This window comes from Serratia sp. ASV30 (genome assembly GCF_016428815.1).
In the GTDB taxonomy this organism is placed as follows: Bacteria; Pseudomonadota; Gammaproteobacteria; order Enterobacterales; family Enterobacteriaceae; genus Chania; species Chania fonticola_C.
In genome coordinates, this window is sequence record NZ_JAELTL010000034.1 from 1 (window position 1) to 57,170 (window position 57,170).

The 57,170-nt window shown below is 54.3% G+C and carries 51 protein-coding genes, 2 tRNA genes, 1 rRNA gene and 1 riboswitch (1 of these 55 running past the window's edge); of the genes, 27 read left to right on the top strand and 27 right to left on the bottom strand.

The genetic code is table 11. The annotated features are described in order from the left end of the window. From rrf to yjfF, 7 genes are all read left to right on the top strand, one after another. Positions 1 to 89, top strand: a 5S ribosomal RNA gene (gene rrf, locus JHD74_RS15655); the annotation flags it as partial. A gap of 94 nt (positions 90 to 183) precedes the next feature. Then, positions 184 to 260 (top strand) — tRNA-Asp (locus tag JHD74_RS15660). Positions 261 to 313: 53 nt separating this feature from the next. Further along, positions 314 to 389, top strand: a tRNA-Trp gene (locus tag JHD74_RS15665). Positions 390 to 686: 297 nt separating this feature from the next. After that, positions 687 to 1,643, top strand: coding sequence for a galactofuranose ABC transporter, galactofuranose-binding protein YtfQ (gene ytfQ, locus JHD74_RS15670; protein WP_021807362.1), 957 nt, complete (start codon positions 687 to 689; stop codon positions 1,641 to 1,643). A gap of 22 nt (positions 1,644 to 1,665) precedes the next feature. Further along, positions 1,666 to 3,180: a galactofuranose ABC transporter, ATP-binding protein YtfR gene (ytfR, locus tag JHD74_RS15675; RefSeq protein WP_024527672.1), complete on the top strand. Its 1,515-nt coding sequence runs from the start codon at positions 1,666 to 1,668 to the stop codon at positions 3,178 to 3,180. Beyond that, the gene (gene ytfT, locus JHD74_RS15680) at positions 3,177 to 4,199 is read left to right on the top strand and encodes a galactofuranose ABC transporter, ATP-binding protein YtfT (RefSeq protein ID WP_304621706.1); all 1,023 of its coding nucleotides are present in this window, start codon (positions 3,177 to 3,179) and stop codon (positions 4,197 to 4,199) included. Before ytfR ends, ytfT begins: the two co-directional genes overlap by 4 nt. Continuing rightward, a complete protein-coding gene (gene yjfF, locus JHD74_RS15685) occupies positions 4,196 to 5,188 on the top strand; it encodes a galactofuranose ABC transporter, permease protein YjfF (protein WP_024527670.1) in 993 nt (330 codons plus the stop codon). The genes ytfT and yjfF overlap by 4 nt, the downstream gene beginning before the upstream one ends. Before the next feature lie 4 nt (positions 5,189 to 5,192). On the opposite strand, the gene hdfR is transcribed toward yjfF, so the two are convergent. After that, entirely contained in the window at positions 5,193 to 6,020 is an 828-nt protein-coding gene (gene hdfR / locus JHD74_RS15690) for an HTH-type transcriptional regulator HdfR (protein WP_024527669.1), read from the bottom strand. Between the two features lie 119 nt (positions 6,021 to 6,139). On the opposite strand from hdfR, the gene JHD74_RS15695 reads away from it, so the two are divergent. Beyond that, on the top strand, positions 6,140 to 6,478 hold the full coding sequence (locus JHD74_RS15695) for a DUF413 domain-containing protein (RefSeq protein WP_021181829.1): 339 nt from the start codon (positions 6,140 to 6,142) through the stop codon (positions 6,476 to 6,478). Positions 6,479 to 6,506: 28 nt separating this feature from the next. On the opposite strand, the gene JHD74_RS15700 is transcribed toward JHD74_RS15695, so the two are convergent. Beyond that, the gene (locus JHD74_RS15700) at positions 6,507 to 8,030 is read right to left on the bottom strand and encodes a YifB family Mg chelatase-like AAA ATPase (RefSeq protein ID WP_024527668.1); all 1,524 of its coding nucleotides are present in this window, start codon (positions 8,028 to 8,030) and stop codon (positions 6,507 to 6,509) included. A gap of 343 nt (positions 8,031 to 8,373) precedes the next feature. Between JHD74_RS15700 and JHD74_RS15705 the strand changes: the two genes are divergently transcribed. The 8 genes from JHD74_RS15705 to JHD74_RS15740 all read left to right on the top strand — a co-directional run bounded on the left by JHD74_RS15705 (position 8,374) and on the right by JHD74_RS15740 (position 17,037). After that, positions 8,374 to 9,606: an MFS transporter gene (locus JHD74_RS15705; RefSeq protein WP_199063043.1), complete on the top strand. Its 1,233-nt coding sequence runs from the start codon at positions 8,374 to 8,376 to the stop codon at positions 9,604 to 9,606. Positions 9,607 to 9,756: 150 nt separating this feature from the next. Further along, positions 9,757 to 9,855 (top strand): ilv operon leader peptide, encoded by a 99-nt coding sequence (gene ilvL / locus JHD74_RS15710; protein WP_071681478.1) that lies wholly within the window; start codon positions 9,757 to 9,759, stop codon positions 9,853 to 9,855. 141 nt (positions 9,856 to 9,996) lie between these two features. Next, positions 9,997 to 11,643, top strand: coding sequence for an acetolactate synthase 2 catalytic subunit (gene ilvG / locus JHD74_RS15715; RefSeq protein WP_199063058.1), 1,647 nt, complete (start codon positions 9,997 to 9,999; stop codon positions 11,641 to 11,643). Next, positions 11,640 to 11,897: an acetolactate synthase 2 small subunit gene (ilvM, locus tag JHD74_RS15720; RefSeq protein ID WP_021181824.1), complete on the top strand. Its 258-nt coding sequence runs from the start codon at positions 11,640 to 11,642 to the stop codon at positions 11,895 to 11,897. Before ilvG ends, ilvM begins: the two co-directional genes overlap by 4 nt. Positions 11,898 to 11,918: 21 nt before the next feature. Then, the gene (gene ilvE / locus JHD74_RS15725) at positions 11,919 to 12,845 is read left to right on the top strand and encodes a branched-chain-amino-acid transaminase (RefSeq protein WP_021181823.1); all 927 of its coding nucleotides are present in this window, start codon (positions 11,919 to 11,921) and stop codon (positions 12,843 to 12,845) included. Positions 12,846 to 12,913: 68 nt separating this feature from the next. After that, positions 12,914 to 14,764 carry a dihydroxy-acid dehydratase gene (gene ilvD, locus JHD74_RS15730; RefSeq protein ID WP_074030186.1) on the top strand — a complete coding sequence of 617 codons (1,851 nt, stop codon included), beginning with the start codon at positions 12,914 to 12,916 and terminating at the stop codon, positions 14,762 to 14,764. Between the two features lie 5 nt (positions 14,765 to 14,769). Then, a complete protein-coding gene (gene ilvA, locus JHD74_RS15735; protein ID WP_024527665.1) occupies positions 14,770 to 16,314 on the top strand; it encodes a threonine ammonia-lyase, biosynthetic in 1,545 nt (514 codons plus the stop codon). Between the two features lie 21 nt (positions 16,315 to 16,335). Further along, complete coding sequence (locus JHD74_RS15740; RefSeq protein ID WP_074030189.1) at positions 16,336 to 17,037, top strand: DUF2461 domain-containing protein; 702 nt, start codon at positions 16,336 to 16,338, stop codon at positions 17,035 to 17,037. 169 nt (positions 17,038 to 17,206) lie between these two features. Here JHD74_RS15740 and ilvY read toward each other — a convergent pair whose 3' ends face one another. Then, entirely contained in the window at positions 17,207 to 18,088 is an 882-nt protein-coding gene (ilvY, locus tag JHD74_RS15745; RefSeq protein WP_024527663.1) for an HTH-type transcriptional activator IlvY, read from the bottom strand. Between the two features lie 167 nt (positions 18,089 to 18,255). On the opposite strand from ilvY, the gene ilvC reads away from it, so the two are divergent. Next, positions 18,256 to 19,731, top strand: coding sequence for a ketol-acid reductoisomerase (gene ilvC, locus JHD74_RS15750; protein WP_021181818.1), 1,476 nt, complete (start codon positions 18,256 to 18,258; stop codon positions 19,729 to 19,731). Between the two features lie 87 nt (positions 19,732 to 19,818). On the opposite strand, the gene JHD74_RS15755 is transcribed toward ilvC, so the two are convergent. Together JHD74_RS15755 and JHD74_RS15760 are read right to left on the bottom strand one after the other, a co-directional pair. After that, complete coding sequence (locus JHD74_RS15755) at positions 19,819 to 20,751, bottom strand: sugar kinase (protein ID WP_074030191.1); 933 nt, start codon at positions 20,749 to 20,751, stop codon at positions 19,819 to 19,821. Positions 20,752 to 20,904: 153 nt separating this feature from the next. Continuing rightward, positions 20,905 to 21,108 carry a 2-hydroxymuconate tautomerase family protein gene (locus JHD74_RS15760; RefSeq protein ID WP_021181815.1) on the bottom strand — a complete coding sequence of 68 codons (204 nt, stop codon included), beginning with the start codon at positions 21,106 to 21,108 and terminating at the stop codon, positions 20,905 to 20,907. A gap of 142 nt (positions 21,109 to 21,250) precedes the next feature. Here JHD74_RS15760 and pdeH point away from each other — a divergent pair, with 142 nt between their 5' ends. Further along, entirely contained in the window at positions 21,251 to 22,051 is an 801-nt protein-coding gene (gene pdeH, locus JHD74_RS15765) for a cyclic-guanylate-specific phosphodiesterase (protein ID WP_199063044.1), read from the top strand. A gap of 103 nt (positions 22,052 to 22,154) precedes the next feature. Then, entirely contained in the window at positions 22,155 to 24,200 is a 2,046-nt protein-coding gene (locus JHD74_RS15770; protein WP_199063045.1) for an AsmA family protein, read from the top strand. Positions 24,201 to 24,207: 7 nt separating this feature from the next. On the opposite strand, the gene JHD74_RS15775 is transcribed toward JHD74_RS15770, so the two are convergent. The 3 genes from JHD74_RS15775 to yhjD form a co-directional block, all read right to left on the bottom strand. Then, positions 24,208 to 24,960 carry a CDP-diacylglycerol diphosphatase gene (locus JHD74_RS15775; RefSeq protein ID WP_199063046.1) on the bottom strand — a complete coding sequence of 251 codons (753 nt, stop codon included), beginning with the start codon at positions 24,958 to 24,960 and terminating at the stop codon, positions 24,208 to 24,210. Between the two features lie 92 nt (positions 24,961 to 25,052). Further along, on the bottom strand, positions 25,053 to 26,375 hold the full coding sequence (locus tag JHD74_RS15780) for an MFS transporter (protein ID WP_199063047.1): 1,323 nt from the start codon (positions 26,373 to 26,375) through the stop codon (positions 25,053 to 25,055). A 341-nt stretch (positions 26,376 to 26,716) separates the two neighbouring features. Next, a complete protein-coding gene (gene yhjD, locus JHD74_RS15785; protein WP_024527658.1) occupies positions 26,717 to 27,712 on the bottom strand; it encodes an inner membrane protein YhjD in 996 nt (331 codons plus the stop codon). 320 nt (positions 27,713 to 28,032) lie between these two features. Between yhjD and JHD74_RS15790 the strand changes: the two genes are divergently transcribed. After that, positions 28,033 to 28,899: a crotonase/enoyl-CoA hydratase family protein gene (locus JHD74_RS15790; RefSeq protein ID WP_024527657.1), complete on the top strand. Its 867-nt coding sequence runs from the start codon at positions 28,033 to 28,035 to the stop codon at positions 28,897 to 28,899. A 19-nt stretch (positions 28,900 to 28,918) separates the two neighbouring features. Here JHD74_RS15790 and pdeR read toward each other — a convergent pair whose 3' ends face one another. Then, the gene (gene pdeR / locus JHD74_RS15795) at positions 28,919 to 30,910 is read right to left on the bottom strand and encodes a cyclic di-GMP phosphodiesterase (RefSeq protein ID WP_024527656.1); all 1,992 of its coding nucleotides are present in this window, start codon (positions 30,908 to 30,910) and stop codon (positions 28,919 to 28,921) included. A 411-nt stretch (positions 30,911 to 31,321) separates the two neighbouring features. Between pdeR and spy the strand changes: the two genes are divergently transcribed. Beyond that, positions 31,322 to 31,825: an ATP-independent periplasmic protein-refolding chaperone Spy gene (spy, locus tag JHD74_RS15800; RefSeq protein ID WP_024527655.1), complete on the top strand. Its 504-nt coding sequence runs from the start codon at positions 31,322 to 31,324 to the stop codon at positions 31,823 to 31,825. 286 nt (positions 31,826 to 32,111) lie between these two features. Here the strand turns inward: spy and JHD74_RS15805 are convergent, their stop codons facing one another. Continuing rightward, entirely contained in the window at positions 32,112 to 33,470 is a 1,359-nt protein-coding gene (locus JHD74_RS15805; RefSeq protein WP_199063048.1) for a Fic family protein, read from the bottom strand. Between the two features lie 240 nt (positions 33,471 to 33,710). Beyond that, positions 33,711 to 34,931, bottom strand: a complete 1,221-nt coding sequence (locus JHD74_RS15810; protein WP_199063059.1) for a Tm-1-like ATP-binding domain-containing protein — start codon at positions 34,929 to 34,931, stop codon at positions 33,711 to 33,713. Positions 34,932 to 35,316: 385 nt separating this feature from the next. On the opposite strand from JHD74_RS15810, the gene JHD74_RS15815 reads away from it, so the two are divergent. Then, the gene (locus JHD74_RS15815) at positions 35,317 to 35,853 is read left to right on the top strand and encodes a TetR/AcrR family transcriptional regulator (protein WP_233169560.1); all 537 of its coding nucleotides are present in this window, start codon (positions 35,317 to 35,319) and stop codon (positions 35,851 to 35,853) included. A 409-nt stretch (positions 35,854 to 36,262) separates the two neighbouring features. Continuing rightward, positions 36,263 to 37,114 carry a helix-turn-helix domain-containing protein gene (locus JHD74_RS15820; RefSeq protein WP_074030205.1) on the top strand — a complete coding sequence of 284 codons (852 nt, stop codon included), beginning with the start codon at positions 36,263 to 36,265 and terminating at the stop codon, positions 37,112 to 37,114. On the opposite strand, the gene JHD74_RS15825 is transcribed toward JHD74_RS15820, so the two are convergent. From JHD74_RS15825 to JHD74_RS15835, 3 genes are read right to left on the bottom strand one after another with little or no spacing between them, the layout of a single operon-like run. Continuing rightward, on the bottom strand, positions 37,104 to 38,891 hold the full coding sequence (locus tag JHD74_RS15825; RefSeq protein ID WP_024527651.1) for an ATP-binding protein: 1,788 nt from the start codon (positions 38,889 to 38,891) through the stop codon (positions 37,104 to 37,106). The two genes, JHD74_RS15820 and JHD74_RS15825, sit on opposite strands and share 11 nt — an antisense overlap. Next, the gene (locus JHD74_RS15830) at positions 38,888 to 39,382 is read right to left on the bottom strand and encodes a molybdopterin-dependent oxidoreductase (RefSeq protein ID WP_024527650.1); all 495 of its coding nucleotides are present in this window, start codon (positions 39,380 to 39,382) and stop codon (positions 38,888 to 38,890) included. The genes JHD74_RS15825 and JHD74_RS15830 overlap by 4 nt, the downstream gene beginning before the upstream one ends. A gap of 22 nt (positions 39,383 to 39,404) precedes the next feature. After that, positions 39,405 to 40,439, bottom strand: a complete 1,035-nt coding sequence (locus JHD74_RS15835; RefSeq protein ID WP_199063049.1) for a glycosyltransferase family 9 protein — start codon at positions 40,437 to 40,439, stop codon at positions 39,405 to 39,407. A 230-nt stretch (positions 40,440 to 40,669) separates the two neighbouring features. Here JHD74_RS15835 and JHD74_RS15840 point away from each other — a divergent pair, with 230 nt between their 5' ends. Beyond that, positions 40,670 to 41,212 carry a hypothetical protein gene (locus tag JHD74_RS15840; protein ID WP_065684038.1) on the top strand — a complete coding sequence of 181 codons (543 nt, stop codon included), beginning with the start codon at positions 40,670 to 40,672 and terminating at the stop codon, positions 41,210 to 41,212. Positions 41,213 to 41,249: 37 nt separating this feature from the next. On the opposite strand, the gene JHD74_RS15845 is transcribed toward JHD74_RS15840, so the two are convergent. Beyond that, positions 41,250 to 42,332 carry a mechanosensitive ion channel family protein gene (locus JHD74_RS15845; RefSeq protein WP_199063050.1) on the bottom strand — a complete coding sequence of 361 codons (1,083 nt, stop codon included), beginning with the start codon at positions 42,330 to 42,332 and terminating at the stop codon, positions 41,250 to 41,252. Between the two features lie 395 nt (positions 42,333 to 42,727). Between JHD74_RS15845 and JHD74_RS15850 the strand changes: the two genes are divergently transcribed. Genes JHD74_RS15850 through JHD74_RS15860 form a run of 3 tightly spaced genes read left to right on the top strand, consistent with a single transcriptional unit; the run spans position 42,728 to position 46,868 of the window. Continuing rightward, positions 42,728 to 44,293 (top strand): PTS transporter subunit EIIC, encoded by a 1,566-nt coding sequence (locus tag JHD74_RS15850; RefSeq protein WP_024527648.1) that lies wholly within the window; start codon positions 42,728 to 42,730, stop codon positions 44,291 to 44,293. Positions 44,294 to 44,305: 12 nt separating this feature from the next. Further along, on the top strand, positions 44,306 to 45,658 hold the full coding sequence (locus tag JHD74_RS15855) for an adenylosuccinate lyase family protein (protein ID WP_024527647.1): 1,353 nt from the start codon (positions 44,306 to 44,308) through the stop codon (positions 45,656 to 45,658). Then, the gene (locus JHD74_RS15860; protein WP_199063051.1) at positions 45,651 to 46,868 is read left to right on the top strand and encodes an N-acetylglucosamine-6-phosphate deacetylase; all 1,218 of its coding nucleotides are present in this window, start codon (positions 45,651 to 45,653) and stop codon (positions 46,866 to 46,868) included. The genes JHD74_RS15855 and JHD74_RS15860 overlap by 8 nt, the downstream gene beginning before the upstream one ends. A gap of 34 nt (positions 46,869 to 46,902) precedes the next feature. Here the strand turns inward: JHD74_RS15860 and JHD74_RS15865 are convergent, their stop codons facing one another. The 12 genes from JHD74_RS15865 to gatZ form a co-directional block, all read right to left on the bottom strand. Continuing rightward, a complete protein-coding gene (locus JHD74_RS15865; protein WP_199063052.1) occupies positions 46,903 to 48,450 on the bottom strand; it encodes a hypothetical protein in 1,548 nt (515 codons plus the stop codon). 172 nt (positions 48,451 to 48,622) lie between these two features. Then, complete coding sequence (locus JHD74_RS15870; protein ID WP_199063053.1) at positions 48,623 to 49,987, bottom strand: cation-efflux pump; 1,365 nt, start codon at positions 49,985 to 49,987, stop codon at positions 48,623 to 48,625. A gap of 149 nt (positions 49,988 to 50,136) precedes the next feature. Then, positions 50,137 to 50,304, bottom strand: coding sequence for a hypothetical protein (locus tag JHD74_RS15875; RefSeq protein ID WP_158006201.1), 168 nt, complete (start codon positions 50,302 to 50,304; stop codon positions 50,137 to 50,139). Then, positions 50,304 to 50,396: a protein MgtS gene (mgtS, locus tag JHD74_RS15880; protein WP_138106290.1), complete on the bottom strand. Its 93-nt coding sequence runs from the start codon at positions 50,394 to 50,396 to the stop codon at positions 50,304 to 50,306. Before mgtS ends, JHD74_RS15875 begins: the two co-directional genes overlap by 1 nt. Positions 50,397 to 50,410: 14 nt before the next feature. Beyond that, entirely contained in the window at positions 50,411 to 50,590 is a 180-nt protein-coding gene (locus tag JHD74_RS15885; protein ID WP_161738622.1) for a hypothetical protein, read from the bottom strand. A gap of 70 nt (positions 50,591 to 50,660) precedes the next feature. Continuing rightward, positions 50,661 to 50,832: riboswitch (M-box (ykoK) riboswitch) on the bottom strand. A 238-nt stretch (positions 50,833 to 51,070) separates the two neighbouring features. Beyond that, the gene (gene gorA, locus JHD74_RS15890) at positions 51,071 to 52,423 is read right to left on the bottom strand and encodes a glutathione-disulfide reductase (protein WP_021181790.1); all 1,353 of its coding nucleotides are present in this window, start codon (positions 52,421 to 52,423) and stop codon (positions 51,071 to 51,073) included. A gap of 123 nt (positions 52,424 to 52,546) precedes the next feature. Further along, on the bottom strand, positions 52,547 to 53,335 hold the full coding sequence (locus JHD74_RS15895) for a DeoR/GlpR family DNA-binding transcription regulator (protein ID WP_024527643.1): 789 nt from the start codon (positions 53,333 to 53,335) through the stop codon (positions 52,547 to 52,549). 128 nt (positions 53,336 to 53,463) lie between these two features. Then, positions 53,464 to 54,513 carry a galactitol-1-phosphate 5-dehydrogenase gene (gene gatD, locus JHD74_RS15900; protein ID WP_199063054.1) on the bottom strand — a complete coding sequence of 350 codons (1,050 nt, stop codon included), beginning with the start codon at positions 54,511 to 54,513 and terminating at the stop codon, positions 53,464 to 53,466. Between the two features lie 51 nt (positions 54,514 to 54,564). Then, positions 54,565 to 55,947 carry a galactitol-specific PTS transporter subunit IIC gene (locus JHD74_RS15905; RefSeq protein ID WP_024527641.1) on the bottom strand — a complete coding sequence of 461 codons (1,383 nt, stop codon included), beginning with the start codon at positions 55,945 to 55,947 and terminating at the stop codon, positions 54,565 to 54,567. Positions 55,948 to 55,950: 3 nt separating this feature from the next. After that, complete coding sequence (gene gatB / locus JHD74_RS15910; RefSeq protein WP_021181786.1) at positions 55,951 to 56,235, bottom strand: PTS galactitol transporter subunit IIB; 285 nt, start codon at positions 56,233 to 56,235, stop codon at positions 55,951 to 55,953. Continuing rightward, positions 56,232 to 56,729, bottom strand: coding sequence for a PTS galactitol transporter subunit IIA (gene gatA, locus JHD74_RS15915; protein WP_065683967.1), 498 nt, complete (start codon positions 56,727 to 56,729; stop codon positions 56,232 to 56,234). The genes gatB and gatA overlap by 4 nt, the downstream gene beginning before the upstream one ends. Beyond that, positions 56,722 to 57,170, bottom strand: the 3' end of a protein-coding gene (gene gatZ, locus JHD74_RS15920; protein WP_199063055.1) for a tagatose-bisphosphate aldolase subunit GatZ. 853 nt of this gene lie beyond the right edge of the window; the window shows 449 of its 1,302 coding nt (coding positions 854-1,302); the start codon falls outside the window, past its right edge — the gene reads right to left on this strand; it ends in the stop codon at positions 56,722 to 56,724. The genes gatA and gatZ overlap by 8 nt, the downstream gene beginning before the upstream one ends.

A 57,170-nucleotide genomic window follows, 5' to 3' on the forward strand; every position in this document is an offset into this window, starting at 1 on the left:
CCTGACCCCATGCCGAACTCAGAAGTGAAACGCCGTAGCGCCGATGGTAGTGTGGGGTCTCCCCATGCGAGAGTAGGACACTGCCAGGCATCAATTAAACGTTATCAGTATGACACCTGGTAATGCGTAAAATCACCAAGGTGGTTTTGCCAGCATCGAGAGATGCGACGTAAAAGAATCGGTGGAGCGGTAGTTCAGTTGGTTAGAATACCTGCCTGTCACGCAGGGGGTCGCGGGTTCGAGCCCCGTCCGTTCCGCCACTTATTTAAATTATGCCTGCTACTGTTAGCAGGCATAATGTTAAGCGTAATTTAGGGGCGTAGCTCAGTTGGTAGAGCACCGGTCTCCAAAACCGGGTGTCGCGAGTTCGAGTCTCTCCGCCCCTGCCATATTAGAAACCCTTTGCGAAAGCGAAGGGTTTTTTTTGCTTTCTATTCGCCTAGAATTGCCCGTCCTCCCGCTAACGCGTACAAAATTCCTGCCGAAATCGTTCCCAATTTAGACATTTCTAGCTGTATCTATGTACAAAATGGTTGTAATCCCGCGCTGTGATATCGCTCATCATTCCTGTCTGTATTTCAACTACACCTTATAAGCCCCACGAGTTTTTTGGGCACACTCGATAAAAGCGAATACACCCACTGCCATCTCTGTTTGACCGATTCAGGCAGAGCGAGGAGAAAAACATGGTTAAGCGTTTACTGTTAGCGGCCGCCGTAAGCGGTGTGTTGATGGGAGCGGCGCAGGCTGCCCCCTTGGTTGTCGGCTTTTCTCAGATTGGTTCTGAATCAGGATGGCGTTCGGCAGAAACCAAAGTGGCGAAACAGGAGGCGGAAAAACGGGGTATTACGCTGAAAATCGCCGATGCACAGCAAAAGCAGGAAAACCAGATCAAGGCGGTGAGATCCTTTATTGCTCAAGGCGTTGACGCCATCTTCATTGCGCCGGTAGTGGCCACCGGTTGGACCCCGGTATTACAGGAAGCGAAAGAGGCCAAAATTCCGGTCTTCCTGTTGGATCGCATGATCGAAGTGAACGATCCCTCGCTGTATACCGCTGCCGTCGCTTCTGACAGCGTCCATGAAGGGAAAGTCGCAGGCGAATGGCTAGTGAAAGCCGTTGCGGGCAAGCCCTGTAACGTGGTGGAACTGCAAGGCACTGTTGGGGCCAGCGTGGCCATTAACCGCAAGAAAGGCTTTGCGGACGGTATTGCCTCTGCCGACAACGTCAAAATCATCCGTTCGCAGTCCGGCGACTTTACTCGCAGCAAGGGTAAAGAGGTGATGGAAAGCTTTATCAAGGCTGAACAGAACGGCAAAAACATCTGCGCCGTCTATGCACATAACGACGATATGGCGATTGGTGCCATCCAGGCGATCAAAGAAGCCGGCCTCAAACCGGGCTCACAGATCAAGGTTGTTTCCATCGACGGCGTGCCGGATATCTTCAAAGCGATGATGGAAGGGGAAGCCAACGCCACGGTTGAACTGACGCCAAATATGGCAGGACCTGCGTTTGATGCCTTGATTGCATTGAAAAAAGACGGCACACAGCCACAGAAATTTATCCAGACCGAGTCGAAACTGCTGCAGCCTGAAACTGCCAGACAGGAATACGATATGAAGAAAAGCATGGGATATTGATCGTTAACAGGCGGAGCAGATAATGGCTACACCTCAGGCAGCATTATTGGCAATAAGCGGGTTATCCGTGGAGTTTCCAGGTGTAAAAGCGCTGGAGCAGGTTGATTTCACACTACAACGCGGTGAGGTGGTGGCGCTTCTTGGGGAAAACGGCGCGGGCAAGTCCACGCTGATTAAGGCATTGACCGGTGTTTACCAACGCTCCGCCGGTGAGATCTGGCTAGAAGGCACCGCGATTGCGCCACAGAATACGGCCCAGGCGCAATCGTTGGGGATTGGCACCGTCTATCAGGAAGTTAATCTGCTGCCTAATATCTCGGTGGCCGCTAATCTGTTTATCGGTCGCGAACCTACCCGTTTTGGCCTGATCGATCAAAAAACCATGTTGCGTAATGCCCGTCAGCTGCTGGAAGGCTATGGTTTACCGCTGGATGTCAGCCAGCCGCTGGGCAATTACTCGATCGCCATTCAGCAAATTGTCGCGATTGCTCGCGCCGTCGATCTCTCCGCCAAGGTACTGATCCTGGATGAACCCACCGCCAGCCTGGATGCCAAGGAGGTCACCATGCTGCTGGATATTCTTAGCCAATTGCGATCTCAGGGAATGGGGATGATCTTCGTCACCCATTTTCTCGAACAGGTTTACCGCATCAGCGATCGTATTACGGTGTTGCGTAACGGCAAGCTGGTCGGGACTCGTGTCACCGCCGAGCTGCCACGGCTCGAGTTGGTGCAGATGATGCTTGGCCATAGTTTTGATGAGACGCTGCTCAAACGCAGCGAACATCAGGCCGTGCAGGCTCCGCCTTTGGTGGAGTTTAGCGGCTATGGCCGACGCGGCATGGTTGAGCCCTTTGATCTGGCGTTGAGGCCTGGGGAAATCGTCGGCCTGGCTGGTTTACTGGGATCGGGGCGTACTGAGACGGCACAACTGATCTTCGGCATTAAGGCTCGGGATAAAGGTATTGCGAAAGTTGAGGGCAAAACGGTGGCGATCCCTACGCCCCGTAAAGCGGCCAGCCTGGGATTTGGCTATTGCCCAGAAGATCGTAAGACCGACGGTATTGTCGGCGCGGCCACGGTAAGGGAAAACATCATTCTGGCATTGCAGGCGCAGCGTGGTTGGTTACGGCCTATCCCGCTGCGTGAGCAAACCCGAATTGCGGAAGATTTCATTAAACTGCTGGGGATCCGCACGCCGGGGCCGGAGCAGCAAATCCAGTACCTTTCCGGCGGTAACCAGCAGAAGGTACTGCTTTCCCGCTGGCTGGCGACCAAACCCCGTTTCCTGATCTTGGATGAGCCAACGCGTGGCATTGACGTGGGGGCCCATGCGGAAATTATCCGCCTGATTGAACGGCTCTGTGATGAAGGGTTGGCACTGCTGGTTATTTCCTCCGAACTGGAGGAGCTCGCAGGCTATGCCGATCGCATCGTGGTATTACGCGATAGAAAACATGTGGCGCAACTTGACCATGATGCCATTACGGTTCCCGCCATTATGCAGGCCATTGCCGTGCAACAGGGGGCAGCATGAACCACAGGAGTTTTCCCATGACCGGTGGACCGCGCAAAGTAAGGTGGGTAATGCCCGCCGGAGCGACGCAGCTGGGGGCGCTGGCGGTGATTTTACTTATCGATAGCCTGGTCGCTCCCCATTTCTTTTCAATTCATATCCAGGATGGCCGCCTGTTCGGCAGCGTGATTGATATTTTTAACCGTGGCGCCCCTGTCGCGCTGCTTGCTTTGGGTATGACGCTAGTGATCGCCACCGGTGGGATCGATCTCTCCGTCGGTGCGGTGATGGCGATTGCCGGAGCGACCGCAGCCACCATGACCAGCGCTGGTTACCCATTAGCATACATCCTGGGGGCCGCATTAGCGGTTGGGGCACTGTGTGGCCTGTGGAACGGCTTCTTGGTTGCGGTGCTGCAAATCCAGCCGATCGTCGCTACCTTGATGTTGATGGTGGCCGGGCGCGGTATCGCGCAGTTGATTACTGAAGGACAAATCGTCACCTTTGAAAGTCAAGGGTTAGCCAAGCTTGGCAGTGGTTCGCTGATGTACCTGCCGATGCCAGTGATCATTGCTACCCTCATGCTGCTGCTGATTTGGTTACTGACACGCAAAACCGCTTTGGGGCTGTTTATTGAAGCGGTCGGTATCAATCTGCGCTCAGCACGTAATGCTGGCGTCAGTACTCGCTGGGTGATTATTGCGGTATATATCATTTGCGGCCTGTGCGCGGCGGTGGCAGGGGTTATCGTTACGGCGGATATTCGCGGTGCGGATGCCAACAATGCGGGCCTGTGGCTCGAACTGGATGCGATCCTGGCCGTGGTGATTGGCGGTGGGTCACTGCTGGGCGGGCGTTTTAATCTGCTACTCTCGGTGGTGGGGGCGTTAATCATTCAGGGTATGAATACCGGAATTCTGCTTTCGGGTTATAAACCGGAGTTTAACCTGGTGCTGAAAGCGGTGGTGGTATTAGCCGTGTTGCTGGTGCAATCCCCAAGTGTGTCATTACAGCGGTTGTGGCGGAGACGTAAATCATGATGAAGCGTAACCTTCCCCTATTGATCACTATTGTGGTTTTTCTGCTGGGCTACGCCTTTTGCCTTAGTCAATTCCCCAGCTTCGCTTCCACCCGCGTCTGGTGCGATCTGCTGACCGACAACGCTTTTCTCGGTATTGTGGCCGTGGGCATGACCTTTGTGATCCTTTCTGGCGGCATCGATCTTTCGGTGGGCTCGGTGATCGCCTTTACCGGCGTACTGCTGGCCAAGCTGATTGGCACTTATGGTATTGCTCCAGGTTATGCATTTGTCATTGCCTTGTTGATGGGGGCCTCATTTGGTGCGCTGATGGGGTGGATCATCGACGCGCTGAAATTACCTGCATTTATCATCACGCTCGCGGGGATGTTCTTTGTGCGCGGCATGAGTTTTATCGTGTCAGAAGAGTCTTTGCCGATCGATCACCCGCTGTATGCCACGCTGGCAAATTATGCCTGGAAAGTCCCCGGTGGTGGCCGATTTACCTTATTGGCGTTGGTGATGCTGCTGGTCGTGGCGATTGGCATGATCCTGGCGCATCGCACCCGTTTTGGTCATAACGTCTATGCCATCGGGGGGAATCCGGTCTCCGCTGGGCTGATGGGGGTGCCGGTACGGCGTACCACTATTCAGATTTACATGCTTTCCAGCACGCTGGCGGCCCTCTCCGGCATAATTTTCTCGCTATACACTTCCGCTGGTTATGCGCTGGCTGCCAGCGGTGTCGAACTGGATGCCATTGCGGCGGTCGTCATTGGGGGAACATTGCTGACTGGCGGCGTCGGTACCATTTTGGGCACCTTGTTTGGCGTGCTGATCCAAGGCTTAATCCAAAGTTACATCACTTTTGATGGCTCCCTCAGCTCCTGGTGGACCAAAATCGTCATCGGCATCCTGCTGTTCTGCTTTATCGGCCTCCAGAAGGCGATGAGCGCCTTTTGGCAGACCAGACGGGCAAAACCCCGCCATCCACGCCTGAAGCCGTCATAGCCGCTCAGGTTGCGGTATTTAAAGGTATTTTCAGCAGTTGGCGGATTAACGGCTGCTGGTCGCTGTTTTGCAGCCAGACGGCATAAAGCGGACGAACGATCGGCTGGGCGTCAGCAACAGCGACCAGTTGAGGGTAGTCTTTTTCCCACTGGCTGGGGAGAAATGCACAGCCACCGGTTGTCTCCAGCAATTGGCGCGTCAGATGCGCTGAAGTGGTGGTCAGCACGGGCATGCTGTCGCCCTCAAGCATGCGGGCTTCCTGTTGGTGAAAATCGGCACCCCATTCCAGTTTGATGTAAGGCATGGGGGCGGGGTTATCGCGTAGCGACGAGGAAAACAGGCGTAGCGAGAAGTTACCCAACAGCTGGCTGGCCAGCTCATCCATCTTTGGCGGTTCGGTGGTGATTAGCAAATCGAGCTGTCTTTCATGTAGCTGCTTCACCAACGAATGGCGCAGGGCTACCCTGGCTTCGAGCTGCAAGGCCTCCCGCTGCTGGTAGAGCGATTGCAGCCAGGGCGTGAGGTAAGCTTCCCATAGCGACGCGGTGGCACCGATCGAAAGTTCGCTGTGCTGTAGCGATCGTATCACCTCTTTCTTTGCCAACTGCCACGTGTTCATCAGGCTCTCGGCATAGGGCAACAGCCGCTCTCCTGCTGGTGTCAGGCGGATGTTGTTGCGGTGGCGAGTGAATAAATTCGCCCCTAATTGAGTTTCAAGCTGACGGATACGGAAACTCACCGCAGACTGCGTTAAGTACAGGGATTCCGCTGCGCGGCCAAAGTGTCGCGTTCTACTGACCTCCAAAAAGGTTTTCAGTAATTCGGTGTCCACACCAATCTCCAAAGTTTTTTATCGTTAAGATTTAAATGTTTTGTTTTACACGATGTCAAGCCTATCTAATACTCCGCGCCATAAACAGCACGGCCATGAGAGAATTAGGAGCGTGTCAGATGGCGGATAGCTTCACCACCAACAGTCGTTTTTTTGATAATAAAAACTATCCTCGCGGGTTCTCCCGTCACGGCGATTTCACCATTAAAGAAGCGCAATTGCTAGAGCGTTTCGGGTATGCGTTCAACGAGTTGGATGCCGGCAAACGCCAGCCAGCCACTGAAGAAGAACAGTTGTTCGTTGCAGTGTGTCGCGGTGAGCGTGAACCGGTAACCGAGCAAGAAAAAGTATGGTCTAAATATCTGGCGCGCACCCGCCGCCCGAAAAAATTCCATACGCTGTCAGGTGGCAAGCCGCAGGCTGATGCGGTAGAAGACTACACTGAAAGCGACGATTGATCATCATGGGGCCATTCGGCCCCATTTTTTATTCCAGGCTGCGGTGTAGCTGCAGCAGCAGGCGATCCATACTGCGATAGCTGAGCGCTTCGCTGAGATGGCGTTTATCAATCTGTTGTTCCCCTGCCAAATCGGCCAGCGTGCGTGCCACTTTCAGGATGCGATGCCAGGCTCGAACCGATAATCCCAGTTGGCTCAGCGTTTTCTCTAAAAACTCCGCTTCAGCTGCAGGCAAATGGCAATCCCGATCCACCTCGCGGTTACTCAACAGCGCATTCACTTTACCTGCCCGTGCCAGCTGCTGTTCGCGCGCCACCAGCACCCGTTGACGTACCTGTTGGCTGCTTTCCCCCGCATGGTGCTGCTTGGCCAGTACGCCCGGTGGCAGCAGCGGCACCTCAATCGACAAATCAAATCGATCGAGGAAGGGGCCAGAGAGCCTGCCGAGGTAGCGCAAAATCTGCTGCGGTGGTGTGCGGTTGTGTATGCCCTGATAGTGCCCGGTTGGGCTGGGGTTCATCGCCGCAATCAGCTGCACTCGGGCAGGGAAGCGTACCTTGGCGCTGGCGCGTGAGATGACGATTTCACCGGATTCCAGCGGCTCACGCAGCGCATCCAATACTCGCCGTTCAAATTCGGGTAACTCATCCAGAAACAGTACGCCGTTGTGCGCCATGGAGATTTCCCCTGGCCGTGGCAAGGAGCCTCCCCCAACCAGGGCCGCCATCGAGGCGCTGTGGTGTGGGGCGCGAAACGGCCGCTGGCGCCATGGCAGGGTTTCATCTGGATGATGCAGTAAGCTGGCAACGGCGACGCTTTCCAGCGCCTCCCGATCGCTTAACGGCGGCAGCAAGCCATTGAGGCGGCTGGCCAGCATGGTTTTGCCGGTGCCCGGAGGGCCAAGCAGCAACAGGTTGTGGCCCCCGGCCGCGGCAATTTCCAACGCTCGCTTTGCCTGTTCCTGGCCAATGACTTCCTGCAAGTCGGCAGTTTCCGTTGACGTGGCAGCCGCAGGAGGCGCTACGGCGATTGGCAGATCCCCCTTACCCTGCAAAAAAGCGCACACCTCCAGTAAATGTTCTGCGACTCGGGTCGTGCTGTTGGGAAGCAACCCCGCCTCTTTGCCGTTGGCCGCAGCCAGGATCAACTCCCGCTTGGCCTCGGCTGCCGCTATTGCCGCCGGAATGGCGCCGTGCACCGCCCTCAATGCGCCAGAAAGCGCTAATTCACCCAGGAACTCATAGTGCGCCAACTTATCTGCTGGCAGCTGCTCTGAGGCCGCCAGAATGGCCAGCGCAATGGGTAAATCATAGCGCCCCCCTTCCTTAGGCAAATCGGCCGGTGCCAGATTGACGGTGATGCGTTTGGCCGGAAAGGTGAAGCCGTTGTTGATCAGTGCGCTGCGCACCCGGTCACGGGCTTCTTTCACCGTGGTTTCCGGCAGGCCGACCAGTGTCAGGCCGGGTAATCCGTTGCTGATATGGACTTCAACCATGACCGAAGGCGCCTGCACGCCGATCGTGGCACGGGTATAGATTACCGCCAGTGACATATTGCTCTCCTCGCTGAAGGCAACATAATGCGGGAACAGCTAGATGGCCGCGCGCCAGTCATCATCAAATTGCGTAGTGCAACAAAGTTAAAAGTAATTAATTTCATCGTGTTAGTTCTATTTTTCGAGCTGCCGCGCATTTCGTTGTAATACCCATTAACAATTACGGGAAAGCTGAAACACATTAGCAAGCTAACCAAGTTGCAACAGCAAGGCTAATGGGTGTATTTAACAATTGTTTAAAATAAAAAATCACTTCATTAACAAAGCCCCGACCGCTACCGCACCCACTGCGGCCGCCGCTAAATCTGATGACCTCGTACTCTACGGTAGGGATAACACTATGTTTGGTTGGACTCCGCTGCAGCGCAATGCGGCAATTGCCAGCTTTTCAAGCTGGACGCTCGATGCTTTCGATTTCTTTGTGCTGGTCTTCCTGCTCAGCGATATAGCTCAGGCTTTTCAGGTAGGGATGGAAGAAGTCACCCTGGCGATCCTGCTGACGTTGGCGGTGCGCCCGATTGGCGCACTTATTTTTGGCCGTGCGGCGGAAAAGTATGGCCGTAAACCGATCCTGATGTTGAATATCGTGTTTTTCTCGGTATTTGAGCTGTTGTCGGCGGCCGCTCCTTCTTTGACCGTCTTCCTGTTGCTGCGAGTGCTTTACGGCGTGGCGATGGGTGGCATCTGGGGTGTGGCCTCTTCGCTGGCGATGGAAAGCATCCCAGACCGTTCGCGTGGCCTGATGTCCGGTATCTTCCAGGCGGGGTATCCGTTTGGCTATCTGTTGGCGGCGGTGGCCTATGGCCTGCTGTTTGAAGTGGTCGGCTGGCGTGGCATGTTCGTGATCGGGGCCGCGCCGATCCTGTTGCTGCCGTTTATCTACTTCTGCGTGGAAGAGTCGCCGGTGTGGCTGGCGGCACGGGCACGTAAAGAAAGCACCGCTTTGCTGCCCGTTCTGAAGAGCCATTGGAAGCTGTGTCTCTATCTGGTGTTGCTGATGGCAGCGTTTAATTTCTTCTCCCACGGCACGCAGGATATGTATCCGGCCTTCCTGAAAATTCAGCACGGTTTCGATCCTAAAACCGTCAGTATCATCGCCATTAGCTACAATATCGCGTCCATTATCGGCGGTATTTTCTTTGGTACCCTGTCGGAAAAAATTGGCCGCAAGAAAGCCATAATTATTGCTGCCCTGCTGGCGTTACCGGTGATCCCGCTGTGGGCATTCGCGAGTGGTTCGCTGATGCTGGGGGTGGGGGCGTTCATGATGCAATTCATGGTTCAGGGGGCATGGGGGGTGATCCCAACCTACCTCAACGAACTGGTGCCAGCGAATACTCGCGCGGTATTGCCAGGGTTTGTTTACCAATTGGGTAACCTGATTGCTTCGGTGAATGCCACCTTGCAGGCCGCGATTGCGGAACATCATGGGCAAAACTACGGCCTGGCGATGGCGATAATCGCCGGGACGGTGGCTATCGTGATCGCGGTGCTGGTGTATTTTGGCAAGGATACGCGCGGCAAACCGATTGCGGTAGAAAGTAAAGCGACTGGTGCTGGTGTTAGCGTTTGAATTTCATGCGCTTTGTTGCAGTTTTGACCCGGCAGAGCCGAATAATAACGCAAAAAAAGTGTTGTCAGGTTACCGCCTGCTATGGTAACTCTGTAGGCATTAGTTCGAAACGAGCACAGTGAACAAACCGATACAGTGAACAAACCGATTATGAAAGCCCTAGCCCAAGTGATTAGCCTAGTCGTGATTAGCGTGGTGGTGATTATTATCCCACCGTGCGGGGCTGCACTTGGACGAAGAAAGGCTTAGAAAACAAGCCGGAATCGCAAGATAACCCCCGCACCCAAAAGGTCCGGGGGTTTTTTTATGCCAAGAAAATGTGAACAAGGAGCAGAGAATGACCAACAGAATAAAATCCTGCACTTCCCGCAACAAGGCGGGGAAATAACCATGAATGGTGCTCAGTGGGTAGTTCAAGCGTTGCGTGCGCAAGGGGTAGACAAGGTATTCGGCTATCCCGGTGGTGCGATCATGCCGGTCTACGATGCGTTGTATGACGGCGGGGTTGAACATCTGCTGTGTCGTCATGAGCAAGGTGCGGCGATTGCGGCCATTGGTTATGCCCGTTCCAGCGGCAAAGTTGGCGTCTGTATCGCCACCTCTGGCCCCGGCGCGACCAACCTGATCACCGGGTTGGCGGATGCGCTGCTGGACTCGGTGCCAGTGGTTGCGATCACCGGTCAGGTCGGTTCTGCGCTTATCGGTACCGATGCTTTTCAGGAGATCGATGTTCTGGGCCTGTCTCTGGCCTGTACCAAACACAGTTTCCTGGTGGAGTCGCTGGAAGCGCTGCCGGGGATCATGGCAGAGGCGTTTGCCATTGCCACCAGCGGCCGCCCAGGCCCGGTACTGATCGACATCCCGAAAGACATCCAACTGGCGCAGGGTGATTTGCCTCCTCATCTGATGCCGGTAGAAGATCCGTTCGAACATCCCGCAGCAGAGTTGGCCATGGCCACGCAACTGCTGGCACAGGCTAAGAAGCCGATGCTGTATGTGGGCGGTGGCGTGGGGATGGCGCAGGCCGTCCCGGCATTACGGGAATTTGTCGAGTTGACGCAGATCCCAACCGTGGCGACCTTGAAAGGCCTGGGCGCACCGGATGCCAACCATCCGTATTATCTCGGCATGTTGGGTATGCATGGTACCAAAGCTGCCAACTTCGCCGTGCAGGAGTGCGATTTGCTGATCGCCGTGGGCGCGCGTTTTGACGACCGGGTGACCGGCAAGCTGAACGCCTTTGCGCCGCTGGCCAAGGTGATCCACATGGATATCGATCCGGCGGAAATGAGCAAGCTGCGTCAAGCGCATGTGGCCCTGCAAGGGGATCTGAGAACCTTGCTGCCAGCGCTGCAACAGCCGATGCAGATCGCTCCCTGGCTGCAACGAGTGGCCGAGCTGAAAGAAACCCACCCTTGGCGTTACGACCACCCGGGCCAACCGATTTATGCTCCGTTGCTGCTCAAGCAACTGTCCGAACGCAAACCGGCCAATACCGTGGTGACCACCGACGTGGGCCAGCACCAGATGTGGACCGCGCAGCACATGAGTTTTGAACGTCCAGAGAACTTCATCACCTCCAGCGGGTTGGGGACGATGGGCTTCGGTATCCCCGCAGCGGTAGGTGCGCAGATGGCGCGCCCGGAGGACATGGTGATCTGCGTGTCCGGGGATGGTTCCTTCATGATGAACGTGCAGGAGTTGGGCACCATCAAACGCAAACAGTTACCGCTGAAAATCGTGTTACTGGATAACCAGCGTTTAGGGATGGTTCGCCAGTGGCAGCAACTGTTCTTTGATGGCCGTTACAGCGAAACCAACCTCTCCGATAACCCCGATTTCCTGATATTGGCCAGCGCCTTCGGCATCCCCGGCCAACGTATTACCCGCAAAGACCAGGTCGCAGACGCGCTCGATACCTTGCTTAACAGCGAAGGGCCTTATCTGCTGCAGGTTTCCATTGATGAACTCGAGAACGTCTGGCCGCTGGTGCCGCCGGGCGCAGGCAACGAAACCATGTTGGAGAAAGTATCATGATGCAGCATCAACTCTCGATCCAGGCCCGCTTCCGCCCTGAAATGTTAGAGCGCGTATTGCGCGTTGTCCGTCACCGTGGCTTCCAGGTCTGTGCTATGAATATGGCTTCGGGCAGCAATAGCGACGATATAAATATTGAATTGACCGTTGCCAGCCAGCGCCCTGTGGATTTACTGTCATCTCAGCTAAGCAAACTGATGGATGTCTCCAGCGTTGAGATCCAGCAACAATCATCACAACAAATACGCGCCTGATTGCGCAAAAGGAACAGAACAATGACGAAGAAAGCTGATTATATCTGGTTCAATGGTGAGATGGTTCCGTGGGCCGATGCCAAAGTTCACGTAATGTCACATGCGCTACACTACGGGACGTCGGTATTTGAAGGGGTTCGCTGCTACGACTCCCATAAAGGCCCGGTGGTATTCCGCCACCGTGAACATATGCAGCGTCTGCATGACTCGGCTAAAATTTACCGCATGCCGGTAACGCAAAGCGTCGATGAGCTGATGGAAGCCTGCCGTGCTACGTTGCGTAAAAACAATCTGGTCAGCGCTTATATTCGTCCTTTGGTGTTTGTTGGTGATGTTGGCATGGGCGTTAACCCACCGGCAGGCTATAAAACCGACGTGATTATCGCGGCGTTTCCTTGGGGCGCGTATCTGGGTGAAGAAGCGCTGGATCAAGGTATCGATGCGATGGTCTCTTCCTGGCACCGTGTGGCACCGAACACCATTCCTACCGCGGCGAAAGCCGGGGGCAACTACCTTTCCTCACTGCTGGTGGGTAGCGAAGCACGCCGCCACGGCTATCAGGAAGGTATCGCGCTGGATGTTCATGGCTATATCTCTGAAGGCGCAGGCGAGAACCTGTTTGAAGTGAAAGACGGTGTGCTGTTTACTCCACCGTTCACCTCCTCCGCTCTGCCGGGTATCACGCGTGACGCGATCATCAAGCTGGCAAAAGACATGGGCTTCGAAGTGCGTGAGCAAGTGCTTTCCCGTGAGTCTCTGTATCTGGCGGACGAAGTGTTTATGTCCGGTACCGCGGCGGAAATCACGCCGGTGCGCAGCGTGGATGGCATTCAGGTGGGGATCGGCAAGTGCGGCCCAATTACCAAGCAGATCCAGCAGGCATTCTTTGGCCTGTTCAGCGGCAAAACCGAAGACAAGTACGGCTGGTTGGATCCGGTAAACCAATAACGACAGACAACACTAAACGGATGGTTCGTTCGCCATCCGTAAAATGACTATTTTTTGGAGTGAAGAGCATGCCTAAGTACCGTTCCGCCACCACCACCCACGGCCGCAACATGGCGGGTGCCCGCGCATTATGGCGCGCGACCGGGATGACCGACGACGATTTCGGCAAACCGATTATTGCGGTGGTCAACTCCTTCACCCAGTTTGTGCCGGGCCATGTGCATCTGCGCGACTTGGGCAAGTTGGTTGCAGAACAGATCGAAGCCTCTGGCGGCGTTGCCAAAGAGTTCAACACCATTGCGGTGGATGATGGGATCGCCATGGGCCACGGCGGCATGCTCTATTCTCTGCCGTCGCGCGAACTGATCGCCGACTCGGTGGAGTATATGGTGAATGCCCACTGCGCCGATGCGATGGTGTGTATCTCCAACTGCGACAAGATCACCCCAGGGATGCTGATGGCGTCACTGCGCCTGAATATTCCGGTGATCTTCGTTTCCGGCGGCCCGATGGAAGCCGGTAAAACCAAGCTTTCCGACAAAATCATCAAGCTGGACCTGATCGATGCGATGATCCAGGGGGCTAACCCGAACGTCAGCGACGCCGACAGCGCACAAATCGAGCGTTCCGCTTGCCCAACCTGCGGCTCGTGCTCCGGGATGTTTACCGCCAACTCCATGAACTGCCTCACCGAAGCGTTGGGCCTGTCCCAACCAGGCAACGGCTCGCTGTTGGCGACCCACGCCGATCGTAAAGACCTGTTCCTGAACGCCGGTAAGCGCATTGTTGAACTGACCAAGCGTTACTACGAGCAGGACGATGAGAGCGCACTGCCACGCAGCATCGCCAACAAGGCAGCGTTCGAAAACGCCATGACGCTGGACATTGCGATGGGTGGCTCCACCAATACCGTGCTGCACCTGTTGGCAGCCGCGCAGGAAGGCGAGATCGACTTCGCCATGGCAGATATCGATCGTCTATCCCGCAAAGTGCCACACCTGTGCAAAGTGGCGCCAAGCACTCAGAAATACCATATGGAAGACGTACACCGTGCCGGTGGCGTGCTGGCCATTCTTGGCGAGCTGGATCGCGCCGGGCTGATGAACCGCGATGTGGATAACATCCTGGGGATGAAGCTGCCAGAGACCCTGGAAAAGTACGACATCATGCTGACCCAGGATGAGTCGGTGAAGAAAATGTTCCGCGCAGGCCCGGCAGGTATCCGTACCACCCAGGCATTCTCTCAAGACTGCCGTTGGGACACGCTGGACAACGATCGTGCCGATGGCTGTATCCGCTCATTGGAAAACGCCTTCAGCCTGGAGGGTGGTCTGGCGGTGCTGTATGGCAACATGGCGGAAGACGGCAGCATCGTTAAAACCGCCGGCGTGGATAAAGACAACCTGACCTTCCGTGGGCCAGCCAAGGTTTATGAGAGCCAGGATACGGCCGTTGAGGCGATCCTGGGCGGTAAAGTGGTGGCAGGCGACGTAGTGGTGATCCGCTACGAAGGGCCAAAAGGCGGGCCAGGCATGCAGGAAATGCTCTACCCAACCACCTATCTGAAATCGATGGGGCTGGGCAAGGCCTGTGCGTTGATCACCGATGGTCGCTTCTCTGGCGGCACTTCCGGTTTATCTATTGGCCACGTTTCGCCGGAAGCGGCCAGCGGTGGCCTGATTGCGCTGGTGGAAGAAGGGGACATGATCGATATCGATATCCCGAAACGCAGCATGGTGCTGGATGTGCCGGAGAGCGTACTGGCTGCACGCCGTGAGGCGGAACTGGCACGAGGTGATGCGGCCTGGACACCGAAAGCGCGTGAGCGCCAGGTATCTTATGCGTTACGTGCTTACGCTACGCTGGCTACCAGTGCAGACAAAGGCGCAGTGCGGGACAAGAGCAAGCTGGGAGGCTAACCACCATGGCGGTATCACAACCCCTACCCGACGCCCCCTGCGGCGCGGAATATTTGCGAGCGGTACTCCGCTCGCCAGTTTACGAGGTGGCTCAGGTCACCCCGTTACAGACAATGGGCAAAATCTCTTCGCGCCTCGGCAATACCATTCTGGTGAAGCGCGAAGATCGCCAGCCGGTGCACAGCTTTAAGCTGCGCGGGGCTTACGCGATGATCGCCAGCCTGGATGAAGAGCAGAGGGCACGTGGCGTGGTCACGGCCTCTGCGGGCAACCATGCACAGGGCGTCGCCTTTTCCGGCAACCGTTTGGGGATCAAAACCCTGATCGTGATGCCGGTGTCGACGGCGGATATCAAGGTTGATGCGGTGCGCGGCTTCGGCGGTGAAGTGTTACTGCACGGTGCCAACTTCGACGAAGCCAAGGTCAAGGCGATTGAGCTCTCGCAGCAGCAGGGCATGACCTTCGTGCCACCGTTCGATCACCCGGCAGTGATTGCCGGGCAGGGCACTTTGGCGATGGAGCTGTTGCAGCAGGACGCGCACCTGGACCGGGTGTTTGTCCCGGTTGGCGGTGGTGGCCTGGCGGCCGGTGTGGCGGTGCTGATCAAGCAGTTGATGCCACAAATCAAAGTGATTGGCGTGGAAGCCGAGGATTCGGCCTGCCTGCGTGCGGCGCTGGATGCCGGGCAGCCGGTCGATCTGGCGCGAGTTGGGCTGTTTGCCGAAGGCGTGGCGGTAAAGCGCATCGGTGATGAAACCTTCCGTTTGTGCCGTGAATACCTGGATGACGTGATCACCGTCGACAGCGATGCGATCTGTGCAGCGGTGAAAGACCTGTTCGAAGACGTGCGGGCCATCGCCGAACCTTCTGGCGCGCTGGCGTTGGCAGGGCTGAAAAAATACGTGCAGCAGCACAATATTCAGGGTGAGCGGCTGGCCCACGTGCTTTCCGGTGCCAACGTGAATTTCCACGGCCTGCGCTACGTTTCCGAACGCTGCGAACTGGGCGAACAACGCGAAGCGCTGCTGGCAGTGACCATTCCAGAACAGAAGGGCAGCTTCCTGAAGTTCTGCCAGCTGTTAGGCGGCCGTGCGGTTACCGAGTTTAACTACCGCTATGCCGATGCCGACAACGCCTGCATTTTTGTCGGTGTCCGCCTGACCCGAGGCCATACCGAGCGGCTGGAAATCATCGATGAGCTGAACCGTGATGGCTATCAGGTAGTGGACCTGTCCGACGATGAGATGGCGAAACTGCACGTGCGTTACATGGTTGGCGGGCGGCCTTCGAAACCGCTGCGTGAGCGTCTGTACAGCTTTGAGTTCCCAGAGTCACCGGGCGCTCTGCTCAAGTTCCTGCAAACGCTGGGCACGCACTGGAATATTTCGCTGTTCCACTACCGCAGCCACGGCACCGATTTTGGTCGCGTGTTGGCAGGGTTTGAACTTTCGCAGACCGAGCCAGAGTTTGAGCAGCACCTGCAGGCGTTGGGTTACGACTGCCATGATGAGACCGACAACCCGGCCTTCCGGTTCTTCCTACAGGGCTAACCTCGGCGACAAGGATTGCGTATGACCAATGAGTTCACCGGGTTCAGCCAACAAGGGCTGGACTTCCTGCAACAGGTGCGGATCGAGAACGACAAGGAGTGGTTTGATGCCAATCGGGGCGTGTATGACCGTGAGCTGTTAACACCGTTTCGTTCGCTGGTGGATGCACTGAGTCCTGCGATGCTGATGATTGACCCGCAGTTTGAAACCCGTCCGGCCATTGGCAAAACGCTGTCGCGCATTCATCGCGACACGCGTTTTTCCCATGATAAATCCCGCTATCGTAGCCGTATGTGGCTGACCTTCAAGCGGCCAAGCAAAGACTGGAAGCTGGCACCGGTGTATTTCTTTGAGCTGGGGCCGGATATGCTGCGTTATGGCCTGGGCTATTACAGCGCCGACAAAGCCACCATGGATCTGTTTCGCCATACCTTGCTGCGCAGGCCACAGCCGTTTTTGGAGGTGGCCGAGTGCTGCCGCGCGCCGTTCGAGCTGGTGGGGGAAAGCTATAAGCGCCCGCGAGTGTTGGAGCAGGCACCGGAGATTGCCACTTGGTACAACCGTAAGTCCTTTGCGGTGATGGCCACAGATAATCAGGTGGAAAAGCTGTTCAGCGCCGATCTGGTCGCTACCTTGACCCAGGGTTTCCAGCAGTTGGAGCCGCTGTACCAGTGGCTGATGCAGGTAGAAGCGATGAAGCAGGTCGATCCCCAAGACCTATGAATACCCGTCGTCTTTCAAGCCACAGCGTTGTTGGCTGCACTCACTCACCCAAAAGTAAGCTCCTGGGGATGAGCGAGCTGGCCGCCTAACTGTGACTTGAAATCCATAGGGTATTATTAAGTTGTGATAAACAACCTCATTGAGTTTTGAGTGGGGATCGCACTGCTATTCACAAAAGTTGCCAGAACGCCTCAATCAGCGGTTCGTTGAGGCGTTTTTTCGGCACGCAGACCCCCAGTTCGAACGGTTCGACCATCGAGATATTCTCCAACTGAGAAATGCGGTTGCGAACTGGCTCTGGGCTATTGTCTACCACCACGCTGGGGATCAGCGCGATACCGCAGCCTAATGCCACCATCGAAACAATCGCCTCATGCCCACCGACGGTGGCGTAAATCAGCGGATTGGTGATGTGCTGGCGGCGGAACCACAGCTCGATGCGTTTTCGTGATGGGCCATGCTCCGGCAGGATAAACGGCATATTGGCCCAGTCCGGCTGCTCGGCAAAAGCCTGCGTTCGAACCGCGCACGGCAGAGCGGGAGCAATCAGCACCAGCGGGATCTCACCGATTTGGGTGAAGGCGACGCTGGTGGGGAGGGTTTCAGGCCGCCCGGCGATACCAAGGTCGGCCTCGTTGGACTGCACTTTGTCCACCGCATCGGCGGCATCACCGGTGGTCAATTTGATTTCAACCAGGGGATGCTGAGCACGGAAGCGATCGAGGATCGGCGGCAGATGGCTGTAAGCGGCGGTGACCGAGCAGAACAAACGCAGTTCGCCGCTCAGCGATGGGCCGTGCTGGCCAAGCGAATGTTTCAACTGCTGATACTGCAGCAGCGTTTGTTGTGCGAACACTTTCAGCTGTTCACCCGCATCGGTCAGCTCTACGGTGCGGTTATCACGCAGAAACAGCGGTTGTCCAAGCGTTTCTTCCAGCCGTTGGATCTGGCGGGAAAGCGTGGAGGGGCTGACGTGCATCGCCTTGGCGGTACGGCCAAAGTGATGGCTTTCCGCCAGGTGCAGGAACAGCTTGAGATCACGTAAGTCCATAATCAGTACGCTCGCAGCGGGGTGTTGCAGAAATTGCAACGTCACGTTCGTAATATATCAATTTAAGCAACGCAATTCCTGTTATACATTGGTTTCAACGGATCCCGTACCGACAGGGCGGGGATGAGAATAATATTGCACGACACAACATTAACTGGAGCATCACCATGGCTAACTATTTCAACACATTGAACCTGCGTCAGCAGTTGGCGCAATTGGGTAAGTGCCGTTTCATGGCGCGTGACGAATTTGCGGATGAAGCCGGTTACCTGAAAGGGAAAAAAGTGGTGATTGTCGGCTGTGGTGCTCAGGGTCTGAACCAGGGTCTGAACATGCGTGATTCCGGCCTGGACGTGGCTTATGCGCTGCGTAAAGAAGCGATTGCCGAGAAGCGTGCCTCATGGCGCAAAGCCACCGAGAACGGCTTCAAGGTTGGCACCTACGAAGATCTGATCCCGCAGGCCGATCTGGTAGTTAACCTGACGCCAGACAAGCAGCACACCTCAGTAGTTCGTGCCGTACAGCCGCTGATGAAAGACGGTGCTGCGCTGGGCTACTCCCACGGCTTCAACATCGTTGAAGTGGGCGAGCAGGTTCGTAAAGACATCACCGTAGTGATGGTTGCACCTAAGTGCCCAGGTACCGAAGTGCGTGAAGAATACAAACGTGGTTTCGGTGTACCAACGCTGATCGCGGTTCACCCGGAAAACGATCCAAAAGGCGAAGGCATGGCGATTGCCAAGGCATGGGCGGCAGCCACCGGCGGCCATCGTGCAGGCGTGCTGGAATCTTCCTTCGTGGCAGAAGTGAAATCTGACCTGATGGGCGAGCAGACCATCCTGTGCGGTATGCTGCAAGCGGGTTCTCTGCTGTGCTTCGACAAGCTGGTGTCTGAAGGTACCGACCCGGCGTACGCAGAAAAACTGATCCAGTTCGGCTGGGAAACCATCACCGAAGCGCTGAAGCAGGGCGGTATCACCCTGATGATGGACCGCCTGTCCAACCCGGCGAAACTGCGTGCCTATGCGCTGTCTGAGCAACTGAAAGGCATCATGGCTCCGCTGTTCCAGAAGCACATGGACGACATCATCTCTGGCGAATTCTCCAGCGGTATGATGGCCGACTGGGCCGCAGACGATGTGAAACTGCTGACCTGGCGTGAAGAGACCGGCAAAACCGCTTTCGAAACCGCGCCGCAGTTTGAAGGCAAAATCAGCGAGCAGGAATACTTCGACAACGGCGTACTGATGGTAGCAATGGTGAAAGCGGGTGTTGAGCTGGCCTTCGAAACCATGGTGGATTCAGGCATCATCGAAGAGTCTGCTTACTACGAATCACTGCACGAGTTGCCGCTGATCGCTAACACCATCGCGCGTAAGCGTCTGTATGAAATGAACGTGGTGATCTCCGATACTGCAGAATACGGTAACTACCTGTTCTCTTATGCGGCGGTACCGTTGCTGAAAGAGTTCATGACCACTCTGCAAGCGGGCGATTTGGGTAAATCTGTTGCTGGTACCACCGTTGACAACGCGCAGCTGCGTGACGTGAACGAAGCGGTTCGCAACCACCCGATCGAATCCGTTGGCCGCAAACTGCGTGGCTATATGACCGATATGAAACGTATCGCAGTAGCTGGTTAAGCACCAAGATTGTAGCGGCCCGATTTATCGGGCCAACTAAAAAGGCCAGCATCGTTGCTGGCCTTTCGTCTATCTAGACGACGGAAATTACTGCGGCATCGCCTCGCGTGGGATAATGGCCCCGCGATACTGGATCACCGTGCTGGCGGTCAGGTGGCCACGTTTGGCCGCGCTAACGGCATCACCGCCGGTCAGGCGTACAGCCAGATAGCCCGCGCTGAAGGAATCCCCGGCGGCGGTGGTATCAATCACTTTCTCTTTTGGCAGTTTGACCGCTGGTACGTCGTGGGTTTCCCCATCGGCGCTGAACACCAGGCAGGAATCTGCGCCACGCTTAATCACAATCTCACTTACGCCAAAGTCACGCGTGCGGCTCACCACCTGCTCAACCGGCTGTTTACCCCACAGTAAATCTTCATCATCCAGCGTCAGGAAAGCGATGTCGGTACAGGCCAGGATCTCGCGATAGGCCTGCTGAGTCTCTTGCTGGCTTTGCCACAGCCGTGGCCGATAGTTGTTATCGAAGATCACTTTGCCGCCGTTGGCTCGGCATTGGCGCAGCAGGGTCAGCAATTTGGCCCGGCTGGCAGGGTTGAGGATCGCCACGCTGATACCGCTCAGATACAGGTAATCAAACTGCGCCAGCTGCGCGCACAGGCTCTCTGCCTGGGGGCCATCCAGCCAGTAGCGGGCGGCAGCATCGTTACGCCAATAATAGAAGGTGCGCTCGCCGGTATCGTCGGTTTCGATCACGTACAGCCCCGGCAGCTTGTTGTCCAATTGCTGGATCAGATCGGTTTTCACCTGCTCCTGCTGCCAGGTTTGCAGCATTTCCCGGCTGAAGCTGTCGGTGCCCAGCGCGGTGACATAATGCACGTTCAGTGCCTGTTGCGGCACCTGGCGGGCGATATAGACGGCAGTGTTGAGAGTGTCGCCACCGAATCCACGGCTGAGATCGGCGCCTTTCTGCGACAGTTCGATCATGCATTCGCCGATCACGGCGAGGTTTTTGCTGTTCATGATAATCCCTGGCTTGATAATGAGTCTGGTTGCTGCGAATACGTCCAGTCTCAACGCAAGGGCGAAGCGAGTCAATAGGAATAAAACAGCGTTTTAATTAGTTTATGATCGCGATCGGGAAACGCGAAGTTTCCCGCCGTTGAGGAAGAAAAACTACTTGGCTGCCGCGCGCAGATCGGTGACGCATTGACCACCAATCCCCCAGTTATCGGTCTCCACTTCATCGATCACCACCACGGTAGTGGCGGGGTTTTTGCCGAGCGTATCGACCAACAGTTGGGTTACGCCTGCGATTAGCTGTTTTTTCTGCTCCGCGGTTGCACCCTCGCGGGTAATTTTGATATTTACGTAGGGCATTAAAATTTCCTCTTGTTATCGAAACGTTGCATGTAGGTAATGGCTTAATGTAGGGACCTTTTACCCAAGCTTAAAGTTTTATTGTGCGTTGCCGATAACAAGATCGACAAATTTCCGGCAACGTTATCGTTCCCATTCCCTAATGGCGATAGTACCGATGATAACCAACATGATCTCTGGTTTACTGACGCCATTGTTTGCCGCCTGGCAGCGTGCCAAGGTCTTCCATTACTGGCGGCAGTGTCGGCGTTTGTATACTTTTCAACCTATTTACCGCACCTGCGGCAAACTGCTGGCGGTGGAGTTGCTCACGGCGGTACATCATCCGGCGTCACCGAATAAGCCGGTATCCCCAGAACATTACTTTGCTGCGCTGGGGCTACGCCAGCGCCTGGCGGTCATTCAGGAACAGCTCGATTTACTGCAGCAATGGCAGCCCCTGTTTACCCGTCATGCGCTAATGGTCTCCATCAATATCGACGGTAAGGCATTGCAGGCCCTACAGCGGCACCCGGCGATGCAGCGACAAATCAGCGTCATGCCTTACCTGCGTTTTGAGCTGGTGGAGCAGGCAGACAGGGCGTTGAATGGACCGCTGCAGCATATCCCCGGGGCGGAGCGCCTGTGGCTGGATGATTTCGGTAGCGGGCTGGCGAATTTCTCCGCGGTCAGCAGCTGGCGTTATCAGTATATCAAGGTGGCGCGCGAGCTGTTTATGTTGCTCAAGCAGAGCGATGAGGGCATCCAGCTGTTTTTTACTCTGGTGCGCCTGATGAGCCAGCACAGCGACGGGGTGATTGTCGAAGGGGTAGAAACAGAGCAGGAATGGCGGCTGGTACAGCGTTCTGGTGCGTTTGCCGCCCAAGGGTATTACCTTAGCCGCCCTGCACATTTTGACCAGCTTAAAACCCTGCCTACGCGGTTTACTGCCCCCACCCCCTGACCCATTAGTTCCCAAAGCGTGAACTTAGGCCTATCCTCTACTAGGCTTTCAGTAAGGCTGCTTATCAATTTGAGCAGTCTGCTATCGCCTCGAGGGAGCTGTTATGACAAGAATGGGCAAAACTTTTAGCTGGATTGGCGGCATCGTGCTGCTGATCATCGTGGTTTTGGTGGTCTTCATTGCCACCTTCGATTGGAACCGTCTCAAACCCACCATCAATAGCAAAGTCTCTGCCGAGCTGCAGCGCCCGTTTGCTATTCGTGGCGATCTGGGCGTTAACTGGGAACGTCACCAGGATGAGGGGGGTTGGCGTGCCTGGGTACCTTGGCCGCATATCCACGCCGAAGATATTATGCTGGGCAACCCGGCCAAGATACCGGGCGACGAGATGGTCACACTGCAACGTGTCGATGCCTCGATTGCGCCATTGGCGCTGCTGGGCAAAGAGGTACTGATCCCGCGTATCTGGTTGAAGCAGCCAAATGCCTCGCTACAGCGCCTGGCGAACGGTGACAATAACTGGACCTTCAACCTGGCCAACAGCGCCGATAAAGACCCCAACCAACCACAGTCAGACTGGTCGGTCAGCATTCACGATATCGTGTTCGATCGCGGCCAGATTGATTTTAAAGACGCCACCCTCAAGGCCGATTTCCAGGCGCTGATCGACCCACTTGGCAAGCCTCTGCCCTTTAGTGAAGTTGCGGGTAAACAGCCGGGGGATAAAGCGACGACGCCGGATTATGTTTTCGGCTGGAAGGTTAAAGGAAAATACCACGGTGAAGCGCTGTCAGGCAGTGGCAAGATGGGGGGCATGCTGTCACTGCAAAGCGCTGATATACCGTTCCCACTGCAGGTCGATGTCCGTTCTGGCAATACCAGAGTGCAGGTCGTGGGAACGCTGTCCGATCCGCTGAACCTTGGCGGTCTGGATCTACGGCTGAAATTCTCCGGTGACAGCCTGGGAAACCTGTATGCGCTGACCGGCGTGTTGTTACCGAATACCCCTCCTTATGCTACCGATGGTCATCTGATCGCCCAGTTGCATCAACCGGGCGGTGCGGTATTCCAGTATCAGGGCTTTGACGGCAAGATCGGTGACAGCGATATCCATGGGGATTTGAAGTACGTTGCGAGCCACCCTCGGCCCAAGTTGAGTGGAGAGGTGCTTTCCAAACAGCTGCGTTTTGCCGATCTTGCGCCATTGATCGGTGCGGACTCCAATCAGCAGAAAGCCAATCGCGGCGAGAAGACCCGCCAGCCGAGCGATAAAGTGCTGCCGGTTGAGAAGTTCGAAACCAAAAGCTGGGGGGTAATGGATGCCGACGTCAAATTTACCGCCAAACGCATTGAGCATGGCAGTTCGCTGCCGCTGAGCGATCTGAATACCCACCTTAAGCTGGATAACGCGGTGATCCTGATGGACCCGCTGCGCTTCGGCGTGGCCGGGGGGAACCTGAATGCCACCGTCCGTCTTGATGGTAGCAAGAGCCCGATGCAGGGCCGGGTGGATATGCATGCGCGTAAGTTCCAGCTGAAACAGCTGCTGCCGAACGTGGAGTCGATGAAGCGTAGCCTGGGAGAATTGAACGGCGATGCCAAATTGACAGGCAGCGGCAACTCGGTAGCCGACTTGCTGGCAACCAGCAGCGGCGACCTGCGCCTGCTGATCAATGACGGCGTGATCAGCCGCAGCCTGATGGAAATTCTGGGCCTGAACGTAGGCAACTACCTGGTAGCTCAACTGTTTGGCGATGACGAGGTGGGGATCAACTGTGCGGCGGCGGATGTCGGCATTCGCAGCGGGTTGGCGACGCCACGGCTGTTCGTGTTTGATACGGAAAACGCCATCATCAACATCAGCGGCAATATCAATTTCGCCACCGAGCGGCTGGATCTGTCCATCGACCCAGAAAGCAAAGGGATGCGGGTACTGACCCTGCGTTCGCCGCTGTATGTTAAAGGGACATTCAAAAAACCGGACGCGGGCGTGAAGGCCGGGCCATTGATTGCCCGCGGGGTGGCTGCTGTGGCGTTGGGCGTTGTCGTTGCTCCGGCAGCGGCATTGCTGGCCCTGGTTTCACCGAGTGACGGTGGCGAAGAAAACCAGTGTGGCAAGATCCTGCAGCAGATAAAGAACAAGAAGTGATCCAAGATTACTGTAGTACCTGGCAGCTGTGATCCTGGATCTCTTCGGCTGAGGCCAGATTCAGCTGCCACAAATTACGTTTCACAGCCAGCAGGAGGAAATCCCCTCCCGGTAAGGCCGTCATCGCCATGCCATAGCTCCCCATATTATCACTAGAGCCCTCAACGCCCTGAGCCAGCAAACGGAATGCCCCAAGCTGCTTGAGTTCAGCAGCGCTGGCGCGGCGAGCCAAATAATCATGCCCCAGCAATCCACCGGGTAGCGGCTGCCAGCTTTCGCTGAAATCCCCTTGCAGCTGCGCCAGCCGGGTTTTTACCGCCGGTTGCAGGCAGGAGATATGAATATGCAGCTGATTTTGCGTACGGCCATATTCAGAGTTGATCGCCAGTGAGATGACGGCATCGTCGATCGGTTTACCGAGTTTATCCGTCATAAAATGCCGGGCCTGCCAGGCTAAGGCGAAGAAGTTGGCGGTGTCGGACTGTAATACCTGCGGACTTTCAATGCCGGTGATTTTGGCCGTTGGCATCAACAGGTATTGCAAAGGCCCATTGCGGTCTTTCAGCACCACGAACCCGGCCTGCTCATCTACCTGTGCGCAGGGGGCCGGATTATGGTTTTGCTGCTGATTTGGCAGGCATTGCTGGCTGACGATATGCCACAGTGCATCCGGGTGGGCCGGTTTTAGCCAGAAATAGGCAGCAATGGCGATAATAATCAGCAACGTAACAGACAAACAGAGCCAACGGCGCAACGACATGGGCGGGTTTCCTCAGCAAATGAGGGGATAGCATAGCCGGGATTTGTGACAACAGACAAACAGGCCCCCATAGGTAGGGGGCCGGGAGAGGATTACAGCGATGTGTGGCGGGTTTCTTTCATCAGCAGCAGCGCGATCAGCGTCAGGCTAGCCATGGCCGCCAGGTACATACCAACGTAGAACAGCCCGTAGTTGTTAGCCAACCAGGTCGCAATATAAGGCGCTACCGAAGCCCCCAGGATCGAGGCCACGTTATACGAGAACGAGGCCCCGGTGTAGCGCACTTCGGTTGGGAACAGTTCAGGCAGCAGCGCGCCCATCGGGCCAAAGGTCAGGCCCATAATGCTCAGCCCAAGCAGCAGGAAAGCCATCACCAACAGCTGATTGCCGGAACCCAGCATGCTCGGGAACAGGAAGGCAAAGCCGATCATCAACAGAGTGATGACAATCATGGTCTTGCGGCGGCCAAAGGCATCGGCCAGCAAACCGGCGATAGGCACCATCACGCCAAAACCAATCACCGCCACCATCAGCATCCACAGGAAGCTGTTACGCGAATAGCCCAGCCCCAGTGGCTCTGCGGCCGTGCCGTAGGTCATGGAGTAAACGGTCATCAGGTAGAACAGCGTATAGGTCGCCAGCATGATGAAGGTACCCAGGATGGTAGCCTTTTTGTGCTTGCTCAGCAGCGTCCCTAGCGGGACCTTCACCTGTTTGCCTGCTTTGGCCACTTTGGCAAAAACCGGAGTCTCGTGCAGCGAAATACGCACATACAGGCCAACCAGCACCAGCGCGGCAGAGAGGATAAACGGTACGCGCCAGCCCCAGGTCATGAACTGTTCATCGGTCAGCAACCAGGAGAGTAGCAGGAAGGTGCCGTTGGCGAAGAAGAAGCCTATCGGTGCCCCCAACTGTGGGAACGAGCCGTACAGCGCCCGCTTGTTGGCAGGCGCATTCTCGGTGGCCAGCAACGCGGCTCCGCCCCATTCGCCACCCAGACCCAGGCCTTGGCCAAAGCGTGCCAACGCCAGCAGTATCGGTGCAAAGATGCCAATGGTTGCATAGCTTGGCAGCAGGCCGATCAGCACGGTGGAAATCCCCATGGTCAGCAGTGAAGCTACCAAAGTTACCTTCCGCCCGACGCGATCGCCGAAGTGGCCGAACAGGGCAGAACCGATTGGCCGCGCCACAAAGGCGATGGCGAAGGTGGCCAGCGATTGCAGCGTGGCGGCGGCAGGATCGCCCTGTGGGAAGAAGATATGCGGGAACACGATCACCGCAGCGGTGGCATAAATATAGAAATCAAAGAACTCGATGGCGGTACCGACCAGAGAGGCGACGATGACTTTTCCCCGGGAGTTAACCGGTGTGGACGCGGTATCGGCGTCCAAGGGGGTTGCGATGGTGGCTTGCATAGTTATTTCTTATATTTTGACTAGGGAAAAATTCATCTTAGTCATAGCAAAATGGCTTTTCAACGGGGAGATTTTGTACTATCTGGCAAATAAACTGTTAAAAAGACTAATGTTTTAACGAGTTGATATTCTATGGTCGTTAACGTGGTGAAGTGGGCTATAAGCAGAGAGAATGACTGGAAAAGGCGAAAAGAAAAGTTATAGGGTAGTTTGTTATGCTGGTTTTGGCCGGTTGGTTAGTCAGGTTTTAGAGCTATTGACTGCTTTTTGGTTTGATTATCGAAATAAAAAACCAGTCGCAACCTTGCGACTGGCATGAATGCAATGCTGATGGTGGATATTCACTTGCCCTGCGGCAGGGTTTTGTCCTCTTTATACTCTGCCGTGGCAATCCAGGCGGCGCAAAACAGCGTCAGGCGGGCAAAAAAGTAGAAGAAAGCCATCAGCCCGATCACCGAGCCAAAGGCGGCACCGGAAGGCGATTTGGCGACCTGCGGTAGCGTCATGGTCATCACAAACTTGATCGCCTCAAAGCCAATTGCGGCGATTAGCGTGCCGCGCAGCAGCGCTTTTTTCTTCGGCTTATGGCGCGGCAGCATCCAGAAGATCCACAGAAACAGCAGGTAGTTGGCAAAGATGGAGATCGACAGTGCGATCAACGTCATCGCCGGCCGCAGCCATTCAATGCCATCGAGCCCCAACGCATGCACGATGGCTGCTTGGGCAGAACCCGCAATCGAGGTTAACGACAGCGTGACGATCAGCGCCACCACCAGGCCGGTTAATGAAATAAAATCGCGGGTGTAGCGAAAATAGATTTTCTCCTGATCCTGCGGATTGCGTTCCCAGACGTCGCGGGATTGTGCGCGGATCGCCTCACGCAGGTTGCCCATCCAACTGATGCCGGAGTACAGCGCCAGCGCCAGGCCGGTCAGGCCGACGGTAGTACGTTGCTGAATGGCGGTGTTTACCGTGTTCTTCAAGGTACTGGCCAGGGTGGGATCGCTGATGCTATTGACGATCTTGTTGATCAATTCGGCCAGCAAATCCGGGTTAGATGCCAGCACAAAGCCCACGGCGGCAAACGACACCATCAGGATCGGGATCAAAGAGAGAAACGAGAAGTAGGTAATGGCGGCGCCAAACTGGCTGCCAAGACGGTCGTTGAAGCGTTCTGTGGCTCGCAGTAGGTGAGCGATGGTGGGCCAGGCTTTAACGCGCTCTATCAGGCGAGCGAACCCCGAAAGGCCTTTATCCAGTTTTTGGTTGCCGGTTTTGATGGCGATCGTCGGTTTCTCAATGGCCTCAGGCTGCTCTGGAGCGGCTTTATTCTGCATTACGTCACGGTATCCTTCAGGTAAATCAATGGGCATGTGCTTGATTATAGCCAAATATGCCCTCGATTTGGCCGTTATGAGCGAGATTGGGTTAATTCTGATAATGGCCTCTACCCACAGCTGCAAGCGAGATTGTTCGATTTTGTCCTATTCACCACACATCTGATTTTCTGCCGGATCCCTGCAATTTTATCTATCTCAGCGCCAGGAAGGCTTTTACTCATCTTATGGCGCGCGCTTTTTTACCCGGTTTGCGCCTACTGCAGCCGTAGGGGCTGGAACGGTTATCTCCTGAATCAATAGATAAAATGGAAGGTCTTATGAAATTATTCAATCATCCCACCTGTCGCCCATTTACCGAAGCGGGCAACCTGTCGCAACTTTCCGCTTATTACGAGGAAGATCGCCACATTATGTGGATGCTAATGCGTGCAGAGCCGCGCCCTTGCTTCAATCAGGCGCTGATAGAAGACATCATGACGCTGGCGCAGGCGGCGAAAGAGTCGACGTTGCAGTTCGACTTTTGGGTCACCGGCTCGCTGGTGCAAAACATGTTTAACGTCGGCGGGGATCTGAGCTTTTTTGCCGAAGCGATCAAAAACCGCAAGCGTGAGGCGATGATGGCGTATGCCCGGGCCTGTATCGACTGTGTGCATGCCGCAGCACGAGGTTTTGATACTGGGGCCATTAGCATCGCCATGGTGGAGGGCAGCGCGCTAGGAGGCGGTTTTGAGGCGGCATTGGCGCACCATTTTGTTTTGGCACAGAACAATGTGCGGATGGGGTTCCCAGAAATCGCCTTCAATCTGTTTCCCGGTATGGGTGGTTATTCACTGGTAGCCCGCAAGGCAGGCATGCGCCTGGCAGAAGAACTGATCTGGAGCGGGGAATCTCATACTGCCGAATGGTTCGAAAGCTATGGGCTGGTGGATAAGCTGTTTCAACCGGGGGATGCCTATATGGCGACTCGTACCTTTATCGACACCATCAGGCCCAAGCTGAACGGTATGCGTGCCATGTTGCGCGCGCGTCAGCGGGTATTGCAGTTATCCCGCTCCGAGCTGATGGATATTACCGAAGATTGGGTGCATTCGGCCTTTACCATCGAGGAGAAGGATCGCCTGTACATTGAGCGGTTGGTGATCTTGCAGGATCGGCACACGCTTAATCAGCGTCACGCTGGCTAAGCGTTAATTCACGCCCGCATCACTTTGGTGATTGCGGGCTATAGGTTTTCAGCCACTGTTCCAATTGCTCGGGCAGCATCGGCCGGGCGAACAGGAATCCTTGTTTTTCATCGACTCCTACGCAGTCCAGGAAGCGATTTTCACTGTCTGTCTCAACCCCTTCGGCAATCACCTTGAACTGTAGCGCTGCGGCGACCGCGACGATGGCGCGTATCAATGATTGTGATACCGGGGCCAGATTGACGCCGCGAACAAAGCTTTGATCCAGCTTGATGGCGTCCAGCGGGATACGTGCCAACTGGGCCAGAGAGGAGTAGCCGGTGCCAAAATCATCCAGATGCACCTGTGCACCCAAGGCCCGTAGCCGGGCGATCACCTCACGCGCCCGGTTTTCATCTTCTATCAGGCTGCTTTCGGTCAGCTCAAAGTCCAGCGTGCAGGGAGAAAGCTGGTTTTCTCGCAGTACCTCAACCAGATCGTTTACCACGCTGTCATCCACTAACTGCCTGGCGGAAAGGTTAACCGCGATGCGCAAATTCAGCCCCTGTCGTTGCCAAATAGCTGCCTGTTTAGCGGCGGTTTGCAGCACCCAGCGGCCAAGTGGGGCAATCAGCCCGGACTCTTCGGCGTAGGAGATAAACTGTAATGGTGGGATCAGCCCGCGCTCCGGCGAATCCCAGCGGACCAGCGCCTCTACGCTATGCACGGCGCCGTTGAGCGTTGCGACCTTGGGTTGGTAATACACCACCAGTTGCTCCTGTTCCAGCCCCTTACGCAGGTTGGTATCCAGCCACATGTATTCGGCAACGCGGCGGTTCATTTCCGGCGAGAAGACGATAAAGGTGCGTTTGCCGTGTTCCTTGGCAACGTACATGGCGGTATCGGCGCTGCGGATCAGGCTGTCCAGATCGTGGCCATGTTGCGGGCACAGGGCAATGCCAATCGAACAGCCGGTGTAGACCTCGATCAGGCCGATGCGGAAGGGCATTTGCAAGCGTTCGATAATGCGCTGTGCCAGCTCTTGCAGCATGATCCGGTCGGCCTGGGTGACCAGCACCAGAAATTCATCGCCTCCCAGACGGGCAAGTTTTTCTCCATGATCCAGGCAACTGAGAATGGCGTGGGACACCTCGATCAGCAAGCGATCGCCAAACATATGCCCATAGGCGTCGTTCACTTTTTTGAAGTTATCCAGATCGAGATAGACCAGCCCAATGTGGCTGTCACCGCGTTCGCTAATCGCCCGGTTAATATCATCCTGAATGGCGTTGCGGTTTGGCAGGCCGGTGATGGTATCGGTATTGGCCAATAGCCGCAGGCGTTCCTGGGCGCGGCGTTCTTCGGTGATATCCGTGCCGGAACAGATCAGGAACACCTCTTTTTTGCCGCTGCCGCTGTGGACGAACTTGTTGCGGAACAGGAATAACCGCTCGCCTTTGACCGTTTTGATCCAGCGCTCCACCTCATAGGAGGCCCCGTTGCGAAAGAAGGTGGCAATATTGCGCCGTGATGCTGTGGCTTCTTCGGGGCTCATAAACATCTTGAAGACGTTTTTGCCGATCACATCCTGTTCCTGCAGGCCGGTATACTCTTCGCTCAGGCGGTTAAAGCGCTGGACGCGGCCGTGTTGGTCAACGATGACAATGACGGAATTAGCCTCTGACACCACCTGTTCGGCAAACGATAGGCCGTGCACCAAATCACGTGCCACGGCCTCGGTATCGGTATAGGCAGAGGCGGTGCCCGCCCACTCTAATTTATTGACCCGGCGGCCGACCAAATGCAGGTGGATGGGTTGGCCGCTGAGCAGAATGGTCAGATCCAGGCTGGCGGTGACCCCGCTCAGACGGCGGATTTTCGCTGCCTGCATTTCGTCGAGGGCCACGGCAAGGTGTGTTTTGCCTTTGATTGCCGTCAACTGCAGGGCATTACTGTCAAACGCCAGATGCCAGTAAGGGCTGCTGGTGCCAAAATGGGTGTTAAGGAGTATCGGGCCTTGGTCTGCGAACATGTTCATTCCTCAAAAAGGGACCGCCGGACCCTACGCTGCAACCTGAAAGACGATGGGGATCGCGTGAACGACGTCTGTATAGAGTGTAAAAGAGAACCGCGCAGTGTGCGAAAATCAGTTTTTGGCTTCGTTGAGCCAGGGTTGTGGCTAGGGATGCTAAATTAATCCCTGGCTGTAGGTGGACAAAAGCCACACTAATAATTACGCTTGGGCAATGTAATCTTCCAAATAACAGACGCCTTCTCCATAATTTATTCATAATTGACGAATATTACCATTTTTGATTTTAAAAAATTTACACTCCATCGCATTACTATATATTCATGCGCATACTATTATTTTCGACGACGAGATAGTGAGCCTGTTAACGTACAGCGCTCCTGATGAAGAATAACTTTTAAGGAAATAATTATGCGTAAACTGACTGCTTTATTTGTCGCTTCAACGTTAGCCCTGGGTTCTGCTTCTGCCGCCTTCGCAGCCGACACAACTACCGCCCCGGCAACCGCATCGGCCACAACCGCCGCCCCGGTGAAAATGATGCACTATAAAGACGCAAAAAGAGACAGTCCTTTTGCTGGCTTGAACCTGACCAACGAGCAGCGCCAGCAGATGCGCGATATCATGAAAGAGTCGCATCAAAAACGCGGCCCGGGTGCTAAAGACGAGCGCCAGGCACTGCACAGCATGATCGCTTCGGAAAGCTTCGACGAAGCCAAGGCAAAAGCCCAGATCGATGCGATCGGTAAAGCGCAATCTGAGCACATGCTGGAACGCGCCAAAGCGGAAAACAAAATGTATAACCTGCTAACGCCAGAGCAGAAAAAACAATACAATGAGAATTATCAGAAACGTGAGCAGAAGATGATGGAGCATATGAAAAAAATGCGCGATCATGTCCCTGCTGCTGAATAATTAGCATTGCTATCAAAATAAAAATGCCGGGTTATTTGCCCGGCTTTTTTTATTAATGACAATGTCCTGACCGTGAAGCTAAAATTTTAACCTAATAAGGTTAGTGTAAAAAATAGACTGGCCGCCATGTTCAAAGATCTCTCTCCCCAGTAATACCAGTTTGAAATCATCACTCTTAATGAATTTTCCCCCGAGGACCATCTGGAATGCAAAATTGAGGATGGCGTATGTACTGCCACGTCTACAGCCTGTTTCCCGCGGATCTCGCATGAGTTGAACTGGACGACTAGGCCGGTTTCCCGTCTTTAATCCACTGTTCCGTCATACGCATCGAAAGGCGATACCGGGCGCAGTTGTGCGTGTTCAGTACCCGGAGTTCATCCTGCAGGAGAGCCCTGAACTGCTCCTTATCTTCTGCGGCAATAGTGATGGCTAGCAGGGCGGATTCGATACTCTCCCTGTCGGTGACGATATAGCGGATGGCTGTATTTAAGTCTTCCCGGTGGCGCAGCCTGAACGGGTCAGGAACACCCATTGCCTGGAGTGTCACTGCGTAGCGTTTTATTGAGCGACGGTACAGATGCTCAAACAACTCCACCGCTAGAGCCACATTACGCTTTTCATAGACCCCCATCATGGCGTATGCATAATTTGTGGCATCAGCGTCAAGGAAGGACAAAGGGGCACTGTTATACAGCATCAGCGGAATGTTGGCCGCGAGCCTGCTGGTTCTCTTGTTACCGTCCTCAAAGGGTTGCAGGTAGGCAAGATTGACCCACAGAAAAAATGCGGACTCTACCGGATTTATGATTTGCCGGGCCTTCTCAATAATTTTGTCAAACATCTCCTGCAGCAGGAAAGGTGTCTGCAGCGGAGTGCAAGTTGTTCCGCTGATGTTCACTATCTTCTTCCTGATGGCCCCGAGACCTTCCGGCTCAGAAAGCAAGTCGTGCATCAATAGAGCATGCAGGTTGCTGATGACAGGGCCAGTCAGTCCGGATTCGGGGACGGCATCGACCATAAACTCAATCGCCTGCTTATGGTTCAACAGCATCACTGCATCCATATCCCCGGCTTCTGTCCCGCTTTTAAAGAGTTCCTCGGTTGCCAACAAGGAATACCGGTTGCCTTCCAATTGCGATGAGGACCAGGATAAATCAATCAGCAACTGCTCCAGCACTTTTCGGGCATAGGTCCCAGCAGGTTGCTGCCCGGCCATCTTCCCTTCTTCCATTAGTGCCCTGGCAAGAGACTCTGACAGCAGAAAGGTCTGGTTCGGGATGTAATCTTCCACAAAGCTTCGGTCATAACCAGTAATCTCCCTGGTAGTCAGTGGGGAGTGTAGGTAGTTGAGAAGAGCTTGCGCCTCCGTGGTGTGAGGTGCGATGCCACTGTCTGTTGTGACCGACGAAGTGGGTTGTACCGACTCTGTCTGTTGCCCAGGGAGGGTGTAACGGGTTCCTCGCCCGGTGCCGTATCGTATGATTCTGTCTTCCCTGAGCAGGACCTCAATATGACGCTTGATGGTGGAGCGACCGACCTGAAGCTGCTTCGCCAGTTCCCCAGAACTGACGGGAGTTTTCGCGGCAGCGATGGCGGTCAGGATGGCCTGCTGCAGGTAGGGTAGGGTATCTGAGGATGTCATCGATGTTTGTTTCCTGCGGGCCAGTAAAAACACGGACCGTAAAAGATCATATTTACGGCCCGTTTTGCCTTTTATGGCCCACTGTATCAGGTTTTATGGCCCACTTTAAGTTTTACCGGCCCATTAAGGGGTTTACGGCCCGTAAAAATATTTATGGACCACAAATAACCCTTTCTGACCCATTACGGGAGTTTTCGGTCCACAGTAGGGCCATCGACACGATTTTATTCTCTGTCAGGATTATTTAGCCGTAGCAGCAATGGCATTAAATTGTTCGATAATAATCGCGGCGAACAGGGGATCGTTGATATGGTACGGTACTTTGAGCAACCGGCGTTTTGCGGTCTGTACCAGTGTCCGTTCCAGAGAGTGAACAAAAGCGGCTAGCGCTTGTGGATCCCAGAAGGGCTGCCCTGGCGCATCCAAGGTTGAAAAGCCCCCCAGCGGTACTACAAAGCATACCTCCCCGGCACAGGCGTTCAGCTTGCTGCCAATCCATCGCCCCAACTGGGTATTCTCCTGCGCCGTGGTGCGCATCAGCGTTACCTGGCTGTTGTGGCAATAAAATTGACGATTGGCGTAGCGGGCCGGAATGGTTTTCGGGTGACCGAAGTTGATCATATCCAGCCCTCCGCATGACATCACACCAGGGATCTCAGTGCGGGCGATGGCCCCAAAGCGATCTTCGTTGCAGGCCAACACGCCATCAAACAGATAGTCGCACACCTCGGTGGTGGTCAGATCCAATACGGCGTTGAGCAAGCGGCTGTCGATCAGCTTTTCCATTGCCTGGCCACCACTGCCGGTAGCGTGAAACACCAGGCAATCCCAGTCGTGCTCAATGGCGCTGGTCACGGCCTTGATACAAGGCGTAGTGACACCAAACATGGTCAGGCCGGTGGCGGGTTTGCTGTCGGCATCATCATCGATATGAAAGCGGATGGCCCCGGCTATCTGGTTGGCGGCATTGCTCAATACCTTGCGTGAAATGCGATTTAGCCCGGCGATATCGGTGACGGAATACAGCATGGCAATATCGCTGGAGCCGACATAGCCAGCGACATTACCCGCAGCCATACTCGATACCATCAGCTTTGGCAGGCCGATGGGCAACTGTTGCATAGCGGGCGTGATGATCGCGGTACCACCAGACCCGCCCAAACCGAGCAGCGCAGCAACATCACGACGTGAGAGCATGAAGCGCTCAAACGCGACAGCCATGGCCGCAATCGCCTGCCCGCGATTAGCACAAAAAACGGCTTGTTCACCTTCCGGATGGTAACCCGCGATCTCATGTGCAGAAACGTCCGCGTGATACAGAGAAGGCTTACCGGAAGTGGAGAGATCGAGGGTGATGACGGGTAAATCGAGATTGGCGATCAGATGACGGACATATTCCAGTTCTTGTCCTTTAGTATCTGCTGTGGTAGCAATATAGACAAAACCTGGGGTGCTGCTCATCATCTGTTCCTGAAAAAGGTTCAGACAAAAGTCTGAACAAATTGATTTTAATGCTATTTTTTATTGTAGGTTGTGAACCCTGGTGTCGGACAATAAGGTACTATCGTTTATTTGTTGGTCATAATGAGACTGCCGTATCATTTTTGCAAGCATTAATTTGTTTAAAGTGAGACTTGTGTCCCGTTTTTGGCTATCTTAGCTATGATTTTTTACGCTGCCGATGGGCCAGGATCTGTCGGTGAGGCTGTCTATCGTATTGACTCCAAGGTTGGAAGATACGAGGAAGTTCGAGGAAAACGTGCCAATATCCGCATTTCCCGCTCCGCGGGATGAATCTTTGACACATACTCGTGCCAAAACCCGCAGCTTGCTGCTGGCCTGTGCGATGGAGCTCTACGATGGTGGTGTCTTCCCTTCGATTACAGAGCTAGCGGCGCATGCGCAGGTCTCCCGTGCCACCGCTTATCGCTATTTTCCCACCCAAAGTGCCCTGATCTCCGCTGTTGTGGCGAAAAGCCTGGGGCCGATCCTTGAATGGCAACCGCAGGATAACGATGCGCTCAAGCGCATTCATCAACTGTTGGCGTTTGCCTATCCGCAGATGGAGCAGCATGAAGGCGCGCTACGTGCGGCGTTACAGCTTTCGCTCCAGCAATGGGCTAACGCGACGCCGGGCGAAAAGTTTGTGCGTGGCAATCGCAAGCGGCTGTTGAAGCTGGCGGTGGAGCCCTTGCAGAACAAACTCCCTGCTGACGCTCTGCAACGCGTGATCCATGCCTTTTCGCTGATTTATGGTTCCGAGGTGTTCCTGGTGCTGAAGGACATTTGGGGTTTAGAGCTCGATGATATTCAGGATGTGACCCAGTGGATGGCTAAAGCCATCATTCGCCAGGCTGAAGAAGATGCCAACGCTGGAGGGTAATCTGCCGATCGAGGTTGGCCATGCTGACGGGCCGGGGAGTGTTCTCCGGCCTTTTCATTGGGTTTTGGGCAAATAAAAAACCGGAACCCTTGCGGGCCCCGGCTTAACGAGGGGTGAAGCAATTAACTCTGCGGTTAAACTTGCTCAGCTTGCAACTCCCTGTCGATACTTTAAACAGGTGTTGTGGCCGGCTTATAATTTCCCTGGTGTCGGTATGGTTATTACTGACTTATCGTTCTACTATCGTTTTTATAATACATCACTTCTGATACCATGTTTGACCATAAAAGATGGTATGTCAAGCAAGCTATTAGGCTAAGATTGTATAGTATGCGAGATTTCGATAACGTTTTTGTACGTATGGGTGTCAAAGCGACTGAAAAATCAGCGAGATATATCGAAGGATAAAATGTTTAACAATCATCAAAAATTCGATTCGCAGTCGATTGCAGGCAAGGTCAGGGAACTCTTTTTGCAGCATGGGATCGGCAAGCGACAACATGCCAAGGAGCTCAGCCGCATTTTGGATCTGAGTTTTTCCCATGCTCACCGCAAGCTTAAAGGCCAGAGCCCATGGACGCTGGAACAAATCAACAGCGTGGCACTGGCCCTGGGAGAAACGCCGGCGTCCATCGTCGACATTCTCCCCGAAAGCGAGCCTGTTGGGTCCACTGTGGCACAGGATGCCATCTTTTCTGTGGCCGGGGTGGCGTTACCTTGTGTGGCGCACATTAGCAGCGAACTATTGGGCAGCAGGCAGGCCGAGTTTGTTGGCTTGCAGCAGGAAGGGCAGTGGATCGTTTATCGAGCCAGCGAAGCCCCACAGGGCAAGAGTTTTGCTGTCGAATTGATCGAGATCCGCCCCGGCCATAGCGAAGACGATCGCCTGAGCATTGCGGTATTGGATGATGCACATCAGGCCGCTGACGAGCTAACCAAGTATCTCAATAGCCAAGGATTCAACGCCGTGGCTTTCTATGACGTCAGCAGTTTCTGCCAGGCGCTGGCCAAAAGCCCGTTTGATGGCTACGTGGTGGATTGGTTGATAGGCCATGAGACGGCGCAGAGATGCATCGAAACCATTCGCACTTCCGATCATGCGGATGCGCCGATCCTGGTGCTGACCGGCCAGTTGGGCACCGATTTGCGTGAGTCAGAGATTGCCAGAGCAATGCGTGATTATGACGTGCTAGGCCCGTATGAAAAGCCGGTGCGGCTCCATGTGATCGAAGCCGCACTGCAACGGTGCTTTAATCTGTAGCGACAAACAGCGACGTGAGAGAGGTGGATAGCGCCTCCATGCGTACCGGTTTCATCAGATAATCGTCAAACATGGCGCGTTGCTCGCTAGGGAGCAGCTCCAGTGTATAGGCGCTGATACCGATAATCGGGATATTACGGTTCGGGCCACGCTGGTCACGCAGCCGTTGCGCCACTGCCACACCATCGATGCCTGGCATTTGCAGATCGAGCAGCAAGGCATCGTAAGGCCGCCGCAACAGCTTTTGCAACGCACGTTCCGATGAGTCACACAGCTCATATTGATAGCCCAACTTGTCGAGTAGAGCGATAAAGGCCATGCCTGCGGCAGGATTGTCGTCTACCACCAGGATTTGCTGCTCTTTTTTCAACAGCGTTGCTGCAGGACGTGGGCTTTGCTCTGGCAACTGTTCTTCACTGATCTCAACGGGAATGCTGACGATAAAGGTGCTGCCTTCTCCCACTTCGCTGTACACCGTGATCGTGCCGTCGAGCAATTCGACCAGGCCGTGGACGATCGCCAATCCCATACCAACCCCGCTGTATTGGCGAGTATTTGACTGATCGAGCTGGGTAAAGGGCTCAAAAATCTGCGGTAGCTGGGCATTGTCGATACCGATGCCAGTATCCGTAACCTCAATGAGCAACGAACTCCCCGCCGGTTGGCTACGCAGGCAACTGTGCAGCGTGATGGTACCGCTTTCAGTATATTTAAAGGCGTTGGTCAGCAGGTTAACCACGATTTGCCGAAGGCGCTGCGGGTCGGAATAGACCTGCGCATGGGTGAACTCCACTTCACGTACCAGTTTGACCCCAGGTTTATGGGTCAGCATGGCGATTTCATCCGTCGTTTCGTCGATCACCTGCTGGGCATTAAAGGGAACAATGCGCAGCTCCATCATACCGCTGTCCAGGCGTGCATAATCGGTGAGATCCTTCATCTGGCTTTCTATCTGCTCGGCGGCGGTTTCCAGGCGGTGAAAGGTATCTTTGTGCTCATAGGATACGCGGGTATGGGTCAGCACATCGATAGCGGACATGATGCTTTGCAGCGAGGTACGCAGTTCATGTCCGATGGCCCCGAGGAAGGCGTTTTTGGTGCGGATAGCCTTTTGCTCTGCGCGAATGGCCTTCGACTGTTGGCTGATGGTTTGGCGCTGCTGACGGATCACGATCAGCGTGATGGCAATCAGCGCGATCACCGAGAACATAATGATCACCAGGCCATAAAAGATGATGTGCCGTTTCTCGATAAAATCTTCGTAAGCCCCGGTACGCTGCTTCACTTCAGCGTGGTCCGCCAGGTTGGCCATCATAATCGCGGAGGGTTTGATCTGTTGCATGGCCTGCGAAATCAGCCCCAGATCTACCTGAGGGCTGTTGACCAACTGATCCAGCCGAGTTATTTCTTCGCGCATCCGTTCAACGAGCTCGGGATAGCCAGGTTCGTGGTACAGCGGCAGGGTCGATTCTGACGGGCGGGCGAGCACCGAATAGCGAGAATAGAGAATATCGAACCTTAGCCTCAGGTTATCGATATCCACCTGATGGGTGCTTTTTTGCTGTTCCACCAGGGTTTCAAATTCCGCCAGCTTGATGGCGAACTTGGCGATCGACCAAGAGTAGTTTTCCTGAGTACCGGCAACGGCATACAGCCCTTTTTTGGACAGGGTGGCACTGTAGTAATACAGTGTCACCGTCGAGGCGAGCAGGAATAAGGCGGCAAAAATGGCCGGAATAGCCAACCTGCCGCTGTCTTTGAAGCGGACTAACTTCATTTAATTACTATCCTGTTGATCTGCCAGATAAAGCGCGAGTTATAAAGCGGAGAGTTGAGCTCCGCGCCCCCGGCATCGCGGGGATAAATCAGAAACAGCGGCCCGAAATCGCGCACCTTTAACATTTCCCCACCCATTTTATAGGCCAGGATCATGTTGTATTTAGCCACGTCCGAGATGGGCACATCAATATAATAATCGTTCAGTGCGTAGAGCGTCATCATGGTGCCTTCGGCACCCACTTTAGCCAAAATATCTGCCAGCAATACGCCATCGAATTTCACTCTGGGCGTCCACGAAGTGGTGGTCGTGATGCTGTGAACCGGCATGGCAAACAGCTCTTTATCGGTAAAGACATAGGTTTTGTTCTCGGCGTCGGTGGTATTTTTAATCTTGCCGCCGACTTCCAGGGTGAAACTGAGAGCGCTGGTTTGGGTAATGACCAAAGCCAGCAGGGCAAACGCGGTATTTCTTATTGCGGTCAACAGCATCGGTAGTTCTCCAGACCGGGGATCAGGCCCACGGCAATTCGTTTAGCATCAGGGTCGTAAAGGCTAGTTCGACCTGCTCCAGGTCATGCTTTCTGGCGCTGGCCTGCACGTTGTTCAGCTCGGGGATGGCAAAATAGACAGGCTGACATAAAGGATAGTCTCGCACCCGCAATTCGGGAGCGATTGAGGTAAAGAAGGCGGTAGTTGGTACATCGTAGCCAGCGGCAATATGCAACGCAGCGGTATCCGATGTCAGAACATAGCGGGCATGCTTCACCCAGGCAAGGAAATCAGCGGTAGCGGTGGAAAGCGGTTGAATATCCACATAATGCGGATGATCTACCGCGCCGAACCCCAGCACCGGGCAGGCAAACTTCTCCCACAGGGCATTCACCAGTGGCACATGAGCACTGGTCGGGATGCTGCGTAACGGCGTACTGGCGGTGGGGCAAAACAGCACGTAGGGCTTATTCTGCCAGCGCTCAGGTAATGGCGGCAGACACAGTTTTTGCATCCAGCGGTTGGCTTTCGCCCGGGCAGGAATAGCGGCAGGTTCAACGCCCAGTGCCTGCAGGAAGAAATCAATCATCGGCAACGTGGTGAAGGCTGGCCAGAACAGCTGATTACCGGCATCGATACACAGCTCCTGCTCAGGAACATGCTCCGCCTTCCACGGCAGCCAACGTAAATCCGCCACCACGCCTGCCGCCAGATGATAAAGCTGATCGACATAGTGGGGCGCGCGCCCTGGCCGATAGATAATCGTGCGCAGGTTGGGATTAAACTCGCGCAGCGCCTCTATCGCAGTCAGGCCAATAATGGAATCGCCCAGCGTTACGCCCATGCCATTAATGATGTGCACGGTAGATTCGTTACAATAATCCACGCTGAAAGGGGCCGCAGCGGCGTTGCGGATACCGCGGTAGCCAGCCAGGCTAAAATAATCACCGGAAAAACTCTCCTGCTGCTCAAGATCCCATGATGCGACCATGACGCCGTCTGCTGTCAGCAAACTTCCCCGGTGATATAACACTTCATCCTTTGTTAACACTTCCATTATTTGTCCTGTCTACGAAGGTGCGGCTAAGGCTAGGAGGAATAGGCAAAAGAATGGCAGAAAACGCCGCGGTTTGCAGGTGAGAATAAGCGAAATAGCATTAAAAAGACTGGAGTGTGAACTTTATCCGAATAACAGCAAGAAAGCCTCTCAAATCAATAGATAAGATGCCAACCATGTTTTTTTCCGCTAGATTGTCTTCAATGGATAATGATAAGCAGGATAATGAGATGAAAAAGAGCGTACTGGCATTGGTTTTGGTGATGATTACTACCCCTGGCGTTAGGGCCGAAGAAACCGCCGTGGTGAAAGACAGCGTGAAAAGCGTGGTCTCTGGCGTTATTGCTTCAGGTAAAGATGCGCTCAGCGGCCTGAAAGATGGCGTGGATGATGGCCGTCAGTCAGGTAGCAGCGTTGATGGAGCCATCATTGTGACCGACAAAGACAATCTGGTTAAAAATGTCACCGCCTCGGTTTCCTCCATTGAGAAAGTTGCGGCTCAAGAATATAAAGTGACTCTTTCCCTACGCAATAAAACCGACAAAATCGTACGCCTGAGTAATCTGAACGAAAGTAAATCATTGATGCTGTTAGACAAGGAAGGTTTTGTTTCACCGCTAAAAACCGCATTGGTGCCAGGAGACGCGGATATTACCATCCCGGAAAATGCGGCAATCCGGGCGCGTTATGTTTTTGCCGGCGTTGAAGATACGCCAGCCATGCTGCGCCTTTATGGATTGGAGATCCCGGTACCCGCTGTCTCAAATCCGTAAGTTGCCTACTTGAAGGCCGCTTGTAATAAATGACAAATCACCGCATGTCCGAAAGCGACCGGGGTGGCGATTTGTCGTTCGCTTCTTCCTTACCTGCGGGTATCTCGTTCTTCTGGTTGTCGAAGTAAAGCGTGCTGCTTGGGAAAGCAAAGTCAGCGCCATGCTGATGGACGATATCAATGATCTTTAGGTAAACCGCCTGTTGTACCGTCAGCCACTCACCCCAAGCGGTTGTCTTGGTAAAGCAGTAAATCATGATATTTAATGATGAATCACCAAATAAATTAAAATTAACCAACAGGGTTTTGCTCTGATCGATATTACCGTCCGATTTTAGCATAGCCAATATATCCTGGGTAATGCCTGCTATCTTGTCCGCATCTTCATAGCGCAGGCCGATAGAGGCTTCGATACGGCGATTGGTCATTCTGCTCGGGTTTTCAACGCTGATCGATGAAAACACAGAGTTTGGAACATATAATGGCCGCTGATCGAAGGTGGTTATCTTGGTCATTCGCCAACCCACCTCGACAACCGTACCCTCGATGTTTCTATCCGGTGAGCGTATCCAGTCACCAATTGAAAAGGGACGATCAAAGTACAGCATGATGCCAGAGAAAAAGTTACTTAGGATGTCCTTCCCGGCCATACCGATGGCAATGCCGCCAATCCCGCCGAACGTCACCAACCCCGACACGCTCATGCCAAAATGCTCGCCATACAGCAGTATCATGATAACGACAATCGTGGCTTTTAATATGCGGGAAATAATGTGCGTAGTCGTGATGTCTCGCCCTTTTTGGATTTGATTCTTTTCCAGACGATTGATCATTAAAAACAGTTTTCTAAGCAAAATCAACGAAATGAGAGTGGTGCATAAAAAATTGATGGTACGGGATGAAATAAATGAGATTTTATACGCAGCAACGGCAATTTCTGCGTAGCCACCGAGTATGGTAATAATACATACCCAAATAATAAATTGAGCAGCATGAACGATAACGCCAAATTTCCCCTTTTCTCTTTCACGGTCATAGATAGTCAATCCAATAATAGCAACAATACAAACTGCCAATACGCTAACGCTGGCTATATTATTAGAAACAAACTCGCTATCCATATCATCACCCCTAAATTCTTCTTATATGCCAGGCTCATTTTCTCTCAATAGCTTTTCACAATAGTAGCTCAATTGAGGAACTCAATCCGGTTTGAGCGATCTGATCAAGAGCCAACTCTCATTGTCGGGTTGAGTTATGCCGATCATAGCACCGGTACCCAGAAATCAACGATGCCAGATGCAGAAGACTGTGCAAAAAACAGGGGATAAGGGCTAGGCCAGAAGGCTGGTAGCCATACATATGCAGTATGGTGGTCAGGTGAGCTCCTGTTTTCGGCCTTCGCCCTGATTTTTGATGGGCAAAAAATGAGCCTTGAATCAGCCAGTATTTGGCCTTGATGGCGGGAGCGCTGGCATTGTTTGATAGAGAGGTAAAGTAAACCAGGGGCCAGATAATGAAATCCAACTTTAAAAACGAAATACAGACGTTTGGGCGTTCCCTATTATTGCCTATCGCCGTGTTAGCCCCGGTGGGGATGTTAATGGGGATCTGTAGCGCGCTGGGCCAGGCGTATATGATCGATAAACTGCCGTTTCTGGGAAATGCCTACTGCAAGGCGATCCTCTCTTCGGTGGGATTAATCAGCAGCGTGGTGTTCCAGAATATCCCATTGCTGTTCGCCATGGGGGTCGCTTATGGCATGTCGAAGAAGGAAAAGGGTATTGCGGTCTTCGCTTCGGTCATCGCCTATCTAACCTTACTGATCTCCATGCACGTGCATTTAAAAGTGATGGACCAATTGGTGACGGAGAATATGGCGCTGGTCGGGCAGGGCATGGTGCTTGGCATTCATACGTTGAAAATAGAGGCGCTGGGAGGGATCATTGCCGGTTTGCTTGCCGCCAAGGTGACAGACCGGTTCTATCGGCTGCAACTGCCGTTGGCCTTTGCCTTCTTCAGCGGGAAGAAATCGGTCGCCATTCTATCGATTGCCTTCACCATCCCGGTCGGCCTGCTGATCCCATTCGTGTGGGATGTGTTTACCTATGGGATGCGGAGCATCTCGACCGTGATGATGGCGCCGAACATCGGTGCCGGGATCTACATGACCCTGAACCGTTTGCTGATCCCGTTTGGTTTGCACCATGTCCTGAGTTCGACGGTACGCTTTACCGAAGCGGGCGGCACCTATCTGATTGATGGGCAAACCTACGTTGGCATTTTACCCGCCATGAACAAGATCCTGTTTGAATTGGGGCCCAACCATCCGGCATGGAATGAGTTCATGCCAACGCTGTCCAGTTACCTGGCGTCGTCGCAGATGCTGACCACGTTGTTCCGCGTTCCGGCGATCGGCTTGGCGATGTATCACATGGCCTATTTCAAAAACAAGAAATTCGCCAAAGGGATGATCCTGACCGTGGTGCTGACGGCATTCCTCGGCAATATCACCGAGCCGCTCGAGTTCTCCTTCCTGTTTATTGCACCGCAGCTCTTTGTTGTCTACGCGATCTTGTGCGGCCTGCTAACCATTCCTCTGCAAATGTTGGACGTCTCGATTGGCTATATTCGCGGCACGATCTTTGACTTCGGCATCTTCGGCCTGATGTACGAAAACACCCACTGGCCGAACCTGCTGCTGCTGGGCGCGATTAACTTTGTGGTGTTCTATGGCGTGTTCCGCTATGCCATTGGCAAGTTTGATATCAAAACGCCAGGGCGCGAGAAAGAGATGGCGGACAGCGCGCTGCTTAATAACAAAGAGTACGACAAGGTAGCAGAGCTGGTCGTAGAGGGACTGGGCGGCAGGCAGAATATCAAGCGGGTAGAAAACTGTGTGTCACGGCTGCGTATCGACCTTGGCGACCAAAAGCTAATGAACATGGAGTTGCTGAAAGAGGCGGGTTCATTGGGGACCTTTATTCCCTCCAGCAATCATATTCACGTCGTCTTCGGGCCACACGTCGAGTTTGTCCGTAACGCGGTAGACGACAATCTTGCTGGCATCCAGCAACGTTAAGAGGAACACAGCATGCGCGCACTTTATGATTCCAAAAGTAAAACCATCGATCATCAGGGCATGAAGGACCTGTTCACCCACGAGGCCAGAGTACAGTCGTGGCTCGATGTGGAAGGGGCTCTGGCGATGGCGCAGGCTAAGGTCGGTATGATCCCTGTTGCTGCGGCAGAAAATATCGCCGCCAACTGCCAGTTGGAGCGGATCGATCTGGCGGAGATCGACCGTTTGATGCGCCAGATTGGCCACGGGTTTGTGCCGGTGATCAAGGTGTTGGTCAAGGCTTGCGATGCAGAAAGCGGCAAGTACGTGCACTACGGCGTGACGACCCAAAACATTCAACAGACGGCCCATCTGTTGATCGTGCAGAAATTCCACCGTCATCTGATGAAGTTTGTCGATGACACGTTGGTCAATCTGGCTCGCCTGGCAAAGGCACATAAAAATACCCTGATGGCGGGGCGCACCCACGGCAAACATGCCTTGCCTATCACCTATGGTTATAAGGTTTCCGTGTGGATTTATGAGTTGCTGGCAGCGGTGGAACGCATGCAGGAGGCGGAAAAGCGTGTCTTCACCGTGATGATGGGCGGGGCCGTGGGAGCCTTTCACGCCACGGGGGAAGCGGGCAGAACGGTGCAGGATCTGGTCGCCGAACAGCTCGGGATGCATTCGATGCTGGTGCCTTCGCGCAATGCCAGAGTGTTCCGCGCCGAGTACATCAGCAACCTGTGTTTGCTGGCAACCACCCTGCATAAAATTGCTGAAGAGGTCTATCAGACGTCCAGCGAGGAGTTTGGCGAAGTCTCCGAGGCGTTCACCAAAGGCACCGTGGGTAGCAGCACCATGCCGCAGAAGGTCAATCCCAAGCTGGCAAAGGGTATCATTGCCAACGCCCAGAAGCTGTATTCGGTGATGACGGCGGTGCTCTACGTCTGTCCAAGGCCGTTTGAGGCGGACAGCTCGGCTTATTTTATCTTTGATGCCAGCCTACAGGAAAGCATTGAGCTGATGGCCGAGATTATCCTGCGTGCGGAGGAGCTGACGCGCACGCTGGTGATTAACCCTGAGCGGATGCATGAAAACGTGATGCTGACGCACGGGCTGATCAACAGCGAGAAAATCATGATGAAGCTGGTGGATAAGCTGGGTAAGGATCCGGCCCATGAGCTGGTTTACACCATGGCGATGCGCAGCACCCATGAACACCTCGAATACGGTGAAATACTAAGCCAGGATCCGGTCATGGCCGAAAACTTCACGGCGCAGGAGATTGCGGAGCTGCTGGATCCCGGTGCTTATACTGGCCTTTGCGCCGTCTTGGCCGATGAACTGGCAGACAGGGTCTTGGAGAGAAGCCATGGATGACCAGCGCTCCGGAGTTATCAAATCCAACCGGATCGTGTTCCCCGACGGTATCAAGGCCGGTTATCTATTGGTGCAGCAAGGGCAAATCAGCGGGTTTGTCAGCCACTTTTCCGGTAGCTGCATCGACCATAGCGAGCGGATCATCATGCCCGGCTTTGTCGATATCCATGTGCACGGTTGGGGGCGGGGTTCGTTCGGCTACAAGGGCAATAAGGCGTCGCTGAAGTGGATGAGCCACGATTTGATCAAGGCTGGTGTCACTTCTTACCTGCCCACCTCCGGCACGATGCCAAATGATTTCCTTGAGACGTCGTTAATGGAGGCAGCCGACTATATTGCCACGGCAACGCCAGCGAACGGAGCCGAAGCCATCGGTATCCATATGGAAGGCCCTTACATCAGTGAAAAACATCTCGGTATGCAGCGAGCCGACTGCCTGCAACGGCCAAACGTTGAGGGATTCGAGCGTTTTAACCATCTGGCGGGCCGTAACATCCGCCTGATGACGTTAGCGCCAGAGCTGGAAGGGGCGTTGGATTTGATTCGCCATCTGCGGGCGCAGGGGATCACCGCGTCGGCAGGGCATACCGATGCCACCTTTGCTGAGGTTACGGCAGCGATAGAGGCGGGATTAAATCACTTCACCCACGCTTATAGCGGGATGCGTGGCTTCCATCACCGTGAGCTCGGGGTGGTTGGTGCGCTGATGTACTATCAGGATACCTATGCGGAAGTTGCGAAACAGAGCGGCATCACCATCAAGCCGGAGGCATTTGACCTGCTTTATCGCCTGAAACGCGATCGGCGCATGGTGCTGATGAGTGACTGTATGGGCTATGTCGATTTCCCGGAAGGCTATGAGTTTCACCATTACCTGCGCAAAGAGACCTTCCGTATCAAACAGGGGCAGTTAGAGATTACCTCAGACGGTGGCGATACGCGCCACGTTTGCCCTTGCGACTATGATGCGGTGCAGCGACTGGAGATGAACTTTCTCGACTCGGTGAAGAATATCGTCGATCGTCTGGATAATGGCCTGGTGTCCGTCGCCAGTATTGCTTGCGAAAACCCGGCGTTTCTGGCGGGTGCGCAGAGCCGGAAAGGGTCACTTTGCCCGGGGAAAGATGCCGATATTCTGGTGCTGAATGAAGGGCTGGAGTTGGTAGAAGTCTACTGCCGAGGACTGCGTCAAACCCAGCTAAACGCTTAGGCACGATGGGCGCTGCATACTGCGCCCCACCTTATCAGATGAAATAATCTGGATATTGCCGTTCCAACAAGGCACGCAGCTGTTGACGATCCAATCCCTCAATCTCCTGAATAAACCCCTGCGCCGGGATCTTCTTCTTCGCCCGGGAAAGCCCGTGCTGGCTGAGCAGCGAGATATCATCGCGGCTGAGATAGAAATTCACCTTGATGTAATCCAACTGATAATACCTCAGATAGCTCGAGATTTTATTGGTAAAGGTGATCAGCAAATCAAACGGGATCCGTTCGAGCGTGTGCAACTCATTGATATTCACGTAGCCGACAATCTCAATATGGAAGTGCGACTTCAACACCTCCTTGAAATAGCCCACCTTACTTTCCGAAGAGTTGGTCACGATAATGACGCGTTTTTTCTCCTCGCTGTGGACTCGGTTTTGCAGCTCGTATTTCTTCAGGATCAACACCAGCGTGGACAGATGCACCGGCGAAAAGGTGGTTTGATAGTGTTGCGCGATGGGCGCGGTAGCCTGGGTGACGCCCTGATAGAGCAGGGCGTGCCGGGTCTGCACCTGATGCAGCTTTTTATCGTCAAAATAGAGATTGAACTTGTTTTGTACGATGGTCGAATAGACGAACTGGTAGATCTCGGCAAAGAAGGGCGAACGGTTGTGGATTTCTGCCCGCAGCAACGGGGTCAGGGTTTCACAAAGGTGGCCAACGAGCGTAATCAGCGTGGGATCATAGATATCGAATGGCCGCCAGGTGTAGGTCAGCGATGAAATCAGCAGATCAAGAAAGCGGTTTTCGTGCTCGCCATCCAGCAACCCAAAGTCAGAGGATTGAATAAAGCTCAGGTTATCGCTGTGGGTGATGAAATGCCCGCGTCGCATGCGGTGTAGCGCAATGCTCATATACACCAGAAAGTATTTTTTGCTGTTATAGCCCAGCGTGATCCGCTGGTTCAGCCGCCGTTGGTACAGTTCGGCGGCGGCGCTGATTTCCTGTTGGCACACCTTTAAGAACTGCGTGGCAATGGAGCGGTTAATCGGCTCGTTGGCTTTGTGCGGCACCAGCAGGTGATCTTCGCCGATCTCAATGGTTTTCAGGATCGTCAGGCAAATAGCGATACGTAGCAGGATCTCGTCACCATCCATCCGCGAACCCTGTTTGGGAATGGCGGTGATGGAGAGATGATTGGCCTGTAAAAATGCCGACAGCGCCTGGTTATCGTTTTTGAGCGTGGTTGGGCTGACGTTAAACTTGCGGTAATACTCGCTTTTGTTTACTACGTCCTGCAGGCAGAGCGCCACGCTGAGATCTTTAATGCGTTCATCGGCGGTGGTGATGTAGCGGTTAAACGGGATCTGTTCCAGAAAGGCGATATATTCCCGGTAGCCGATTGCCGTGACAATCCACTGCCCATCGATATGCAGGTGGTAATCTGGTTCCAGGAACTCGTTGATCTCCTTCATGGAGCGCTTCAGCGTCGACGTGGTTTTACCAAACCTGGAGGTGACATCCTCGATTAACACCGGGCTGTGTTCCTGAATATATTTCAACAATGACAGGTCAAAACTGTTCACCAAGGCATCTCAACGTCTGGTCTGGAGTCGGATAGTTGAGAGTATAGAAAATGGTGGTTTTTGTCTGTGAGCCAGGTGGGATCGATGAATGGCCTTGGTTATAAAAAGGCAAAGCATGGGCTAATTGAATTAGCCCATGCTGCGTTCTGGCAAATCATTCCGCTGTGAGGGATCACAGCGGTTCAACATGCCCAACCACCCGCGATACCATCGGGAATTGCATTCTCAATTGCCGTTCAATATGGTCCACCGCATCGTGCACCGCAGAAATCGACAAGGCAGGAAGGGCCCGACAGTGAAAGTTTACAATCACGCCCTGCGGTGTTTCTCGCGCCCGGATATCATGGATGTCTTGCACCAATCCGCTGTTTTGCGCCGAAACCGTCAGTGCTTGTTCAATCTTCGCCAGTTCGCCGTGTTCTACATCCTGGCTAGTTAGCCAATCCAGCATCTGGGGCTCCAGGTGGGTTTCGATCTCCGTATTTTCGCCCAACGTCTGGCGTAAAGCCTCCTCGACCTCGCTGGCAATATCATGCGCCTGCTCTACGCTGGCATTGGCCGGAACCAACAGATCCATACCGATCGCCACACGGTCTGCCAATTGTTGTAGTGAAAGACTCTGTACGACTGCCCCATGGTTGGCGGCCAGCATGCGAATACGGGTTGCCAGATCTTCATCACTTCTGGCTTGAGGGATGGCAATCACCCTCACTTCCGAGTTGGCATATTGCTGTTCAAGTTTGGCGGTAACGGTCTGCTTCAACTCCTTGATCCGCTCAAGCGGTAGCGTGCGGCATACCCCAACACTCACCTCGATAAACAGCGTGGCTCCGCCACTGCGCAGGCGAATATTCTCCGTAGACAACACCGCTGGGAAATCGTTGAGCAGGGTAGCGATATCTTCCCGCGTACCAGCCGGTGCAGTATCAATCAGGGAATCAAAGGAGCGTTTCCCTAGTTTCAAGGCGGCAGTCAGGATAAAGCAGGCGACGATCAGTGCTGCCAGCGCATCCGCACGGGCAAAACCAAATAGCACAAAAACCATGCCCAACAGCACCACACCAGAAGACAGCATATCGGAGAAAAAATGCAGAGCATCGGCTTCCAGAGCCGCGCTGTTGGTGGCCTTGGCCACGCGGTTTAAGGCCCGGACACGGAAGAAGTCAACCACAATGGACACCAGCAGTACCGCAATCACTACCGGTGCAGCCACAATCTGGTTTGCCTCACCTATCAGGCTGCGCACGGCTTCAAAGATGATCCAACCCCCGGCCGCCAACAAAAGGAGTACCTCAAACAGTGCAGCCAGATTCTCGACTTTGCCATGACCGAAGTGATGGTCATCATCAGCAGGTTTATCGCTGACTCTCACCGCCCACCAGGTGATGCTGGTGGCAATAAAGTCGGTAAATGAATGGATACCTTCGGATATCAGGCCAATACTGCCGGTAAATATACCTGCGATAAACTTACCTAACGCCAACAATCCACTGATAATCATCGAGTTTCTGGCGACGGCCTGTTTTTTATTTTGCATAGCACAGCTCATAGTTGAATTAAAAAAATCAGCGTTTGGTTTTTACGGAACATTGCCAGACAAAAGCGACGAGCAGTAAGCTTGCGGTAGCTGTCAGCAATAAACAGGAAAGAAATGCAGTTTGACCGGTGGAGTGCAGATAAATCTCATTAATACCTGCCGAGATCATAAAAATAGCGTACAGCAACCCAAGAATAAAAATCATCATCATTATCACGCGCGGTAAATACCGTCAGTTTATTGCGGTTATTCATCCTCCCCGCAATGATTGATGAGGCTACGGGGAGGATGATGCTAGGCGGATCTTTTTCGTTCATTAGTCATCCCATTTGGTGCTCAGATAGGCTGCGATCAGTCCCATTGAGCTGATGAAAAACAAAAACCCCATAAAAAACATCATATTTCCCATAATATTATCCTCGGTTAACTGTAATCGATAACGACCTCTGTGGTTAAAAGTAAGTGTGCAACGTAGTCTCTGGCTTCATTCACCGTCAGGGTATCTGCGGCGGTGAAAAAGTCAGCGTTCAAAGAGTTAGCAATGGCTGGCCCGCCTGTGCTGCTGGCGCGGTAGCGGTCATTGCTGAGGAGTCTGGAAGTCATTGACCCTATTGCTGTTTAAACTTCAACAGTGCATCGCATAGGGGAGTAAACCAAAGAGGGGAGTGCAGAAAGCCTATCTCCGCGTCCAGGTTTTAGCACTATACAACGTATCTGAAAAATTTCAGAAGTTACCTTGGGCTGAACCTTAATCCGATAAAGCCTGTCTTAACCTTGGGCATCTCTCGATGTCGTCAGATCAGTAACCTGTGTTTGTATAGGAGCCTCGCCAAACGAGATACTGCATATAACTACGCGGTGATTATAGGCGTGCAGGGAGCGATAGTGCTCGAAAATCGGCACCTCGTTGAGGTGATATTTAAGAAGTTATATTTAAACGAACGAATTATCTTAATGAACGTTAATTTTGCAGTGATATAAACACTAAGGCGGGGATATTCATTTGCCTAAATCAGCATTTATAAGCTGAATAAAAGCAAAAACCGACCTTTTACAGTCGGTTTTACAGTTAGGAATGCACCATTACCGCATAGTCACGAACTCTTCCGCGGCGGTTGGGTGGATCGCCACGGTGTTGTCGAAGTCTTTCTTGGTCGCGCCCATTTTGATTGCCACGGCAAAGCCCTGCAGGATTTCATCCATACCAAAGCCAATCCCGTGCAGGCCAACGATCTTCTCTTCTTCACCCACGCATACCAGCTTCATGCGGCACGGCTGGCGATGCTGAGTCACGGCGCTGTACATGGCGGTGAAGGAGGATTTATAAACCTTCACCTTATCCTCGCCAAACTGCTCTTTCGCCTGCGGTTCGGTCAGGCCAATGGTGCCAATTGGCGGGTGGCTGAACACCACGGTGGCGATGTTGCTATAGTCCAGATGTTCGTCCGGCTTGTTGTTGAACAGGCGCTCGGACAGGCGGCGGCCAGCGGCAACGGCAACCGGGGTCAGCTCAACCGCACCGGTGTTGTCACCTACTGCGTAGATGCCTTTCACGTTGGTGTTCTGGAATTTGTCGACCTCGATGTAACCTTTGGCATTGGTTTTCACGCCGGTGACCGCCAGGTTCAGATTGTCGGTCGCTGGTTCGCGGCCGATGGCCCAGACCAGGCTGTCCACGGTGAACTCTTTGCCGTTTTCCAACGCCAGCGTCAGGCTGCCGTCGGCGTTTTTAACGATGGATTTTGGAATGGATTCGGTGTGCAGGGTTGGCCCTTCGGTGTTCATCACCTCAACCAGGGTTTCTACAATCATCGGATCGAAGGTACGCAGCGGGGCGTGTTTACGCACGAACAGATGCGTTTCCGCTCCCAGCGCGTTCATCACACCGGCAATTTCTACCGCGATGTAGCCAGCACCCACCACTGCCACGCGTTTTGGCATGGCATCCAGCTCAAAGAAGCCGTCGGAGTCGATGCCGTATTCGGCACCAGGGATCGACGGATGGCTCGGGCGGCCACCGGTAGCGATCAGAATATGGTCTGCGGTGATTTTCTCGCCGTTGACTTCTACGGTATGCGCGTCAATAAAACGGGCAAAACCTTTGATCACGTCGACCTTGTTTTTGCCCAGCACGTTGTCGTAGGAAGTATGAATACGATCGATGTAGGCAGTACGATTGGCGATCAGGCGTTTCCAGTCAAAGGCGTTGACGGTGGTATCGAAGCCGTAATCCGGGCCGTATTGGTGGATGGCCTCGGCGATTTGCGCCGCATGCCACATGACTTTTTTCGGGACACAACCCACGTTAACGCAGGTGCCGCCAAGTTCTTTGGCTTCAATCAGTGCGCATTTCTGGCCATACATGGCTGCCCGGTTGATCGATGCGATACCGCCGCTACCGCCGCCAATTGCTAGATAATCGTAATGTTTCGTCATCTGGGTTTTCCATGAGTTGTGTGATTCGAGAAGGGTAAGAGTTTAACGCCTGACTGGGGGTTGTCGCAAAGATTGCGTCGATGGCTGTAATAGGCAGAGGCTTGATCCTCTGCCCGGTTGATTTTACACGATAACCAGTTCGGGTTTTGCCCGATCGAGCGCTTGGCGATCGGCACTGCTGATGCCGGTATCGGTAATGATCATGTCAATCTGGCTCATCGACAGCACCAGGTTGAACCCCCTGCGGCCGAACTTGGTGGAATCGACCACCGCGACCACGCGCTTGGCTGCCTGAGCCATTACGCCGCTGATCGAGTAGCCTTCATTAAAGGTGGTGATGCCGTTGGTGGCGTCCAATCCGTCGGCCCCGACGAACATCACGTCACCGGCAATGCCCTGTAGGGAGAGCTCCGCGATGGAGCCGTGCATGGAGCGCGTTTTGTGGCGCAGCGTGCCGCCACACAGCACCAGCGTGATGTCTTTATTGTCGGAAAGCGCAAAGGCGGCGGGCAGGTTATTGGTGATCACCGTGATATTGCCCATCTTCACCAGCTCTTCGGCGATTAGCATGGTGGTGCTGCCGCTGTCGAGGATCACCGTATCGCCGGGATTGACCATGGCTGCTGCCTTTAAAGCAATGCGCTTTTTCGGGTCTTTAGCCAGCTGGTAGCGTTCCTCCAGGATGACCTCACCGGTGGTTTTCGGCACCTCGGCCTCCTGCTCCAACTGGCTGCCCGGCCTGGCTGCACCGCCGTGGAAGCGGATCAGCAGGCCTTTTTCTTCCAGCAGGCGCAGGTCAGCGCGGATGGTAACCTCAGAAATTCCGAAGGAATTCGAAAGATCGCTAACCAAGATGCTGCCGTTCTGCTGAACCAGGTCGACAATTTTATTTCGTCTTTCAAAAGAGTTCATCATCCTGACCTATCGAAATGTTTTGCTTTTATTTTATGCGAAAGGGATATGAAAGGGGAGCATAAAGATCAAGGAGATGGGATTTGAGGCAAAATAATGGCTGCACCCGTGCAGCCATTGGCTAAATATCACCCTTCGCCAAGCTTGAGCATGATTTTCCCCTGCATCGGCTTACCGGCCAGGGCTGCAACGCTGGCGGCGTATTGCTGCGGGCGATCGATGCTGGCAATCAACGGCTCCAGAGCCAGATCCGCCGATTGGAACAGCTTCATGGCCTGTTGCCATTCTTCCCCTGGCCACGGGGCCGAATAGTTCATCCAACTGCCCAGCAGCGTCAGTTCCTTGCGCAGGATCTGGCTGAAGGTGCTGTAAGACAGATGCAGGTCCTTATGGAGCGTCCCCACCAGCGCGATTTGTGCCCGTGGCCCGGCGATATCCAGCGCCAGTCCGACCGTTTGTGGCGTGCCAGCGGTTTCCAGAATCAACTGATCAAAGCGCCTTTCCTGTAAGCGTTCGGCTATCTCGGAGGGGCTAAGCTCCGCGCTGTTAAACGCGTTTTCTGCACCGATCTGCCGTGCCAGCTTGAGCCGGTCGTCATTGATATCGATCGCCGTGACGCTGCGTGCGTCCATCGCGCGGGCACATTGGATCGCCAGTTGGCCGATGGTGCCGGCACCAATGATGATCACCTCTTTGCCTTGGCAGCCCCCAGCCAACTGAATGGCATGCAGGCCGACGGTGATGGGCTCAATAAATGCCCCCTGCAATAAACTGACGTTGGCAGGCAATTTCACCAGATTGGCGCGTTTGACTACGATAAACTCGGCGTTGCCACCGTGGCTGCGTGAACCGACGAACTGGTAATGCTTGCACAGCGAATAGTAATGGCGCTGGCATTCCGGGCAGTTAAAGCACGGTAACAAAGGGACGCAGGCCACGGCATCATGCTGTTGCAGATCGGTAACCCGCTCGCCACAGGCCACGACCCGGCCACTGAACTCATGCCCCAGGGTAATCGGGTAGAAATGCGCGCCTTTGGCGAAGATGCGGGGGATATCCGAACCGCATAGCCCGGAATACGCCACCCGAACCAACACCTCATCGGCGGCCTCAATAGCAGGAGCGGGGCGTTCTTCAACGCGCACTTCTCCCTCCGTGTGGATCACGACTGATTGCATAGCTTGAACTCCGTAGAGAATAGATTGGGGGAGGCGGGCTCCCCCGAAGGATTAGGACATGGCGTTGAGGCTTTGGCTGGCCTGTTGCTTGGCGGTGGCTTCAGCCTGGGCAAATTGACGGGCACGGCGCCAGGTGAGGAACACCCCAATGGCGTAAATGACGCCGATAACGACCAGACCCACCACGTTTTGCCAGGTGAGCAGTTGGATCAGCAGGTAGGTGATCGGTGAGCCGCCTTGGTCCATCGAGGCCACCACGCCGCCCGCTTTCAGCGCACCAGCATTGGCAGCCAATTGGGTATGCAGCCCGATGGTTTGGGTGGCGATCCACAGCGTGATGCTCATGATGATAAAACCCGAGATCAGCGTGCGGAACAGGTTGCCCTGATGCACTGCCACGGCGAGGGCCACAAAGAAGCCGATGGTTGCCAGATCGCCAAACGGCAGCACCTGGTTACCTGGGACGATCACGGCGATCAGAATGGTCAGCGGGATAAAGATCAGGCTGGCGGAGACCACGGCGGTATGGCCCAGCAGCAGCGCCGGGTCGAGGCCGATAAGGAACTCCTGGCCGCCAAAGCGTGCTTGCAGGCGTTTACGGGCATGCTTGGCGATGGGCGTCAGGCCATCCATGATCGGTTTGATCACCCGTGGCATCAGCAGCATCACGGCAGCGGTTTTCACCGCCAGTTGCAGAATGCCCTTCAGGTCGTAACCGGCCAGCGCACCGATAATCAGCCCCATCACAAAGCCGACGGTCACCGGCTCGCCGAACGGGCCAAAGCGTTTCTGTACGTCGTCTGCGCTGAAGTGAATACGGTTCAGGCCGGGGATCTTCTCGATAATGGTGTCTACCAGCACGGCAATCGGCCCCATATAGGCGGAGGTGCCGTGCGGAATGGCAATCCCTTCCAGCCCGAAGAAGTCGCGGGTGTCTTTGGCGAACCAGTCCCCCAGCTTGTAAACGAAGGCGGCATGCACCACCACGCCCAGCATACCCAGCCAGTATGAACCGGTGGCCAGATGCACCATGGCACCGGTAAAGGTCATGTGCCAGATGTTCCAGATATCCACATTAACCACTCGGGTCATACGCGTCAGCAACATCACGATGTTGACCGCAATCGCTACCGGGATGGCGATCAGGGCAATCTGCGAGGCCCAGGTCATCGGTGATGAGCCTGGCCAACCGATATCCACCACGTGCAGGTTGATCTGGAACTGCTCGGCCATCGATTTTGCCGCTGGGCCGATCGAGTCCAGCATCAGGCCGATAACCAGCCCGATACCGACAAAGCCGATGCCGATATGAATGCCGGATTTAAATGAATCCCCTAATTTCATCCCTAAAATCAGCGAGAAGATGATGATCACGATAGGCAGCATCACCGTAGGGCCGAGATCGAGGATATAACGCATGATGTCGGTAAACATGGGCTACTCCGTCAGAATGGTCAGTATTTTTTGTTTCAGCGCATCGATGCCGACACCGGAAATAAACGGCATGCCGTGCACCAACGGTATATCGCCAAACTGCCGGTCGACGCGGGCGGTGGTGCAGATCAGGTCGGCATCGTCCATATAGGTTTCAATCTCGGTCACGCGGCACTGCACCAAGTCCAGCTCGATGTTGTGCTCCGCGCACAGCTCTTTGATCTCTTCTGCGGCCATGGTCGAGGTGGCAACGGCACCGCCGCAGGCAACAATAATTTTACGTTTCACAGTGTGGCTCCTTCATATTCTGTTTTTTGTTGTGGTCGGGAGGGCGAAGTGAAAACCCGCTGGGCAAAAATTTCGCCCAATTGGTCCTCGGGGGCGGTCAGAAGTGCAGCGATAAACTCGGGGTGCTGCAACTGGCCAAACAGCGTGCGCAGTAAAACCAACTGCGCCGCCGGGTCGGTGACGATCAGCGCGATAATCAGGGCAACGTCGATCGTGCCGTCATCATCCGCCTGAGCGAAGGGTACGGCCTGGTCAGGGCGGATCAGATAAATAGCCGGGGCACGTGCATGCTCCGCTTCACAATGGGGGATGGCGACCGCGTGCTGCTCAAGGGCGATGCCAGTGGGATAAGCGCTCTCACGTACCAGCAATGCCTGCGGGTAGCTGTTGTGAACGACCCCGGCGTTGAGCATGGTGACGCCAATGTGCTCCAGCGCCTGCTGTGCGTCGGCAAAGCTGATGCCAGTGCGAACGAACAGTTGGCTGTTATGCATGGGCTATCTCCTCGGCATTTTTGGCTTGCTCTGCGGGGGCACAGCCGAAGCGATAAGCGCGCAGCACATCCTGAATTTTGTCGATCATCAGTGCGTGGGGCTGTTTCGCCAGCTTGCGTTCCATCACGCGCTGATACTGCAGCGGGAAGTATTGGCTCAGCAGGCCAGCGGGGATCTCTTGCTGATCGAGGTTATTGAGCAGCGTCGTCATACTTTGGGCGATACGCGGGTGGGGCCAGTAGTAGCGGATACGGTCCGACAGGCTGAAATGCAGGTCGATCAGCGAGCGGCTGAACGTCGGGTGATAATACTTTTTCCAGTAATCCGGTTCGTCGAGCATGACGGCGTCAATCACCGCCAGGATCTGGCTACGTTTTTCCGGGGCAATCAGGGCTTGTTCGATATTGGCCAGAGCAAACACCGCTTCGCGCAGGGCGAACG

Excerpts from the sequence above, each read along its gene's own strand:
- ytfQ (WP_021807362.1), top strand. The coding sequence starts at position 687 with ATGGTTAAGCGTTTACTGTTAGCGGCCGCCGTAAGCGGTGTGTTGATG.
- ytfR (WP_024527672.1), top strand. The coding sequence starts at position 1,666 with ATGGCTACACCTCAGGCAGCATTATTGGCAATAAGCGGGTTATCCGTG.
- ytfT (WP_304621706.1), top strand. The coding sequence starts at position 3,177 with ATGAACCACAGGAGTTTTCCCATGACCGGTGGACCGCGCAAAGTAAGG.
- yjfF (WP_024527670.1), top strand. The coding sequence starts at position 4,196 with ATGATGAAGCGTAACCTTCCCCTATTGATCACTATTGTGGTTTTTCTG.
- JHD74_RS15695 (WP_021181829.1), top strand. The coding sequence starts at position 6,140 with ATGGCGGATAGCTTCACCACCAACAGTCGTTTTTTTGATAATAAAAAC.
- JHD74_RS15700 (WP_024527668.1), bottom strand. The coding sequence starts at position 8,030 with ATGTCACTGGCGGTAATCTATACCCGTGCCACGATCGGCGTGCAGGCG.
- JHD74_RS15705 (WP_199063043.1), top strand. The coding sequence starts at position 8,374 with ATGTTTGGTTGGACTCCGCTGCAGCGCAATGCGGCAATTGCCAGCTTT.
- ilvL (WP_071681478.1), top strand. The coding sequence starts at position 9,757 with ATGAAAGCCCTAGCCCAAGTGATTAGCCTAGTCGTGATTAGCGTGGTG.
- ilvG (WP_199063058.1), top strand. The coding sequence starts at position 9,997 with ATGAATGGTGCTCAGTGGGTAGTTCAAGCGTTGCGTGCGCAAGGGGTA.
- ilvM (WP_021181824.1), top strand. The coding sequence starts at position 11,640 with ATGATGCAGCATCAACTCTCGATCCAGGCCCGCTTCCGCCCTGAAATG.
- ilvE (WP_021181823.1), top strand. The coding sequence starts at position 11,919 with ATGACGAAGAAAGCTGATTATATCTGGTTCAATGGTGAGATGGTTCCG.
- ilvD (WP_074030186.1), top strand. The coding sequence starts at position 12,914 with ATGCCTAAGTACCGTTCCGCCACCACCACCCACGGCCGCAACATGGCG.
- ilvA (WP_024527665.1), top strand. The coding sequence starts at position 14,770 with ATGGCGGTATCACAACCCCTACCCGACGCCCCCTGCGGCGCGGAATAT.
- JHD74_RS15740 (WP_074030189.1), top strand. The coding sequence starts at position 16,336 with ATGACCAATGAGTTCACCGGGTTCAGCCAACAAGGGCTGGACTTCCTG.
- ilvY (WP_024527663.1), bottom strand. The coding sequence starts at position 18,088 with ATGGACTTACGTGATCTCAAGCTGTTCCTGCACCTGGCGGAAAGCCAT.
- ilvC (WP_021181818.1), top strand. The coding sequence starts at position 18,256 with ATGGCTAACTATTTCAACACATTGAACCTGCGTCAGCAGTTGGCGCAA.
- JHD74_RS15755 (WP_074030191.1), bottom strand. The coding sequence starts at position 20,751 with ATGAACAGCAAAAACCTCGCCGTGATCGGCGAATGCATGATCGAACTG.
- JHD74_RS15760 (WP_021181815.1), bottom strand. The coding sequence starts at position 21,108 with ATGCCCTACGTAAATATCAAAATTACCCGCGAGGGTGCAACCGCGGAG.
- pdeH (WP_199063044.1), top strand. The coding sequence starts at position 21,251 with ATGGCGATAGTACCGATGATAACCAACATGATCTCTGGTTTACTGACG.
- JHD74_RS15770 (WP_199063045.1), top strand. The coding sequence starts at position 22,155 with ATGACAAGAATGGGCAAAACTTTTAGCTGGATTGGCGGCATCGTGCTG.
- JHD74_RS15775 (WP_199063046.1), bottom strand. The coding sequence starts at position 24,960 with ATGTCGTTGCGCCGTTGGCTCTGTTTGTCTGTTACGTTGCTGATTATT.
- JHD74_RS15780 (WP_199063047.1), bottom strand. The coding sequence starts at position 26,375 with ATGCAAGCCACCATCGCAACCCCCTTGGACGCCGATACCGCGTCCACA.
- yhjD (WP_024527658.1), bottom strand. The coding sequence starts at position 27,712 with ATGCAGAATAAAGCCGCTCCAGAGCAGCCTGAGGCCATTGAGAAACCG.
- JHD74_RS15790 (WP_024527657.1), top strand. The coding sequence starts at position 28,033 with ATGAAATTATTCAATCATCCCACCTGTCGCCCATTTACCGAAGCGGGC.
- pdeR (WP_024527656.1), bottom strand. The coding sequence starts at position 30,910 with ATGTTCGCAGACCAAGGCCCGATACTCCTTAACACCCATTTTGGCACC.
- spy (WP_024527655.1), top strand. The coding sequence starts at position 31,322 with ATGCGTAAACTGACTGCTTTATTTGTCGCTTCAACGTTAGCCCTGGGT.
- JHD74_RS15805 (WP_199063048.1), bottom strand. The coding sequence starts at position 33,470 with ATGACATCCTCAGATACCCTACCCTACCTGCAGCAGGCCATCCTGACC.
- JHD74_RS15810 (WP_199063059.1), bottom strand. The coding sequence starts at position 34,931 with ATGAGCAGCACCCCAGGTTTTGTCTATATTGCTACCACAGCAGATACT.
- JHD74_RS15815 (WP_233169560.1), top strand. The coding sequence starts at position 35,317 with ATGGAGCTCTACGATGGTGGTGTCTTCCCTTCGATTACAGAGCTAGCG.
- JHD74_RS15820 (WP_074030205.1), top strand. The coding sequence starts at position 36,263 with ATGTTTAACAATCATCAAAAATTCGATTCGCAGTCGATTGCAGGCAAG.
- JHD74_RS15825 (WP_024527651.1), bottom strand. The coding sequence starts at position 38,891 with ATGAAGTTAGTCCGCTTCAAAGACAGCGGCAGGTTGGCTATTCCGGCC.
- JHD74_RS15830 (WP_024527650.1), bottom strand. The coding sequence starts at position 39,382 with ATGCTGTTGACCGCAATAAGAAATACCGCGTTTGCCCTGCTGGCTTTG.
- JHD74_RS15835 (WP_199063049.1), bottom strand. The coding sequence starts at position 40,439 with ATGGAAGTGTTAACAAAGGATGAAGTGTTATATCACCGGGGAAGTTTG.
- JHD74_RS15840 (WP_065684038.1), top strand. The coding sequence starts at position 40,670 with ATGAAAAAGAGCGTACTGGCATTGGTTTTGGTGATGATTACTACCCCT.
- JHD74_RS15845 (WP_199063050.1), bottom strand. The coding sequence starts at position 42,332 with ATGGATAGCGAGTTTGTTTCTAATAATATAGCCAGCGTTAGCGTATTG.
- JHD74_RS15850 (WP_024527648.1), top strand. The coding sequence starts at position 42,728 with ATGAAATCCAACTTTAAAAACGAAATACAGACGTTTGGGCGTTCCCTA.
- JHD74_RS15855 (WP_024527647.1), top strand. The coding sequence starts at position 44,306 with ATGCGCGCACTTTATGATTCCAAAAGTAAAACCATCGATCATCAGGGC.
- JHD74_RS15860 (WP_199063051.1), top strand. The coding sequence starts at position 45,651 with ATGGATGACCAGCGCTCCGGAGTTATCAAATCCAACCGGATCGTGTTC.
- JHD74_RS15870 (WP_199063053.1), bottom strand. The coding sequence starts at position 49,987 with ATGCAAAATAAAAAACAGGCCGTCGCCAGAAACTCGATGATTATCAGT.
- JHD74_RS15875 (WP_158006201.1), bottom strand. The coding sequence starts at position 50,304 with ATGAACGAAAAAGATCCGCCTAGCATCATCCTCCCCGTAGCCTCATCA.
- mgtS (WP_138106290.1), bottom strand. The coding sequence starts at position 50,396 with ATGGGAAATATGATGTTTTTTATGGGGTTTTTGTTTTTCATCAGCTCA.
- JHD74_RS15885 (WP_161738622.1), bottom strand. The coding sequence starts at position 50,590 with ATGACTTCCAGACTCCTCAGCAATGACCGCTACCGCGCCAGCAGCACA.
- gorA (WP_021181790.1), bottom strand. The coding sequence starts at position 52,423 with ATGACGAAACATTACGATTATCTAGCAATTGGCGGCGGTAGCGGCGGT.
- JHD74_RS15895 (WP_024527643.1), bottom strand. The coding sequence starts at position 53,335 with ATGAACTCTTTTGAAAGACGAAATAAAATTGTCGACCTGGTTCAGCAG.
- gatD (WP_199063054.1), bottom strand. The coding sequence starts at position 54,513 with ATGCAATCAGTCGTGATCCACACGGAGGGAGAAGTGCGCGTTGAAGAA.
- JHD74_RS15905 (WP_024527641.1), bottom strand. The coding sequence starts at position 55,947 with ATGTTTACCGACATCATGCGTTATATCCTCGATCTCGGCCCTACGGTG.
- gatA (WP_065683967.1), bottom strand. The coding sequence starts at position 56,729 with ATGCATAACAGCCAACTGTTCGTTCGCACTGGCATCAGCTTTGCCGAC.